The sequence below is a fragment of the Paraburkholderia phymatum genome (assembly GCF_040965635.1).
Taxonomy (GTDB): domain Bacteria; phylum Pseudomonadota; class Gammaproteobacteria; order Burkholderiales; family Burkholderiaceae; genus Paraburkholderia; species Paraburkholderia phymatum_B.
The window spans coordinates 1-57,257 of record NZ_JBFRCH010000035.1 but is presented as its reverse complement, the minus strand read 5'-3'; the positions used below and the strand labels follow the sequence as shown (position 1 = coordinate 57,257).

The following is a 57,257-nucleotide window of genomic DNA, read 5'->3' as shown; positions in this document are numbered from 1 at the left end:
TGGAGGTGTCATGCGTTACCTGGCTTTGGCGACGGACTACGACAATACGCTCGCAGAAGATGGCCGAGTGGCTGACGCCACGTGGGCCGCGCTCGAAAGGCTGCGCGAGTCCGGCCGCTATCCGGTTCTCGTCACGGGGCGCGAACTCGACGACCTGTTGACGGTCTGTCCACGCCTCGACGTGTTCTCGCGCGTGGTCGCCGAAAACGGCGGCGTGCTGTTCGATCCCGCAACGAAAGACAAACGGCTGCTGGCCGAGGCGCCGCCGCCGGCGTTTGTCGACGCATTGCGCGCGCGTGGACTGGAGCACTTCAGCGTCAGTGAAACGCTGGTCGCGATGATGAAGCCGAACGAGCGGATCGCGCTCGAAGCGATACGCGATCTCGGCCTCGAGCTCAATGTCGTGTTCAACGGCGATGCCGTGATGATCCTTCAGCCCGGCGTCAGCAAGGCATCGGGTTTGATGGCAGCGCTGGCGGCATTGCGGCTGTCGCCGCTCAATGTCGTCGGCGTGGGAGACGCCGAAAACGACCATGCGCTGATTCGCGCGTGCGGCATGTCGGTCGCGGTGGAAAATGCGTTGCCGGCGTTGAAGCCGCACGCGGATCTCGTGACCTCGCATCCAGATGGTCGGGGCGTGGCCGCGCTGATCGACGCGCTGATTGCCGACGATCTGCGCGGCCATGCATCGTCGCTTGCCAAATGCAGGCTCACTGTCGGCAAGCGTCGCGACGCGCCCGCGTCGTCCGTCGTGTCGATCGACGCGTATGGCAGCGTCGTGCTGCTGGCGGGCGCGTCGGGATCAGGCAAGTCGACGGCGACGGAGGCGCTGCTCGAAAGGCTTGCCGACGCGGGGCATCAGCTATGCATTTTCGATCCGGAAGGCGATTACGGCAGCGATGACCATACGGCCGTGGTCGGCGACGCGCAGCACGTGCCCGCCGAAGACGAGGCGTTGCAACTGCTCGAAGGCGCGCGCCAGCCAGCCGTTGCGATCAACATGATGCGCGTGCCGCCCGGCGAGCGCGCCCAATATTGCGCCGCGCTTCTGCCGAGGCTGCAGACGCTGCGCGCGCGAACGGGGCGGCCGCATTGGCTCGTCTTCGATGAGGCGCATCATCTGTTTCCCCGCACGTGGGCGTCCGCGAGCGCGGCCGTTCCTGAAGCGCTCGAGTCGGCGCTCATCGTGACCGTGCATCCCGAGCAGCTTTCGCCGGCGCTGCTCAAGCAGGTGAACGTGGCGATCGCGCTCGGCGACGATGCCGCCGGCAAGCTCGATGCGTTCGCGTCCTCTATCGACATGGACCTGCCCATCGTGCCGGAAAAGGGTGCCAAGCGCGGCGAAGCATTGTTCTGGGAGCCGGCTCAAGGCGAGCCTTACGTCGTGACGATCGAGCGAGGGCGCGGACAGCATCGCCGTCATCTGAGGAAGTATGCGGAAGGCCTGCTGATTCCCGAGCGCAGCTTTTACTTTCGTGGGCCGCGCAGCCAGCTCAATCTGCGCGCGCACAATCTCATCCTGTTCGTCGAGCTGGCCGAGGGCGCCGACGAAGAGACGTGGCGTTTCCATCTTCAGCGTGGCGACTACTCGCGATGGTTCGAGAGCGTGCTCGGCGATGTCGAGCTGGCAAACGAAACGAGGACGATCGAACAGGACGAATCGTTGTCGCCAACCGAGAGCCGTTCGCGCGTCCTCTCGGCCATCACCGCGCGCTACACGCAGCCTGAGAATCCGAACCTCCCGCGTGTGAGCGAACGGTAGCGCGACGGTCTCGTGCGGCGATGCATGAATGAGCGGGTTTGCGCAGTGTCGCGGAACGGAATTTGCTGTCCGCGTGTGTCCGCCTGTTCGGCCACTGCCATGCACGAAAACCTGAGTCGAAGCCTCACGATTGCGTTGCAGCGTTCACATGCGTGTGCCGAGCGCGCGCTGACGCTGACGGCGTTCTTCGCGGGCGACGCGATCGCGCAGCCGAACCAGAATGCGCTGCAACCGGCGGGCGCGCAGGCCGCGCATATCGCGCGGCTCTGGAATCTGACGCTCGTCGTCTGCGGCGTGGTGTTCGCGGGTGTCTTGCTTGCAACGGTGGTGTCGCTCGCGCGCCGGCGGCGCGGCGATGCGCGCACGCCACCCGATGCCGGGTCGGCTGATGCCCCCGAGCTACGGACGCGCCGCTTCGTCATCGGCGCAACGGGACTCTCGGTCGTGCTGCTGGTCGGGCTCGTCGTCGCGGACGTGTTGACGGACCGCGCGCTGTCGCGTCTGCCCGTGGACAACGCGGTGCATATCGAGGTGACGGGCGAGCAGTGGTGGTGGCAGGCCGCCTACGCGCCCGACGGCGGCAACGCGGGCTTCGTCACCGCCAATGAACTGCACGTGCCCATCGGACGCCCCGTGATCGTTTCACTGAAGGCAGGCGATGTCATTCACAGCTTCTGGGTGCCGAATCTGCATGGCAAGAAGGACATGCTGCCCGGCGTCGATTCGACGATCGAGTTTCGCGCCGATCATGAGGGCATTTATCGCGGACAGTGCGCGGAATATTGCGGCGCCGAGCATGCGCTGATGGCGATGCTGGTAGTCGCGCAGACGCCGGACAGTTACGCGGCATGGCTGAAGCAACAGTCGGCGCCCGCCGTTTCGGCAGGCGACGCGCTCGCGTTGCGCGGCCGTCAGGTCTTTTTGCAATCGAGCTGTGCGGGCTGCCATACAATACGCGGCACCTCCGCGCAGGGCACGCTCGCGCCCGATCTCACGCATCTGATGAGCCGGCAGACGATCGCTTCCGGCGTGCTGGCGAATACGCAGGCAAACCTGCTCGCGTGGATTCGCGACCCTCAGGCGCTGAAGCCCGGCACGACGATGCCTTCCGTGCCGCTTGCCGCCGACGATCTGCGCGCTGTCGTCGCGTGGCTGGGGACGTTGCAATGAGCACGGCCGAACCGCGCATCGAGCACGTCGACGCGGACGTTTCGCTGAAGGACGGACCCGACGCGCCGCAACGCGCGCGCGACGCGCTGGCCGTGACGTGGAGCGATCCACGCGGCCTGATCGGCATGTTGTCGGCCGTCAATCACAAGACCATCGCGCGACGCTTCGTCGTCACGACATTCGCGTTCTTCATGCTCGCCGGCATGCTGGCGCTCGCGATGCGCACGCAGCTTGCGCGCCCCGACAGCCGGCTGATCGGCCCGGAGCTATACGACCAGCTCTTCACGATGCACGGCTCGACGATGATGTTCCTGTTCGCCGTGCCCGTCATGCAGGCGGTGGCCGGCTATCTGGTGCCGCTGATGATCGGCGCGCGCAGCGTCGCGTTTCCGCGCATGAACGCGTACGCGTACTGGGTGTTCCTGTTCGGCGGCCTGATGCTCTACACGTACTTTGCTATCGGCTCGGGCCCGCGCGCCGGCTGGTTCAGCTACGTGCCGCTGGCCGGTCCCGACTACGCGACGGGCAAGGGCTCGGACGTCTGGGCGCAGATGATCACGTTCACCGAACTGTCCGCGCTGCTGGAGGCCGTGGTGCTCATCACGACGATCCTCAAGATGCGTGCGCCCGGCATGTCGCTCAACCGGATGCCGCTGTTCGTGTGGGCGACACTCGTCACGCAGTTCATGGTGCTGTTCGCGATGCCCGCGATCATGCTCGCCAGCACGGCACTGATTCTCGACCGGCTGGTCGGCACGCAGTTCTACAATCCGTCGCTCGGCGGCGACGTGCTGCTGTGGCAGCATCTGTTCTGGTTTTTCGGGCACCCCGAGGTGTATCTGATCTTCATCCCGGCGCTCGGCTTCATGTCGTCGATCATCGCGACGTTCGCACGCCGCCCTGTATTCGGCTATCCCGCGATGGTGCTTGCGCTGATCACGACCGCGTTCCTCGCGTTCGGCCTATGGGTCCACCACATGTTCGCGACATCCGTGCCCGCGCTCGGCAAGAGCTTCTTCACGGCCGCGAGCGTGATGATCGCGATTCCTTCGGGCGTGCAGATCTACTGCTGGCTCGCGACCTTGCTCACAGGACGGCTCAACCTGAAGGTGCCGCTGCTGTTCGTGCTGGCGTTCTTCTTCATTCTCGTGCTCGGCGGATTGACGGGCGTGATGCTCGGCTCGGTGTCGCTCGACCTTCAGGTGCACGACACCTATTTCGTCGTCGCGCATCTGCACTATGTGTTGCTGGGCGGTGCCGTGTTTCCGCTGTTCGGCGCATTCCACTACTGGTTTCCAAAAGTGACGGGAAGAATGCTCGATGCGCGGCTGGGCCAATGGCAGTTCTGGCTGTTCTTCATCGGCTTCAATGTCACGTTCTTTCCGATGCATCTGCTCGGACTGCATGGCATGCCTCGCCGGGTCTGGACTTACCCGCACGGCATGGGGTGGGACACGATGAACTTCGGCGCGACGGCGGGCGCCTACATGATTGCGCTGAGCGTGCTGATCTTCATCGTCAACGTGGCTCGCAGCGCGCGGCGCGGCGAGCGCGCGTCCGCCGATCCATGGGGCGCCGATACGCTCGAATGGAGCACGCCGAGTCCGCCGCCCGCGCACAACTTCGATGCGCTGCCCGTCGTGCACGGATGTCATCCGTTGTGGGAGCGGGCTCGCGAGCCGCGCTGGGTATCGGGCCTGACAGCCGGCGCGCGTGAAGTGCTGACGACGAGCGTACTCGACGCAAAGCCCGATACGCGTCCGCTGTTTCCGACGCCATCGCTGTGGCCTTTCGTGAGCGCGGTCGCGACGACGGTGTTCTTCATCGGCTCGATCTACACACCGAGCGCGGTCTGGTGGGGCACGCTGCCGGTTGCGGCTGCCATGATCGCGTGGTTCTGGCCGGCGCGGCGCTTCAATGCCGTCGCGCGTGCGCTCGAACGGTGGCCGGATGCGGCGGACGACGCTGCGTCAAAACGGGCGCACGAAGCGGCAACATCGCGACCGTCGCAAACCGGATCGCTCGATCAACAGCCTTCGACGCTCGACGTGCGCAAGCTGCCGAGTTTCGGTTTCGGTTCGCGCAGCCTGATGTGGTGGGCGACGGCAGGGCTGATGTTGATCGAAGGCACCGTGTTCGCGATTGCCGTCGCGATGTACTTCTACCTGCACAGCGTCAATGCGGCCTGGCCGATGGATGCGCCGCCGCCTTCGCTGCTGTGGGGTTCGTTGAATACGGCGATATTGCTGCTCAGCATTGTGCCGAACGAGCTGGCGAGACGCGCCGCGCTGAAGGGGCATCGCGAAGACGCACGGCTCTGGCTCGCCGTGTGCCTCGCGTTTGCCGTGATCTTCCTCGTGCTGCGAGGCTTCGAATTCGCGGCGCTGAACGTGATGTGGTACGCGAACGCGTATGGGTCGATCGTCTGGCTGCTGCTCGGGTTGCACACGACGCACCTCGTCACCGACACGGTCGACACCGCCGTGCTCGCGCTGCTGCTCTACACAGGGCCCTTCGAAGGCAAACGTCTCGTCGATACCTGCGAGAACGCGGTCTACTGGTACTTCGTCGTGTTGAGCTGGCTGCCCATCTACGCCGTGATCTATCTGGCGCCAAGGATGCTGTCATGAAGCGGATGCCCGCCGCTGCCTGGCTCGGCCTGCTCGCCGCACCCGCGATCGTGCTGACCGCGCAAAGCATCGACTACGCGCTCGTTCATGTCGCGTGTTCGCACGGCAGTCGTCTCGCGCTCGACATCGTCAGCTGCATGGGCTTGCTGTTTTCGGGCGCGACGGCCTGGTTCGCGTGGCGCCTGTGGCTCAGGGCGTCACGGCCTTCTGCGCAAAGCGGCACGGAAAGCGATGCACGCGTCGCGTTCTTCGCGTCCATGGCGATGTGGGTCGGCGCGCTGTGTGCGCTGATCCAGTTGATGATGTGGTTCCCCCAATGGATACTTTCGCCTTGTCGTTGAGACGTCTTGCGAGGTTCGCGGTCCTCGTCGCGCTGCCTGTGTTGGCTATCGCGACGGATTCGCGCGCGCATGGGCTCGTCGACACTTCGCGCGGGACGCTGTCGTTCGGCTGGAGCGCGCAGCCGTGGGTGGTCGTGTCGATGACAGCGAGTCTCGCCGCTTATGTCGCCGGCTATGTCCGTTTGCGCAGGCGTGGCGCGCGGCGCATGCAAAGCAGGCGATTGCGGCGCGCGTATCTGCTCGCGTTCGTGGCCGGCTGGGCCGCGCTCGCGCTGGCGTTCTTCTCCCCACTCGATGCGCTCGGCAGTGCGCTCTTTTCCGCGCATATGGTTCAGCACGAAGCGATGATGCTCGTCGCGGCGCCGTTGTGCGCGATGGGCCGCCCGCTCGGCGTGTGGATCTGGGCGTTGCCGCATCGCGCGCGGTTGTGGGTCGGGCAGCGTATCAGGACACGCGGATTCGTGCGTTTCTGGCATATGCTGACGATGCCAATCACCGCGTGGGTGTTGCACGCGGCGGCGTTGTGGGCGTGGCATGCGCCCGCGCTCTTCGAAGCGGTGCTGATGCGCCCATGGGTGCACACGCTGCAACACGCGAGCTTCCTGCTGACGGCGCTTCTCTTCTGGTGGAGCATCACAGGCGAGGGCGCGCGGCGGCAGACGGATGGCCATGCGATGCTCTCGCTGTTCACGACGATGATGCACACGGGCGCGCTCGGCGCATTGATCACGCTCGCGCCGCAGCTCTGGTATCCGCTGTATGTCGAGCCGTGCAGCGCGCTCGGTGTCGATCCGCTGAACGATCAGCAGCTCGGCGGACTCATCATGTGGGTGCCCGCAACCACGGCTTATCTCGTGGGCGCGCTGGCCATCGCGACACGCTGGCTGATGCGCCGCGACGCACCGGTGCTGACCGCACAGCATGCTGTCATCGTGCGGCGGGATGGCGTGCAATGAGACGGCGACATCGGAATACGGCAAGCCGATTGACGCTCGTCATGCTCGCGGGCGCTTGCGCCATTTCCCTGACGTATCTCAGCGGCCCGGCGGGTGACGCGGCCACGTCTGCGTCGACTTCGGCTCAAACGTCGTCGTCATCGACCGATCACGAACTCATCGCGCGCGGCGAGTACATCGCGAAGGCCGCCGACTGCGCCGGATGCCACACCGCACCCCAGGGCGCACCCTATGCGGGCGGGCTCGGCATGGGGTCGCCGTTCGGCACGATTACGTCGAGCAACATTACACCGGACGCGCAATACGGTATCGGCCGCTACAGCTACGACGAATTCGCGCGCGCGCTGCGCGAAGGTGTCGCGCGGGGCGGCAAGCACCTGTATCCGGCGATGCCGTATGCGTCGTTTGCAAAGATCACCGACGAGGACATGCGCGCGTTGTATGCGTACATGATGCATGCCGTCGCGCCCATCGCGAAGCCGACACCGCCTTCGGACGTCGCGTTTCCGTTCAATCAGCGTTGGGCGCTGCGTTTCTGGCAGATGGCGTTCACGCCGCGCGGCGTCTATCGGCCACGCGCGGACCGCGATGCGCAGTGGAATCGTGGCGCGTATCTGGTGCAATCACCCGGGCACTGCGGCGCCTGCCATACGCCGCGTGGACCCGGCTACCAGGAGCGTGGCTACGACGAGTCGTCGCGCACCTATCTGACGGGCGGCGTCAACGACCACTGGTTCGCGCCCAATCTGACGGGCGATGCGGGTTCGGGACTCGCTCGCATGAAGCCCGACGAGATCGCCGCGTTTCTGAAGACGGGGCATGCGGCGGGCGTCGTCGCGTATGGCAGCATGGTCGAACAGATCGAGGACAGTACGCAGTATCTGAGCGACGACGACCTTCAGGCGATCGCCCGCTACCTGAAGTCGTTGCCCGCGCAGCAAGCGTCGGGCACCTATACGCCGCGCGCCGATCCCGCGCGCTCGCAGGCCAACGGCAGCCGCGTGCCCGACAGCCTGTCGGTCGGCTTCAACGTCTATCGCTCGTTCTGCGCGCGTTGTCATCGCGACGACGGCGCGGGCATTCACGGCGCGTTTCCCGCGCTGGCGGGCAATCCGTCCGTGCTGGCCGAAGACACGACATCGCTGATCCGTCTGTTGATCGAAGGCGGCAATAGCCCGTCGACGCTCACAGGTCCGCCGCGCCAGGCGATGCCCGCCTTCGTCGGCACGCTGGCCGATGTGCAGATCGCCCAGGTGCTGACGTACGTGCGCAGCGCATGGGGCAACAACGCCCAGCCGATTACCGCGAACGACGTCAGCTCGTTGCGCGAAATACTCCACAGGTGAACCGGCCTCAGGGAACGTCTCACGTCTGCTGCCGGCGCGCGATACCGCGCATCAACCTGAACATGCCGCAAGCCAGCACCGCGGCGGTCACCGCCGTCGCAACTGGAAACGTGCCTGCGGTAGTGACGGCAATCTCCAGCGGTTTTTCGCGCAGTAACGCCATGCGCCGGCGTGTTATTTCGGCGCCCAGCGCACGCAACTCGTGCTTGAGTGAGCGTTCGGCGATCGGCAGCAGCGCGGCTTCCTCGTCCGCGACGTGATGCAGCGTCTCGCGCATCAACTGCATGAAGAGGCCATCGTAAGCTGCGTTTTCCGGACCCATGCTGCGCAGCTTGCCGATGATCTCGCGCATCGCGTCGTGTCCGGCATGGCTCTGCTTGAGGACATTGTTATCGGGTGCAACGCGCGCGAGTGCCGGATAGAAAACCTCTTCCTCCAGTTGCGCGTGTATTTCCAGCGCAGTGCACACGTTGTTGACGACCGCGCGCTTGCGCCACCATGCGCTGTTAATTCGATAGCGATGAAATGCAGCGACGACATGACTATGGTCGAGACGGATCAACGTGGTGATGGCGGGCGACAGATTGCCGTTCAGATTGCCGTTCGTGCTGGACATGGATAGAACCTCGGACGATTTGCATGTGGGTTTGCACCTGATTGCCTCAAGCATCCGACGTTCCACCGCATTGCGCGCAAGTCGGCAGCAACGGTCAAGCGGTTCTCCCCGGCAGGGAATGAGGCTTGCTGAAGTGTCACAACGTGATGGAGTTTGAGGGGAGCAGCGAATGAGCGATGAGACGAAGCGCCGGGACCACCCGTGGTCGTCCGGCGGATGGGGATCGGTAAAAGCCGTGACGCGCATCCTTCTGCAGGAGAAGGTTGCGCTGAAGGACAGCAAGATCCTGTTGCATCAGAACAAGCCCGATGGATATATGTGCGTCAGCTGTTCATGGGCGAAACCCGCGCAGCCTCACCCGTTCGAGTTCTGCGAGAGCGGCGCGAAGGCCACCGCGTGGGACACCACGGCCAAACGCGTGACCGCGGACTTCTTCCGGGTTTATACGGTTCGCGAACTGCTCGCATGGCATGATCACGATCTCGAGGAAGCAGGGCGCCTCACCGAGCCGCTACGCTATGACGCCGCAACGGACCGTTACGTACCCGTCGCCTGGCAGGACGCGTTCGATGAAATCGGCCGCGAACTGCAGGCCCTCGAACCGAACCAGACGGTCTTCTACACATCGGGACGTGCATCGCTCGAATCCGCGTATATGCTGCAACTGTTCGCGCGCCTGTATGGCACGAACAACCTGCCCGACAGTTCAAACATGTGTCACGAAAGCACGAGCGTCGGTCTCAAGGCAGCGATCGGCGTCGGCGTCGGCACGATCACGCTCGACGACTTCGAGAAAACGGACCTGATGTTCTTCTTCGGGCAGAACGTCGGCACGAACAGCCCGCGCATGCTCCACCCGTTGCAGGATGCACGCAAGCGCGGTGTTCCCATCATCACGTTCAACCCGCTGAGAGAACCGGGGTTGATCGGCTTCAGGAATCCGCAATCGCCTGTCCAGATGCTCACGCCCGGCGATACGCAGATCAGCACGCAGTATCATCAACTGAAGACGGGGGGCGATACGGCGGCCATCCTCGGCATCTGCAAGGCTGTCATCGCCGCCGACGATGCAGCGTTTGCGGACGGCGCGCCGCGCGTGATCGACGTCGCGTTCGTCGAAGAACACACGACAGGCTACGACGAGTTCGCCCGCTTCGTGCGCGAGCTGGACTGGGCGGATATCGAGCAGGTCAGCGGCCTGAAGCGCGAGGCGCTCGAAGCGGCCGCCGCCGAATATGCCAGGGCCCACGCGGTGATCGCCCACTACGGCATGGGCATGACGCAGCATCGGATGGGCGTGCAGAACGTGCGCATGCTGTGCAATCTGCTGCTGCTGCGCGGCAATATCGGCAAGCCCGGCGCGGGCCCTTCGCCCGTGCGCGGCCACTCGAACGTGCAAGGCCAGCGCACCGTGGGCATTACCGAAAAGCCCGAGCTCGCGCCACTCGACAAGCTCGCCGGTCAATTCTCTTTCGAACCGCCGCGCGACAAGGGCATGAATATCGTCGAAGCCTGCGAGGCGATGATCAAGGGCGTTGTGAAGGCCGTGGTCAATCTGGGCGGTAATCTCGTGCGCTCGGTGCCCGACCGCGGACAGACGGAGCCCGCCTGGTCGCGGCTGCGCCTTACAGTGAACATCGCGACGAAACTCAATCGTAGTCACCTCGTGCACGGCCAGGTATCGTATATCTTGCCGTGCCTGAGCCGGATCGAGATCGATCGTCAGGCTGGCGGGGTGCAGGCGGTGTCGATGGAGGACAGCACGGGCTGCATGCATGGGTCGCGTGGCGTCGCGGAGCCGGCCAGCCCGCATATCCGCTCCGAGCCGTTCATCCTGGCGGGCCTCGCGAAGGCGGCCTTAAAAGACCATTCAACCATCGATTGGGACGCGTGGCGGGACGACTACAGCCGCGTTCGTCAGGCGATCGCGCAGACTTACCCGGAGATCTTTCACGATTTCGACGCCCGCATGTGGACGCCCGGCGGCTTCCCGCGACCGTTGCCGGCGCGGGAACGCAAGTGGCAGACAAAGAGCGGCAAGGCCGAATTCCTGGTGCCCGACGAGCTAGGCGAAGATCCCGACATGCCCGAGCGCGAACCGGGCGCGCTGCGTCTGATGACGTTGCGTAGCGACAGCCAGTTCAACACGACCATCTACAATCATGACGACCGTTTTCGCGGTATCAAAGGAACGCGCATGGTGTTGCTGCTCAATCGCGCCGACATGGCGATGCGCGGGCTGCATCAAGGGGATCGCGTGACGCTCGAAACGATCTCGGACGATGGGATCGAACGCAGGGTCGCGGGCTTTGCCGTCGTGCCTTACGACATCCCGCCGGGCTGCGCCGCGGGCTACTATCCGGAATGCAACCCGCTGCTTCCTTTGTGGCATTACGCGAAGGAGAGCAAGGTGCCGGGGGCAAAATCGATTCCGGTGCGTGTCGTCGCAGTCGACAGAATGAATCCGCTTTGAGCAGGCCAAGGCAGGCCACGCTGTATCTCGATCGAATCGCGAAGTGCACGTGGCGGCTCAGCCTTCGCTTCAAGGATTCGGCAATGCATAGGCGATCACACAGTTGCTGAGCTCGTACCGAATGAACCGTGGCCCGCCCGCCGCAATCACCCTATACTGCCTTCGGCCTCCATCTCGTCGCCAGCTTCGCGTTCGATAGGCTCGTGCATTATTGCGCCCCTTTCGCCGGCGGCAGGCGCGGGCGCTCTGGTTCTATGCACAGTGCGCAGCAACCGCCGTGCCGCGGCGGTTCGTCCACCATACCGATCCGTTGTCCGTACGTCCGCGACAGAAGGATGCGGATGTGCCGCGCGGTTCACCCGCAACGCGATCACGTCGAGAACGAGTGGTCCAAAACGAAGGCAAGAAGAAAACAACTATCGGCGAGCGCAACAGGCTCGGCATCTGGATGCCTGTAAGTAGCCGATCGCGGGCCTTCAGACAGGACCGCGCAGAACCCGCGCGCCAACGCGCGTAAGTAGCCGTCAACTGCATGCCGCGACCTCGCCCAGCTTGTGAACGGCGACGCAGTACGGATGGACATGACGCGCTGGGTAGTCGAAGTACTCGTCACGACATACGCGTCTCGTTTCAACAAGACAGCGCCGGTTACTGACATCGTCCGACGCCGTACCTGACTGTTTTGCATGACGTCGGGCTACGCTGCGCTCCCGCTTTTAACGCGAGGCTCGGGCGGGGTTGACGTGGTGGTGCAGCCTTCTGACATGAGCGTATTCGCGTTTACGTCTGAATGCAGAAGTACCGGATGGCTGGTTTGTGCGACAAGGCGCACAAGAGGAGGGGCTCTCGCAGTTCATTTGCCTGCCGAACGAGCGACATTCGTGTGTTGCTCGTGGAACGGACCTCTTTACACGAGGGGCGCGAAGGGATGCGCCTGTTTCTGAGCCGGACACGATCGGAAGACTATTGTGAACGAACGCGTGTCTTGCCCGGCGTCGATGCGCCCTTGTGGCGCCATCGCCTTGGCCCGCCTGTCCATCAGCTATCAGCTATCGCGTTCGTCGCCTTGACTGCCCTGAGCCTGTAATGCAGCCCAACGGCACGCGCCGATGTGTCATTGAGCCGGAGCGAACCGGGAATGGTGATTGCGCGGCAGCCTGCTCATATTGCGAGGTGTGTGTCGCGTGGGATGTTCCATTAATTCATTGAGGAATCGATCATGGCAACCGAACGACTTATCGCTATTCCGGATACCGGATTCAAGGCAACGGCTGAGCGTGCCGCGTCGGCTCGACGAGAAGACGCGGACGCAGTGGTCAACGTGTGTGTTGGCACCGCGGAGCGGCTCTTCGAACTCAACCGCAAGGCGATCCAGACGTCAATCGAGGAACAGCGTGCTGTTTCCCTCAAGGCGGCGGAAGAAGTCTCGCCTCTAGGTGCGTGGCGGCTCCACGCGAGCTACGTTCTGGCAGGGACAGCGAAGGTCGTCGCCTACTGGCGCCACGCCAGCGAGATCATCCTGGATGGATATGCCGACGCGGTTAGCGAAGCAGAGAATCGTCTGAATCGAGGCTTCCTGACAATAACGGGTGCGCTGGATGACGTAACGGCTGGCGTCGGTTCCTCAATGTTGACGGGCGATCCGGCGCTTGCTACCGCCAGCATGAAAGAAACAGCAGCGATGACTGAACGCGAGGCCGAGGGAAAACCGTCCGCCGGATTGAAGCAGGACTAAATGCGGGGGGCTGGCGGCGAGCACGGCTTTCAGTCCGGGAGATCCATACCCGCGATAGGCAGGCTGACCGTCGTTCGTACGTGGGAACTCGCCGATAACGGTCACTTGGCCTTATACAGCTGCCCTATTTACCGGAGGTCGAAATGGGACGTTACCGGGGAACAGATTCGAACGCTCGCCTTCTGTCAGTGGGAGAAGGTGTTTTCTCACGCCCACCAAATAGCCGCTTTCGGCGTTCGTTCACTCGCGCCGGGCTGGCGTGCTTCGTCATGCGCGAACAGGTTGTGGACCGGGTAATGCACCGCGACGCTGGAATGGCGGATGCGGGTAAGTTGGCTCAACCTCCAGGAGGAGACAGTCATGAGCAAACCACTTGACCCGACAGGCAATATGTCCGGCGCCGATATCGTCGGTGGCGGACGTGGGGAAGGACCTGGACCGTATGTGATGGCGGCCGCGACGCTCGATGGCGACAAGGTCGTCACGTCAGACGGCCAGGACGTCGGCAAAATCTCGGACATCATGCTCGACGTGCGCAGCGGACGCGTAGCGTACGCCGTCCTTTCCGAGGGCGGCTTCCTCGGGATGGGTACGACGTTGCATGCGATTCCGTGGAACGCATTGACGCTCGATACGGACGAGAAATGCTTCCGCGTCGACATCACCGCGCGGCAGCTCAAGGATGACCCCGGCTTCGATCCTGACCACTGGCCGTCAATGGCTGACGCGGCCTGGGGAACGCAACTGCACCAGTACTACAACCGGCAGCCATACTGGACCACGACGCGAGATGTCGTCGAAGGGCGCGATAGCGCCGCCGACGTCTGATTGACGGGTCGCGTGCGTCGCCCCGGCCGATACCGGTCCGGGGCGTCCATTCAAGGGAGACAGCCATGAAAATTCGACGGACAGCCGCATTGTGTTCTGCAATCCTCATTGCGCTCACGGGAGCGACGTTCGCTCAAGGCGGCGGAACTTCAGGAGGAGGTGGCGGCAACAGCAATGGTGGCGCTGCCGGTCAGGGCGGCACGGGGATGAGCACCCCGAGCGCCAGCGGGCCTACGGGCACGACTTCGACCTCGAAGGGTTCGAATACCATGAAGGCACCATCCGGGACGTCGAAGAACTACAAGCCCCACGCAAAGGGCGCTTCCGATACCGCCGCTTCTTCAGCCCAGTAGCGACGTTTTGTGCATCGCCTTGCCTTTCGGGGCAAGGCGGTGACGTTGCACGGACGCTGGCATTCGCCTGCGGGTGTGGCTGCCGATGGCATTGGTCACTGCATCTGCACACCAGCATGTCTACTGTGCTTCTGGTCGACGATGACGTCGAAAATCTTTGGGCTCTCCAGCTGGCGCTGGAATCGTGCGGGCATCACGTCGTGCTTGCGGAAAGCGGATGCGACGCATTGCAAAAGCTGCAGCGTCAGCTTCCGCAGCTCATCATCACCGACTGGCAGATGCCCGGGATGGACGGCGTCGAGCTTTGCCGTCGCGTGCGGTGTCAGCCGTCGCTTGCGGATCTTCCGATTATCCTGCTGTCAGCCACGCCCGATCCGGGAGGCTATCCGCGATGCTGGACGGCGTTCTTTCAGAAGCCGGCTAACGTGGCGGCTCTTCTGGATTCAGTGAACATTTTTATTGCGGAGCGCCTGGCAGAGGCGTCCAGAAACCCTGCTGTGGGGTGACCCAGCCCCGCGCGCTTGCAGCCAGTCGATTCGCGATGTTGGCCATAGCGATGCGTCGCGATCGGCTTCATCCTTTACGCAGTTCACCACCACTTCGTCGCGCGCAAGCCCGCGAGCGAATTCGGATAGCCACATATTGCCTGCTGTTGCCGTGGTTCGGCGGAATGTTGCTGCTGTCCGTGACATATCCTCTATAAGGATTTCCGCCGATGATTCAGGCCTTTTACCCGTCAATGGCGAAAACGGGATTCTGACGTCTTCTGTCATGCTAAGTATTTTTAATTTTTTAGCGTATCTATGCGCCCGGAAAGCGGTGACCGCGATAAGAGCAATTTCGCCTTCTTTACCCGTTCATCTTGCTTGAGAGCGCACGCAATGATGCCCGAAGCGTTGATCGCAGGTCTTCTTGCGAATTAGAGGTCCGTCAGGATGAACCGGTATGGCCGCCAGGGCGGAATCGTTTTTCAGTTCCTCAAGCACCTCATGGCGATTTCGCCGAAGCGGCCGAAGCCCGCGAGCAGGTGACAAAGCTCGCGATGTCTTTTGAGCTTTTCCTGCGTAACAGTTGCGCTTTCGCGCGTTACATCATATCGGCGAAACAGCCGCGGCAGTCACCGTTGTGCAGTCGAAAAGCGCATCGCAAGCCTTGTCGAGAAGCGATTCCGCAGTCCAATTTTCATCTGGTTTGCAACACCCGACAACGCCTTCGTCGGATACGGAGGAAAAGACGCTCATCGTGTCGTTGACCTCCACGACCGTCGCATTCATCGCGGCCGCGGTGACCAACTTCCTGATCTGGTGGAAGGACAGGGGAAGGCGGCGAAAGCAAAGCACGACGCATCGCGCTAGGTCCTCGAACCGGCAAGCTGCGACTCGATGCGGGCGCCGTCAGCTGTGCGACCTCGCGACCTCGTCTGCATGCCGCACACGCAAACTCTGCGACGCCCAACTTTGCGAGGCTTGGACCTGCCAGGGTGCAGTTTCTTACTGGAAGCCGCCGTGAGCGCCACCTGATCGGCACCGTAGTTAAGGAAGTCGCTCCACCAAGGTGCAGCGAATCACGCAAATGACACGAAAGAGCGAAAAGCCGCATGAATGCACGCTTTCCGGGCATCGGATGCAGCCGGCATTAAATTGTTTCTTGTCGATTTTTTTTCGGAACCTTCTGACTGTAAGGTCCTCGTAAACAGCGTCGTGTTTGTCCGCGATGGACAGCCGATCCCGTTCAACAGACCCCGGCAGGAGCCGATTGATGAATCACCCGAAACGCCTGTTGCTATCCAATCTCGCGTGGTCGCAGGAGGTGACGACGCGCGAGCCCGAGTTCTTCACGGAAATGGCGCGCGGTCAACAGCCGCGCATTTTGTGGATCGGCTGTTCCGATAGCCGCGTGCCCGCCGAGCGGATCACAAATGCGCAGCCTGGCGAACTGTTCGTCCATCGCAACATCGCGAACCTCTACACGTCCGACGACGGCAATGCGTCGAGCGTGATCGAATACGCGGTGCATGCGCTGAATGTCGAACACATCATCATCTGCGGACATCACCATTGCGTCGGCGCGCGCGCGGCTCTGTCGCCTCCGTCTGATGCGCTGCCCGCCGTGAACCGCCGCATCGCCGGATTGCGCGAACTGGCTGAACGGCACCGTGAGGAGCTGCATGCGATCACCGATTTCGACGAACGTGTTGATCGCTTCGCGGAGTTGAACGTGATCGAGCAGGTGCGGCTGTTGCGCGAATCGCCGATCGTGCGCCGCGCGCCCCGTGCGCCGCAGGTGCATGGCTGGATCTTCGGGCTGCGAGAAGGGTTGCTCATGCCACTCACCGACATGGAAGAAGCGCAGCAGATGGCCGACATGCGCGACGCAGCGTAACCCGCTTCGAAACAAGCCCCTTTTCACGATCTGACCAACGAGCCGTCGGCGCCCATCGCCGGGCGGCGTGGCTCAACTCGCCCTCGCGAATACCATGCACACACCTTCTGTCTCCCGTCTATCGACTTTGCGTAGCGACGTTTTTGCCGGCATCGTCGTCTTTCTGGTCGCCTTGCCGCTCTGTCTGGGCATTGCCACGGCGTCCGGCGCCACGCCGTTTGCCGGAGTCGTATCGGGCATCATCGGCGGACTCGTCGTCGCGCTCCTGAGCGGCTCGCATCTGAGCGTGAGCGGCCCGGCGGCGGGCCTCGTCGTGATCGTCGTCTCCGCGATCGCATCGCTGGGCAGTTTTTCCGCGTTTCTCGCCGCCGTGCTGATTGCGGGCGCGCTCCAGATCGGCTTCGGCCTGCTGCGCGCGGGGCGGCTCGCGAGCTTCGTGCCCGTCGCCGTCATCAAAGGCATGCTCGCGTCGATCGGCATCATGCTGATCGTCAAGCAGATTCCGCTGGGCGCGGGGCTCATCACGGGCGCGGATGCGCACGTCGCACACGCTGCCACGCTGGCGACGCCGTTCGGCCAGGTGTCGCTGGTCTCGATTGTGCTCGCTGTCGTGTCGGTCGCGACGCTGTTTGCATGGGAGACGCCGCGCGCGAAACGTCTTGCGATCACGCGCATGCTGCCGGGGCCGCTGGCCGTCGTCGCGTTCGGCATCGGTGTGACGCTTGCGCTCAATGTGCTTGCGCCCGCGCTTGCGTTGCGCGCTGAGCATCGTGTGTCGCTGATGTCGCTGGACTCGCTCGACGCATTGGTGGGCGTGATATCGATGCCCGACCTTACGCAACTCGTCGATGCCGACGTGTGGCGCGTCGCGCTGACGCTCGCCGTCGTTGCGAGTCTGGAAACGCTGCTGAGTCTCGAAGCCGTCGAGCAGATCGACCCGAAGCGCCGCCGCGCGTCGCCTGATCGCGAGCTGAAGGCGCAGGGCGTGGGCAATATGGTCGCAGCCGTGCTGGGCGGTTTGCCGTTGACGGCCGTGATCGTGCGCAGCTCGGCGAACGTGCATGCGGGCGCGCAGACGCGCATGTCGGCCGTGATTCACGGCGTATTTCTGCTCGCGAGCGTGTTCGCGCTGACAGCCGTGCTGAACCTGATCCCGCTCGCGTGTCTCGCGGCGATCCTGATTCACACCGGTTATAAGCTCGCGAAGCCGGCGCTGTTCGCGGCAATGGCGCGCGAAGGAATCGACCGTTTTGTGCCGTTCGCGGCGACGATCGCGGGCGTACTCGCGACTGACCTGCTGATCGGCATTGCCATTGGCATCGCAACGAGCGCGCTGCTCGCGATGCGCGCGAACCTGTCGCGCACCTTCACGCTGACGCGTCACGACGACCATTTTCTGCTGTGCCTGCGCAAGGACGCGACGTTCCTGTCGAAGCCGATGCTCACGCATTGTCTCGCGCAGATTCCGGACCGCGCGACCGTGCTGATCGATGCCGAGCGCGCGGATTTCATCGACCGCGACATTCGTGAGACGCTCGACGCGTTCGTAAGCGAGGCGCTGCGACGGCAGATTACGGTCGAACGGCGGCGCTGGCCGGAGGCACCGGCGCAGGAAGGGCGGGCGTTGCTGCTGACGTTGCGCGTGATCGGCTAACGGCGCGAACAGCGCGAGGGAGCGGCGAGGGCGTCAAAATCGTTGCCGGCCCTCGACGTATCATGGGATGGAGACCGCGCCAGAGCGGGGGTCCAGAACCGGCCAATGACAGGAGGGGGTGTCAACAGTTGATGAACGGGTCAACGCCAGGACTTTTGCAGACCTTCCTTAACAGTCCCTACATGTCTTTCTGCCAGCAAATGAAGTGACTTCCCTGTCCCAAGGCTGCGGCGGAAACCTCGAATCGGCATCAACGCGAAGCGCAAGCGCGAATTTCTCGACGAGATGAGACGCGTGGTGCCGTGGTCGAGGCTGATCGAACTGATCGAGCCGCATTACCCGAAAGGTAAGACAGGGCGGCCGCCATTCCCGATCGCGACGATGTTGCAGATCCATTTCATGCAGCAGTGGTTCGGCCTGTCGGGTCCCGCAATGGAAGAAGCACTGTACGACGTACCGCTGTCTCGCGAGTTTGCGGGACTGGACGGCGGCATGACGCGCTTGCCGGACGAAAGCACGATCCTGCCGTTCCGTCACCTGCTTGAAGAACACGGACTGGCGGTACAGATGCTGGCGCTGGTCAATGAGATTCTCAGCGAGAAAGGTCTGATCCTGAAGGCCGGATCGATAGTCGACGCGACACTGATTTCTGCGCCGGGTTCGACAAACAATACGGCGGGTAAGCAGGACCCTGAGATGCAGCAAACGCAGAAAGGCGGAAACTGGTACCTCGGGATGAAGGTCCACATCGGTGTCGACGCGGATTCGGGCCTGGTTCACACGGTCATCGGCACGGCAGCCAACGTTCACGACATTGACGTGGCTGAAGCGCTGTTGCACGGCGAAGAGGCGGACGTATATGCCGATGCCGGATGCCAGGGAATCGAAAAGCGTTGCGAGCGCGGTGTAGTTCGCTGGCACGTCGCAATGAGACCGTGCAAACGAAAGCAACTGAACCAGAACGACCCGCTGGATGCGATATACGACCAGATCGAGCGCCTGAAAGCCGGCATCCGCGCCAAGGTCGAGCATCCATTTTGCGTGCTGAAGCGTCAGTTTGGCTATTTGAAGATCCGATACCGAGGCTTGGTAAAGAACACCTCGCAGATGACGACGCTGTTTGCACTGGGCCATTTATGGATGGCACGAAAGGCTTTGTGCAGGGCATGATGCGTGTGCGAGCTGATATGCGAAGCGCAGTAGACGCGAACCGCCACCTGAATGGAATGGTGGCAAACGCTCCGGCATGTTCCCAGCGCCGGCTAATCACCAGCGAAATGTGTAGGTCTAGCGGTCAAGAAAACGGGTTCTGCAGACCTTCCTTAGCTGCCATCGCGTCCGCCGAGATTCCGTACCGATCGTGCAGTGTGGGCAGCGAGCCTCTATCGAGGAGCTCATCGGGCAGTGTGATGCGCCAGACGAGGGCAGCGAAGTTCACAGCCTCGGGCGACTGGCACGACGGCGCCAATTGCACAGAAGGCGCACCGCTGCACAACTTGCCAACGCCTGCGTTGAACGTTGATGCGGCATCGGCATCACGAAGCCTCCCTCAACGCCCGTGCAATGAAATCGACAAACGTCCGTATTCGCGCCGACATCTGATGCCGCTGCGAATACACCGCGAAGATATCCGCGCTCGGCGTTTCATATGCAGGCATCACCTGAACCAGCCGGCCATCGACCAGATACTCCTTGATATCCCACTCCGCGCGCATCAGAATGCCATGGCCTTCGAGCGCCCACTTCACGGCGATCTCGCCATCATTGGTTGTCAGATTGCCGTTGATGCGCACCGCCTCAGTCTTGCGCGCGGCGCCACGGCCCGTTGTGAGACGCCACACGCCGTACGCTTCATCGCCCTGTCGGATGCCGATGCAGTTATGTCGCACCAGTTCGTGCGGCGTTAGAGGCGCGCCATACTCGGCTATGTATGACGGCGCCGCACACAGCAGCCTTCGATTCGGCGCAAGCCGGCGCGCGATAACACGGCTATCGGGAGGTTCGCCAAAACGGATGCAGACGTCGAACGCATCGTCGGTGAGCGGCGGCGGCGTGACCGACAGCTGCAACTGCACCGCGACCTGCGGATAGCGGCTGACGAAGCGCGAGATGGCAGGCGCAACATGACTGCGCCCGAAACCGAGCGTCGCGTTCACACGAAGCAATCCCTTCGGACTCTTCTTTGCGCTGCTGAGCAGCTCGGAAAGCGCCTCGATCTCATCGAGTATCCGGCGCGCGTGCTCCAGATAGACCTCGCCGTCCGGCGTCAGCATCATCCGGCGCGTCGTTCGGTTGACGAGCGGTACACCCGCGCGCTGTTCCATCTGCGTCAGACGCTTGCTTACGGCTGCGGGCGTCAAGCCGAGCTCGCGCGCTGCTGCGCTCAGGCTGCCGGATGCCGCCAGCGTCGAAAAGAAGCTCAAATCGGTTGGCTGAACGGTCTGCGTCATCGCTCATTTGTGAATTCTGGTTAAAGATGCTTTGAGTCTAGCACCGGTTACTGCACTCCCAGTTCAGTAAAGTCGGCTTCGTTCCCATCATTTCCAGACCATTTGGAGGAGCGAGACATGAAGACCTATCGCATTGCGACGATTCCAGGCGACGGTATCGGCAAGGAAGTCGTCCCGGCAGGCCAGCAAGTGCTGGAAGCGCTCGCGCGCACGAGCAACAGCTTCCGCTTCGAGTTCGAGAACTTCGACTGGGGCGCCGACTACTACCGCCAGCATGGCGTGATGATGCCCGCCGACGGCCTCGATGCGATCCGCAATAAGGACGCGATCCTGTTCGGTTCGGCCGGCGACGCGGACATTCCGGATCACATCACGCTTTGGGGGCTGCGCTTGAAGATCTGCCAAGGTCTTGACCAGTACGCGAACGTGCGCCCGACGCGCATCCTGCCCGGCATCGACGCGCCGCTCAAGCGCTGCAAGCCCGAAGACCTGAACTGGGTGATCGTCCGCGAAAACTCTGAAGGCGAATATTCCGGCGTGGGCGGCCGTGTCCACCAGGGCCATCCGATCGAAGCCGCGACCGATGTGTCGATTCTCACGCGCGCCGGCGTCGAACGCATCATGCGCTTCGCGTTCCGTCTCGCGCAGTCGCGGCCTCGCAAGCTGCTGACCGTCATCACGAAAAGCAACGCGCAGCGTCACGCGATGGTGATGTGGGACGAGGTCGCGCAGCAGGTTTCGAAGGAGTTCCCCGACGTCAAATGGGACAAGGAACTCGTCGATGCGTCGACGGCGCGCATGATCAATCGCCCCGCGTCGCTCGACACCATCGTCGCCACGAACCTTCACGCGGACATCCTGAGCGATCTCGCCGCCGCGCTGGCGGGCAGCCTCGGCATTGCGCCGACGGGCAACATCGATCCGGAACGCCGCTATCCGTCGATGTTCGAGCCGATCCACGGCTCTGCATTCGACATCATGGGCAAGGGCCTCGCGAATCCGATCGGCACGTTCTGGTCGGTCGTGATGCTGCTCGAGCACCTCGGCGAATTCGAGGCCGCCAGGCGCGTGATGAGCGCGATCGAAACCGTGACTGCCGACGCGTCGCTGCATACAGGCGACCTCGGCGGCAAGGCGACGACGGCGCAAGTGACGGCGGCTGTCTGCGCGCTCGTCGAGAAGATGGCCATCGCCGCATAACGTGCAGGCGAGTCCGTTGCCGCGCAACCAGAGACTGCGAGACAACGGACGATGCAAACGGGCGCGTGCCGCATCCAACGACGCGTGCCCGAAGGTTTGCGCACACAACAACAACTGACCTCAAACGGCAGAGAACGCGCAAAGCTCGGCTTAACCTCCAAGGAGGAGACAGATGCAACCGGAACTTGAATCTCGCGTATCACGCAAGCTTATGTGGCGGATTATTCCGTTCGTGATGCTGCTGTACTTCGTCAGCTTCCTCGATCGCGTCAACGTCGGCTTCGCGGCGATGACGATGAACAAGGCAATCGGCCTCTCGCCGACGGCATTCGGCCTCGGCGGCGGGCTGTTTTTCATCGGCTACTTTCTGTTCGAAGTGCCGTCCAATCTCATCTTGCATCGCGTGGGCGCGCGAATCTGGATCGCGCGCGTGATGGTGACGTGGGGCATCGTATCGGCCGCATCGGCGTTCGTCACGGGCCCGACCAGCTTCTATGTGCTGCGCTTCGTGCTGGGCGTCGCGGAAGCGGGTTTCTTTCCCGGCATCATCCTGTATCTCAGCCTATGGTTTCCGGCGAAGCAGCGTGCGGCAGCCGCCGCATGGTTCATGGCGGCCGCGCCGATCTCAACGGCCATCGGTTCACCGCTCTCGGGCGCGATCATGCAACTGCCGCCGATGTTCGGTCTCGCCGACTGGCAACTGCTCTACATCATCGAGGCGCTGCCCGCGATCCTGCTCGGCTTTGTCGTATTGAAATTGATGACCGACACGCCCTCGAAAGCAGAGTGGCTTCGCGCCGACGAGCGCGAATGGCTGATCGCGCGGCTGAAATCGGAAGCTGACGAACGCAAGGGACACGTGGGCCACACGGCGGGGGCACTCAGCGCACTGCGCGATCCGCGCGTGCTGGCCCTTGCGCTGATCTACTTCGGCACATCGGCCGGGCTGTACACATTGGGCCTGTGGGCACCGCTTATCATCAGGCAGTTCGGCTTCAGCCCGTTGCAAACCGGTCTGCTCACGGGCATTCCGAGCGTGCTTGCCGTCGTCGCGATGGTGCTGTGGGCGCGGCACTCGGACAAGACGGATGAGCGTACCTGGCACGTCGTCATCCCTTGCGCGCTCGCATGCATCGGCTTCATGTTCGCCGCTCAGGCGGGTACGGCGCTGCTGATCGTGCTCGCGCTGGTGGTCGTGAATGTCGGTATCAGCGCGGCGAAGGCGCCGCTGTGGGCAATGCCGAGCATGTTCCTGTCGGGCGCGGGCGCTGCCGCAGGGATCGCGATGATCAACTCAATCGGCAATCTTGGAGGCTTTGTCGGTCCGTTCGCGATCGGCTGGCTCAAGAACGCCACGGGCGGCTATGCAGCGGGTCTCTATGTGGTCGGCGCGACACTGGCCGTATCGGCCGCCGTCACCTTGCTGTTGAGCCGCAAGGCCGCACATCAGCCAGTGACGGCATGCATGAAGCGCGATCACTGAACGCATGTCGCTAACGGCTGCGCACACCTGAATCGGTGGCAGAGATGCAGAATTTCCCGATAGCCGTTGAGATCAAGGAGCAACTTCAAAAGTTTGCAGCGAATATAGCTTCCGCTCGCACCGAGCTATCGATTCGCAACCAGCAGATCCTATACGACAAGGTCTTTTTTTGGGGTCTGCTCGAAGACCGTGTTCGCATCATGAGCCCAGCGGAGTGGCTCGACGTTCTGACAGTGTGACCGCGTCGCACGAATGCGATACGTCGGACAAGGCGCTTGGCGCGTACGCCGCCTGTGATGTCGTGGACGCGGGTGCATCATGGTGTCGGGCGTATCCGCTCCTAAGATGAAGATCGGTCCCGGACGCCGCCCATCCGCGGCAATCTGAAAAGTTTTATATCGCGGTACGCGACCGTCAAACGCCTCAATGCGCGAATGAAGAAGTACGGTCGCCGGAGTTTATGATCCGGCGCTTCATCGAAGTTGCGATCGATTAGCGTTGTCGGCCAGCGACTCACGATCTCGCGCACGCGTCTGCTCAACCTCCGTGCATCGCGCTGACCGATCGTCCTTTTTTCAAGGGTGCATCTGTCTTCGCGCCAGCACCATTTGCCTCGTTGCCTGCATCGGCCTTGGCCGTCGAAGGCCCCGCCTTGACAGCCTGCGTCTTCTTGCTCACCTTGTGTGCCTTGGCCTTCGCGTGTGCGGTGGGAATCTTCTTGACGCCGGCTTCACCAGACGCCTTGCCGACCGTCGCCTTGGTTGCGCCGGCTTGTGCTTCCGTGCCGGCCTTCAGGTCAGCCTTGCCAGCCCGCGTCGTCGCCGTCGCAGGGGTCGACGGTGCCGGTGCTGCAGTTTGTGCGAAAGCCGTCGAAACGAGCAAGGCAGAAGCCATAGCAGCGAACATCGTCTTCATGTGATTCTCCATTTTTTGCGCCTGAAAAAGTTCAGCGCTGGTCCTATAGCGCGACATCGACGACATGGGTTGACGCTGAAGAATTTTTCCGTCATCGGTTGCGTGATTCGCACGGATACGCTGACACAACAGAAACGTCGGAGGAGCAGGAGCGTGCAGAACTCGAGAATTGGGCGTCGGTTACATAGGGAAAGCGCAGCGCTACGTGGCGAGCCACCGGCCATCACCTGACTGCATCGGATGGTCAGCGGACAGAATGCGGATCGGGCACGTTCGAGTGCCGCTACGTCAACGCTACTTGGTGCTCGTCGCCTTCTGCGAATCATCACCTGTCTGTACTGCACCAATCGGAGGTACAGCATCGTTCATCGACGGCAGCGCCTCCTTGGGCGTTGCGGCGGCAGCAACGTCGGCCGGTTGCGCGGCGTCGGCCTTCAGGTAATGGTCCACCAGCGCAAAGAAACGCTGATAGAAAACGCCGGCGGGAATCGTCTCACTCGCGACCTTTACCATCGAATCGTCGCTTGAGCCAATCGGCAGTGACAGGGATCCGAACACGCTCAGCCCCACGCTGGCCGAAGTGTTGCTCTTCTTCAGCGCATAGCGATCCTGCACCGCGTTCACGTACGCGGTACTGCTGTTGCTTTTGAGGCCGTCGGTTGTGCATACCACGTGGATTTCGATCACCGCGTGCGAGTCGTTGTTAGGCTGAAAATTTTTCGAGCCATCCACCGAATCGGGCCTTGTCGAACTGGCGATGTACCCCTGACTGAGCAACGCACGCCGCGCAGCTTCGCATGCGGGCTCTGCTTTCGCGGCGAATCTATGCATATAAGGGCTGTCGCTCGCGTCAAACTGTTCTTGCTGGTAGAGCGGCTTTGGTGTCGAGCAAGCAGATAGTGCGCTCACAAGCGCAAGCAGCGTGGAAGCCGCCGAAAAAGTGCGGAACTTGGTGTGCATGACTGATTCGAAGGATTGGCGCGAGCGAAGAGGGTCGGATTAAAAAATTGAGGACATCAAATTGCTCGCACGCAGCACGCGCGATACGCATCCTGCCGCCGACCTGAAAGTGAATGGGCGGCGCCATTATAGTTCCGTTTCCCTACAACAACCTTCAGCGTGAATTTTGAGTCGCGTGCCAGAATGGTCGGCTCGATAAGATGGAAGCAGATGGTTCAGCGATGCGAACGCAGTTCGTCTCCCGAGGGCACTGACTCACCGCGTCCGGAATCTGAAAGCCACTTTCCTGCGACGATCACGTTGTCATATGACAACCAATATTGCGACGTATTAACAAGGGCGTGCTCCCGCCCGGATTGCCGACCACAGGGCGCTGACCGATGCCCGCAATTTGGTGTCGGAATAGTCTCACGTGAGGTCGTACGGCCGCACGCGTGCACACCGATCGGACTGGCTAATGCCAGGTTCTCGCTCTGCGAAGCGTCAATGTCGTCCGACGAATTCGGATTCGCCACCTGGCAGGAAGACGGCACGGACGGCGCGAGTACATCGCAGAAGGCGCGTTGCACGCGCCGTTGACGTATTGACATGTTCGCATTCGGTGGCTCTCGTCCTGGCTCACCCTCGTGTGTGCGCCGGTATTGTCTGACATGAACTCGCCATCTCGGGGTTGACGCTGGTCCCCCGCTGCCCGATATTGGACTCGCGGTTCGATTTGGTCCCGTCGTCGCGATGAACGCAATGTTGCATATCGAATCGAGCGATATCTGTGGCCGTCGCATCGGCCATTTTCAGGTCTGACGTTCGTTTGAGACTTCACATAAGAGGAGATTTTGACGGTGGGTGATCAAACCGCACATGGTCCGATCTTTCCGGCAACCTGCTCGCGCTGTGGCGGCAGGGTATTGGGGACGGTTTCTTTCTGTCCCCACTGCGGCGTGCCTGCGCGGCTTGCGTTCGGCGATCGTGCGCCGGCGAAGAAACCTCGTGTGACGTCGACGCTCGCAGCGGCCGGAGGTGCCAACATTTTGCGTGACCGGCGGCTGTGGCCGTGGCGGTCGACACCCTTTTTCCCGTCGGCAGATACCGATCATAAATATGGCGGCGTGCGCGCCATCGCGCAGCGGTGCCCGTCGTTGGGGCCTAAAAACGGGCGCGGCGCTGATGTTGCCGGCGGTCGTCGTGCTCTTCGGCGGGGCGGTACTTTTGCACCGATCAGTCGATTCCGACACGCGCGATCAGCGGGCGAGATCGAGTATCGTGCAAGGCACCGTGACGTCGGATCACATGAGTCATCATAACCCGGCCTCGACCATCGAACAGGGTTCGACCATCGCCCGAGGCTCGGAGGCGACGGGAGGCTCGATCACTCTGCAAAATCCTGCAACGGAGCAAAGGGCGACAATAGCGACCGCTGTCCCGCCCACGAACGGCGCTTCGTCGGTGACGCCTACTATGACTGCATCTACCGTGGCGTCGCGACCGTCTCAGGCAGAATTCTCTTCTTCGCAGAACGAAGAAGCGCCATCGCAGTACGCGAGGCCAAATGACAGGGGATATGGAGGCAGACAACATAGGCTGATCTCGCTTGCGCTTGCGCGAGCGCACGACGGTCTCGAGAAAAACGACTTGCGTACGGCCCGATCAGGGGTTTATTGGGCGCTTTCTCTGCAGCCGGACAATCGCGATGCAGTCCTGATGAAGATGGAGCTGGTCTCGCGGGAAAGGGCTCGCGATGCGGCATTGAAGGCGGCACGCAGTTGCGGCGGAGAGGAACGGCGGCAGTGCGTTTGGCAAAACGCCGGTAATGCGCTGTCAATCGATTCGAGCAGCGCCGGAGCGAAGGCGCTCGTCGAGCACTCGAACGTAGATTCCGGCAAAACCGGACCGTGAAGCCGCCGGGCTTCACCCCGGTGCAGCCCGATGCTATCAACAAGCAACGATACGCACTGCGCCGCGGCGCGAACCGTCCTGAACCACGTCGTCGTATCCGCTAGCTCTAGCCAACGTTAGTCCGCTGCTCTTGGAAAGGATTGCTGGACGCGCCTGCCCGTTCTCTCCAGCAGACGCTAAAAGGTGGTGTGTGGGCAAGGGCGGGCGTCCAACAATCCTTGAGACAAACAGTCATTTCCCTTGGTTGAGGCTGATGCCGCGAATGTGATGCGGGTCAGAGGAATGTGTACGGTTGACGTAACGCCCTAACGCCGTGATCTCAGTCGTCGAACTCGCCCGCTTCCAGAGCGTCGGCAAAATCCGTGAGCCAGGTGGCGAAGTGATCAGTGTCGTAGATCGCCATCTTGCCGTTGGTGAGCCGCGTTACCGAGATCTTCCGGATCGCGCCTCTCCTGCCGTCCGCCGGATCGTCATCATTGTCGGTGATCTCGAATTCCCGCAGATCGAGTCCCCGGCTCGCAAGCACGGCTTTGACGTCTTCCTGTTCGTCCCACGAAAATTCGGTGAGGTTACGGACTGCCATGCGGTCTCCTCGGCGCGGTGAGCAAAATCATCCTGGCACGGATGGCATCTCGAAACAGAGCCTCTTTCTGCCGCTGCCAGAGTCACTTCCGCGGCGCTGCCACTTTTCCGGCGTCGGGCGCCGCAGCCGTTTGCTGGGGGATTCTGCCATATGTCCTGCCGTTTGTCCCGCCGTGCTTCCTCTGGGCAGCACGAACTGCGCGTCATTATGAGTGAGGACAGGGCCGTCATTTGCAGCTACTGCCGATAATGCGACTGTTCCGTCACCCGTTCACATATGGGCGGGGCGGCATGAGGCAGGCGCGGACTTGGGTCACGTAGGAGGCCATCGACGCGTCGAACAACCTCCTGATTACTTGCATTTGGCCGCTGCGGCAGTTTTCCCGGCGCCAGTGGCCACGTTCCGGACGTGGTGGTCGCCGTAGTGGCAGCGGTTCCTTGCGCCTTCGCCGTCATGTGTCGAAGCCAATCGCTGGCTGCGCGGTGCGGTGGTCGATCTGTTCGCGGACACGGAAACGCAAGCGCGCAAAGCAGGTTCCGCATAGAAGAAATAATAGTTTTGTCGGATTGCCCAATCTGCGTCGGTTGCGGGCGATCGCGCAAACTCAACGCACGTTTGACGGATTCGGGCCCAACTAAGCCGCCGGCGCCGTCGCCCGGCAGCTGCATGTAGTTTTCCTGTGCGAGGTCGCTTATTCAGGCTGCGTACTTGGAGCTGCACCATCCGACACCACATTTCCCTTCGCGTGCATGCATTCCAGGTACGCGAGATCGTATCTTTGCTGCATGTTCAGTTGTGCCCGCGACACGTGGGCATCGCTAGCAGCGCGCGCGTCACCGCCGCGCGCCAGCTGGTCCATCGCATACTGTTTGCACTGCGAATCGTCATGCAGAAAGACGGTGAATGGCTTGTCGCGCCCCGGCTTCACGGCTACCGCTGGCCCGATGGGCTGCGACACGCATCCTGCGGCAACCCCGCAAACCATCACGGCAATCTGGACTCTATAAAGAATACTCACGGCGTCCGTCCCTATCCGAAGCTATCAAGAAGCATCTGTAGCCCTGTACACGCAATCGTGATGGCAGGACCATCACGATTGCAAGTCCCCTGGATGCGATATGCGGTGCGCTGCCAGCCGATATTGACCCGTCACTGTGTGAGGCCCCGTATGTGATGATTTTTCCAAGCCAGCGCCTCGCGTCGATTTATGAAGACGTCAAAGTTGGAACACGGTCGTAGCCGAAAACGGCGTGTGGCCGTTGGCGCCTGGACTTAGCCCCACGCGAGGAGTGGCATGAAAGTCGACGGCAGTTGCAATTGTGGGCAAGTTGCGTTTGGTATTGTGTCCAGGTTGTACTTCGACAATGCGCCGGGGTTGCCCCGGCCAATCACGGGACCTCCTTACCTATGTCTGGCCCGGATTAAGCCCGGTATCGCCGCCTGTTCGGTGTCGTAAAGCAATCAGGGCCTAACCTTTCACACAAACCACCTGCCGCAGCGTATGTACCACCTCGACCAGGCTCCGCTGCGCGGCCATCACCGCGTCGATGTCCTTATAGGCCATCGGAATTTCATCAATGACCCCTGCATCCTTGCGACATTCGACATGCGCCGTTGCGCTGATCTGATCCTGGACCGTGAAGCGCCGTTTGGCCTGCTTCCGGCTCATCGCGCGCCCGGCGCCGTGACTGCATGAGCAGAAGCTCTCTTCATTGCCGAGGCCGCGAACGATGAAGCTCTTCGCGCCCATCGAACCGGGAATGATGCCGAACTCGCCCACTCGCGCCGACAGCGCGCCTTTACGCGTGACGAACATGTCGGCGCCGAAGTGCCGTTCCCTCTGTACGTAATTGTGGTGGCAGTTCACCGCGTGCTCGTCGACGGTGAAGGGTTTCCCGATAATCGAGCGCACCGCGTCGATCACGGCATTCATCATGACCTCACGGTTGCTGCGCGCGTAGTTCTGTGCCCAGCCGACTGCCTCCACGTAGTCATCGAAGTGCCGACTGCCTTCCTTGAGGTACGCGAGATCCTTGTCCGGCAGATTCGCAAGGTGTTGGCGCATGTCGGCCTGGGCGAGTTCGATGAAGAGGGTCCCGATCGCGTTGCCCACGCCGCGCGATCCGCTGTGCAGCATGAACCAGACGCCGTCATCTTCGTCGAGACATACCTCGATGAAGTGATTGCCGGTGCCGAGCGTGCCCACGTGCGCGTGGTTGTTCGTGCGCGCGAGGGAAGGGTACTTGTCGACGATGCGCTGGAAACCGGGCGCCAGCAGCCTCCAGGCGTCGTCGACGGCGGGTGGCGGACGCGACCATGCGCCCGGGCCGCGTCGCCCCGGCGCACCGCCGTGCGGCACGGCACGCTCGATCGCGCCGCGCACGCCGGAAAGCGAATCGGGCAGGTCGGTGGCCGTCAGCGTCGTGCGAACTGCCATCATTCCGCAGCCGATGTCGACGCCCACCGCCGCCGGGATGATCGCGCCTTGTGTCGGAATCACGCTGCCGATCGTCGACCCTTTGCCCACGTGCACGTCCGGCATTGCGGCAACGTGCCTGAACACGAACGGCATGCGGGCCGTGTTGCTCAGTTGCCGGCGAGCCGGTTCCTCAATCACGACGCCCCGTGTCCACATCTTCACGGCCTTGTCGGTTGCCACTTCCATGAGTTGATAGTCGACCAGGCTCATATCTCTGTCCCTTCATCAGCTTCGCTCGGCACGCGTCAGTTTGCTGCGTACGACATTAGCGTGAGCCGGTTTTTCTGTTTCGACAACCTGCACGTCATGAGCGCCTTCATCAAGCCCCGGCCTCCGATTCATCGCAAGCGATCGTGCCATCGGATCAACCATTGGTTGACCGCCGCGCTGAATCACTCCTTCGAGAGTCGTCAGTCGGTGCGTGGTGAGAGTCGCGACGCGAACGCTGCAAATTCGATCTGTATCACCGAGCTTGCGATGCCGCGAACGGGCGCGAGCCTGGCAGTTGAAACGGTAGATTCCGTTGTGCCGGCGAGCGGCCACGTCGACAGCCGCCTGGGGAGCGTTCGACAAGTCTCTCTGTGAGCGTCAGCGCGATGCCGCGTCGCGTGGGGTGGCGAAGGCGGCGCAGCGTGTTGCTGAAAAGAAGTCTGGCTTTGGTGCTGCCGGCGGCGGCCAGTAGCCGGATGCGGGGCAAGCCACCGTGCGCAATGCTCACGACGCAAAGATACATATCGGCGATTCACGGTGGCGGGGCGTTGTCGGAAAAGGCCGGATCGTATCAGAACGGAAGGGCGTTTCGGCTGTCAAGAACGGTCCGCGCGGGCGACGACTGCTGCCCGGATACGATCCGCTTTGGCCGCGCCCACCTCGTCGGTTCAGCTTCGGACCGGGTTCGGCCACATCCGGCCATTCCTGTCGGCGGCGACACGGACATTCGATCGTCAGCTGCGGACAGGTAGCGGACACTGATCGCCTCCGCTCAGACGAGTCACTATGGGCGGAGGGGGACGGAAGTGGCGTTGAGCTATCTGTGATGGCGTGCGCGCTTTGTCATCTCGTTCTTGATCGTGCCCGTTTCGGTTTGGGGCATCTTTCCGCAACGATGCATAGCCCATATGCACCCAATGCACATAGCTTTCACATCGCCGTTTCTGTGAGGTCTGTCGCGTTTGCTTCTAATATCCTTGTTCGGTAGTCCCATTGCGGGATTTTCCATAATCAAAGCGGCAAGGAGAGAGTTCATGTTCGACTGGGAGGATTTACGCCACTTTGTCGCGTTCAGTCAGGAACAATCGCTCGCGAAAGCCGCACGGCATCTGAAGGTCGATCATGCGACCGTCGCGCGCAGGATCGCCTCGCTCGAACAGTCCCTTGAACTGAAGCTGGTTGACCGCCGCCCACGCGCCTATGTGCTGACGGCAGACGGTGAACGCATCGCCGAACGGGGCAGGCGCATGCAGGAAGAGTCGTTTGCCGTGGAGCGGATGTCGGTCGGCGGACAGGAAGTCGTGAGCGGGGAGGTGGTGATCAGCGCGCCGCCGTCGATGTCGAGCAGTGTCATCGCACCTCACTTAGGCAAGCTGCGCGTGCAGCATCCAGCGCTTCGCGTCCGCTTGGTCGCCGATACGCGCAATGTGTCGCTGATAAGAAGGGAAGCAGATATTGCAGTTCGTCTGAGCCGGCCAACCGAGGCCGATCTCGTCGCGCGCAAGATCGGCGTGGTTCCGTTCGCGTTTTACGCCTCGCCGGACTATCTGGCGTCTCATGCGCCTGAAGACTACGAATTCATCGGATATGACGACAGTCTTGACGGATCTGCTCAACAGATCTGGCTGGACACGCAGGCGAAGTCACGTCCCGTCGTTCTGCGCAGCAATAGTCTCGACGTGCAAGCAGCCGCCGCGCGGGCAGGTGTCGGGGTGGCGATCTTGCCCTACTTCCTCGGGGACTGGGACGAGAGCCTGAACATCGTCGAAGGGCCGGGCCAGCCATTGCAGCGCGAGATATGGCTCTCCATTCACAACGATCTGCGGCACGCTCCGGCGATCCGCAGCGTCATGCAGCATTGCAAGCTGCTTTCCTGGCAACGGCTGACACAGGCAGCGCGCCGCACCAGCTTGTGCATTTTCTCCTGGACGGTACGCACATTTCGGGAATTGGCGGATAGAAGGCCGGTGGCAATAATGCATTCACCGATCGACGAACAAGCAAACGGCAAATCGCAGACTAGCCGCTTGATCGTCGGACAGCTTCTCATCTATCCGCCAAGGAGCACGAAATGAAACGCTTTCTGATCCCAGCCGCTATTGTCGGCGCAATCGTGTCGTCGTCTGTGTTCGCCGATCCTGCCGTGCACAGCAAGACCCGCGAAGAAGTTCGGGCCGAACTCGCTCAGGCCCGCGCATCGGGCGTGTTCGACGCGCCCGATGCCACCTATCCCACCGCTCAACTGCGCGCAGCCGCCGCGCTCCAGAACGCCAGCACGAACGCCGGGAATGCTGAAGCCTCTTCCGTGGGCGGCACCGTCACGGGTGGCTCGCAAAGCGGGCGCCGCACCGTGACCGCGCCGGAAGCACGGGACAGCATCTATTTTGGTCAATGACCGCCAATCCGTAACAGCGCCGGCATCTGTCGCAGGTGATGCGGCTGCCGGCTCACGTTAGACAGGCAAGGAGTACCGTGATGGAACAGTTCAAGATGCGCATCGGCAGCGAGTGGCGCGGTGCGAGCGATGGCCGGACCTTCGAGAGTATCAATCCCTACAACGGCGAAGTCTGGGCGGAGGTGCCGCGCGGCACAGCCGACGATGTCGACTCAGCCGTGCGCGCCGCGCATGCTGCATTCAGGAGCGGCCCTTGGGCCACGATGACCGCGAGCCAGCGTGGGATGGCGCTTCACAAGATCGGCGACGCGATCGCCGCGCATGCAGAGGAACTCGCCGATCTGGAAGTAAAGGACAACGGCAAGTTGAAAGCCGAAATGCTGAAGCAGATGCAATATTTGCCGCAATGGTTCTACTACTACGGCGGTCTCGCCGACAAGATCCAGGGCGATGTCACGCCGTTCGATAAAGCGGGAATTTTTCACTACAGCACGTTCGAACCGCTCGGTGTGGTCGCGACGATCGCACCGTGGAATTCCCCGCTGCTGCTCGCGGTGTGGAAGATCGCGCCAGCGCTCGCCGCCGGCAATACGGTCGTCATCAAGCCATCAGAATTCTCGTCGGCATCTTCCATCCTGTTTGCAAGGCTCTGCGAAGAGGCGGGCGTGCCGGACGGCGTCGTCAATATCGTGACCGGATTCGGCAAGGAAGTCGGCGAACCGCTGGTCGGTCACCCCCTGGTCGCGCGCGTAGCGTTCACCGGCAGCGAAGGCGGCGGTCGCCATGTCTACGAGAATGCGGCGCGCTCGTTCAAGCGTGTTTCGCTCGAACTGGGCGGCAAGTCGGCCAACATCGTGTTCGAGGATGCCGACCTCGACGACGCCGTGAAAGGCGCCGTCACCGCCATTTTTTCGGCAACCGGCCAAAGCTGCATGGCGGGATCGCGCCTGCTCGTGCATTCGAGCATCCATGACGAGTTCGTCGAACGGCTGGTGAACTTCATGAAGGATGTGCGGCTCGGCGATCCGATGTCGCCGGATACGAACATGGGTCCCGTATCGACCCAGCCGCAACTCGAAAAGACGCTGTACTACATCGATGTGGCGAAACAGGAAGGCGCACGCCTCGTGTTGGGCGGACATCGCTCGACGCGACCTGGCACGGAGAAAGGCCTCTTTGTCGAACCGACCATTTTCGTCGACGTGCACAACGAAATGCGCATCGCTCAGGAAGAAGTGTTCGGACCGGTCGTGGCCGTCATCAGGTTCGACACGGAGGAGGAAGCGATCGCCATTGCCAACGACAGCAACTATGGTCTCGCGGCTGGCGTCTGGACGCGCGACCTTCGCCGCGCCATGACGGTGCCGAAGCGGCTGGAAGCAGGCAGCGTATGGGTCAATGCCTATCGCCTCGTCAGCTATCTCGCACCGTTCGGCGGCGTGAAGGCCTCGGGAATCGGTCGTGAAAACGGGATTCGTGCGGTCTACGAATACCTCGAAGCAAAGAGCGTGTTCATCAATCCGACGCCCGGTGTCGAAAACCCGTTCGTGCTGAGCTAGGTCGAAGCGACTGATGATGACGATCGTCGACGCGACAGCGCGCCGGCGATCGTTCACCGCTTAACCCTTTGAGCAAGCAGGCAAGTCAAGACTATGCGTTCGACGTGGATTCCCTCTCGCGGCCTTGTGACGTTAGCTGGCCGTACTGCGCTGGCGGCTGCGCTAGGCCTGCTCTGCGCTAGCCTCGCTGGCCTTCACGAGCCTCATTGGGCCGCGTGGACAGTGGTCTCTCTGGCGCTTCCGGCACGCGGAGACAGTCTGTTGAAATCGCTCGATCGCGCGCTCGGCACGGCTGTCGGTGCGCCCGTCGGCGTGCTGCTGGTGCTGGTAGCGCACGGCAACGCGCCGTTGCTTGTCGGCCTGCTGGCGGTGTGGCTTGCGGCGTGTGTCTATGCGGGCGCCTCATTGCGCAATTACCGCGCATACGGTGCCGTGCTGGCGGGTTACAGCGCGGTCATCATCGCGATGTCGTTGTCGGGTGATTACGCACAGTTATTTGAGGTCGGCAAGGACCGCTGCGTCGGGGTGCTCGTCGGTATTACATGCGGGTTGCTTGTCATCGATTTCTCGCGCGAAAGTGTGCACGGCGGACTTGCAGTCCGGCGCATCCGGCATGCGATAAGCGCAGCATGCGCATGGAGTGCAGACCGGCTCGCAGGCTTACCGCGCCCACGGTCCATCGACGGCACTGGCCCGCAGCGGCTGCGTCGGCAATTGAGCGATATCCTCACGCTTGATGGCGCGGTGCTGAGCGCGGCGGCTGAATCGCCGGCGCTGTGGACCCGCACCGGTAGTCTGAGCGGCGTCGTGTCGGCGCTCCTGAGTCTGCTTGTGGTGTCGCGAGGCATCGAGCGGAACTTCCAAGCGGCCGCGTCACAAGGTAATGCAATAAGCGACGAGATCGGGGAGATCGTTGTCGAAGCATCGGTATTGCTTAGGTCGATCGCTCATGAACTGCGTGGCGATAGCGCAACCGAATGCGAAAAGACAGCTGTCTTTTTCGCGCAACTGCGCGCATTGCGCGCCACGCTTTCATCCGCTCGGGCGAAAACCGTCATCGAACGCCGACGCATCGATCTCGTCTCAGCACTGCTCGGCGCGACGGAAGGAGCGCTGCGGGTATCCGCCCGTTTGACAGGGGCCGATGAAACTCGAAATGGCGACGCAGAAAGCTATCCCGCGCCCGTCTATGCACACGATCGCACTTACGCGGTAGCCGCCGCGTTACGCGCTGCGGTTGCATTGCTGCTCGCTGGAACGGTCTGGATGAACACCGGCTGGCAAGGCGGGCCGCTGTTCGTCGCGTTCACGGCTATCGCGATTGCCCTTTTCTCGATCCGGCCCAACCCGCGACATACGGCAGTTCATTTTCTAGCTTCGGGCGCCGTGGGCACGGGCGCTGCGCTGCTGTTCTGCGTGACGGTTGCGCCGCACATTGCGCATCCGGCGGGGATTGTGCTCGCGGAGGGCGGTATCGTTTTTCTGGCGATTGTATTGTCGTCTCTACTTTCGAATAGTTTCTGGGCATCAGGCTTCTGCCTCGTATTCCTCGTTGTGTCCGATCCGGCAGTGATAGCGCATACGACGGCAAGCGTGGTGACCGGCAATGCGACAGGTGTACTCGCTGGCTCTGCGCTGGCCGCGTTCGCATTCCATCTGGCTCCATCACCTGGATTTGAGAGCCGGCGGCGCAAACGCCGGCTGGTGGGAATAGCCGACACGATCGGGACATTGATCGCTTCGCCCGTCGGGCGGCGAACGGCCATCACGCATCACGAGTGGCAAAGCCGAAGCATCGACGCGCTCGTGCGAATCGCATTGCCCGCGGCATCCGCAGAGGAAGTGAATGAATGCATGTCGTGGATCGAGATAGGTTCCGAACTGCTCGAACTGAAGAATGGTTTGCGCATCGATGCTGGAGCGCTTTCACCAACCACGCGAAAGGCACTGGACCAATTGCTCTCGGATCTCAGGGATATCGAGCCTCATGCGTGGCATGCACGGCTCATCGCGGCCGATGCTGAACTTCATCAGACATGGCATGCCGATCAAACCGTACTGGCCATCCGCGCGAGGATTGCTGAAATCGCCTCGCTGTTGAAGCACGTTACTGCGGCGCGAATTGCGCCGGCTCAATGAGAGGTTCCGAAGGCAGCGGAGCGTCAAACGAAGGGATTTTTTTGTTCTGCATGAAGGGGAGATTTGAAATGGCACGGAAGAATTCAGTCCAGGTCGTCGAGAGGTTTTGGCATGAAGTCTGGCAATTGCGCAATCCACACGCTGCGGACCATCTGGTCACCGACGACTTCACGGTCACCTCGGGTGGAGTGGAAATCAAATCGCGTGAAACGTTCAAGAAGTGGGTTGCTGCATTCCTCGCCAGCATCGATGAGTTCGAGTTCGATGTGATCGAGACGTTTCAGAACGAAACCGGCGATCGGGTGGTCAGTCGATGGCGGGTTACGGGGAAGAACAACGGCTTTATGGGTTCGGAGCCATCGGGCTTACCGATCGACATGACGGGAACGGCCGTCCTGCACGTCGGCGAGGACGGGCTGCTGCGGCACAACTGGGTGGAACGCAGTGCGCTGGAAGTTCTCCGCAGTGTGGCGGCGGGAAACAGCACCGCCGGGCATCTCAAGCCTGCATCAAGCAAGTCTGGCCTATAAGCTTTCGCGCGTCGTTGCACGCGAATGCGTCATTAGGGCATATAGCGGCAAGGGCGCAACTTCTGTGATGCCGAGACAAACAATACCGTGCGGGATGGAAATCAGGTCATTTCGCCCATTGATCGCTAAGAGTGGCTGCCGTTCGACCTTGCCGCCGCACGAATTGTCCGGCTCGCTCGTCGAACGGCCGCGCTACTGTAGAGCGCCGAACGATCTTTGGGGATGTCCGAACCGCCGTCCCTGAGAGGCTGTCGTGTACGTCCTGAACACTTTATTAGGTGCCTTTGAACGCGCGACCGAATGTCCGTCAGCAACGGGTCGACTACTGCCCGATGCGGGTCGATCAACGGAGGACCACGGCGCCGTGTTCGACGGTCGGACCGGGTCCGGCCATGAGGAGTCGTGCGTTGGTGTCGTGGACCTGACATTCAGGTGTCGGCTTCGTTCAGTTTCCGGCCATCCCACGGATTGGTGACCGTCTCCTACTGCACCGTGATGATCGCTTTCATGTTCGGGTGTATGCCGCAGAACACCTTGTAGACCCCCGGCTTGTCGAACTTGAATTGATATGTATCGTTCTGATCAAGTGCAGCGGAGTGGAATATGCCCGCATCGTTGACGATCGTATGCGGTTCGCCATCCAGGTTCTTCCACGTCACGGTCGAGCCGACCTTGACCGTGAGGGACATCGGCGAAAACATGAAATTCTTGATAACAACCGCGTTGGCGTCCTGCGCATGCGCGACAGTCGACCCGCAAGCCAATGCCGCCATGAGCATCCCGCCCCCGATAGAGCCGACAAATGCGCGACGAAAGAAAGTGGAAAGCATGATTGGGATCCTGGATGAGTGAGCAAGGGGTGTCTGGAATCAGGCGAGCGTCGTGTCTGCAAGCGTCGCCTTGAGCGGATGGCGCGAGATCTTGACACTGGTCACGCCAAGCATCCTCGGGAGCTGATCGTTCGACACCGTTAGCGGCATGGGTCCGGGTCCATTGCCGGCCGTTGGTTGTGGATAGGCGGTCGAGCGCGCTGTATGGAAGGTGACATTCCCCTCCACCCTGGAAACGATCTGATGGATATGTCCATTCAGGACTGTCACCGAACCAAACCGCTTAAGATGGCTCATCGCCAGGCCTGCATCGCCGGTGCCCCAACCCCACGGTTCGTAAATCGTCCACATCGGCATGTGTGCAAACACAACGATCGGCGTGCTGGACGAACGTCCCTTCAGATCGTTCTCCAGCCAGGAAAGCTGGTCGTCGCCCAGGCCCCCCAGACCATTTGGCTTGAAATGCATCACGTTGACGAGCCCGATGAAGTGCACACCACTGTGGTCAAAGCTGTAATAGCCCTTGTTGTCCGAAGCCTGGCCGAAGCGGTTGAAGTATTCGGTTCCAGGCCCGTCCGTCACATCATGTTCTCCGGGCACGGTGTGCAACTCGGTGATGTTCAGCCCCGCCAGCAATTGAGCCGCAAGGTCGAACTCTGCGGGCCGCGAGAGATGGGTGATATCGCCCGTGTGAATTGTCAGGGCCGGCTTGACCGGCATGGCGGCAACGAAGTCAATCGTCTGCCTGAGCGTTCCCGCGACATCCGGATTGGCTTCCTTGTTGAAGCCAATATGCGTGTCGCTGATCTGCAGGAACAGGGGAACGCCTGCGGCCGCGGACTCGTCCTTCGTACTGGCGGCGAGGGCCAATTGCACTGGCGTGAGGACGCCACCGGCCAGGACGAACAGGGTGCCCGCGCCACCGTACGCCAGGCATTTCAATGCGCTGCGGCGCGATGGATTGGAAGGAAGAACTGATGACATGGTGTCCTCTCGACTAAGGTTCAGGAGGTAGACAGCGGGATCATCCGGTGGACCTCCTCGGCTGGCTTCGAACGCTAAACTGGCGCGTCGACCGTTTTATTCCCCAATCGGAAATCTCACCGTTGGCGCACAACAGGCCACTCACCCTTCACCGCGCTGCTGCAACGTGCTTGCGCGTGTCGAGTGCGGGCGCCCCTCACATTGCCTTACCCTCACGGCGATCTCGTCGAATCAGGGAATAACCGTCGCGTGCACACGGTATTGCAGGCGGGACACACGAACTGGGTGACCACGATGGACATCATCGACATGGCCCGTGCATCGGGATTGACAGTTGTCCTCGACGGCAGAATAGGCAGCGAGGAATACCAGAGCGTATGCGGTTCGGTATCCGCGTTCGCGCTGTTCAACGGCGGGGCAGGATGCGCCGGTGTGCTATCGAAGGTGCCGAGACCTCCCGCGCAAGAAACGCGTCTGCTCAACGCATGTCGCGCGACACTCAACAGAGTGTGAAATAAGAGACGCCCCCGGTGCGCACATCACATCGTGAATCGAGGGTTCAGATGCAATCCGTTCTGCGCGGGTTTCAACTCGGGTCGGGCATGGTGTTGCTGACCTATCTTTTCCTCCACCTGACCAATCACGCGCTCGGCATCTGGTCACTGGACCTTGCCGGACGCGGTCTCGTGGTGGCGCTCCGGCTCTGGCGTAGCGCCCCTGGAACAATCGCGCTGTACGGTGCAGCTTTGCTGCATTTTGCATTGGCGGTGCGCACGATATACGGGCGCCGCCACTGGGCACTGCCGCCCACCGAATGGCTCCGCCTCTGGGCAGGCCTCAGCCTGCCGCTGCCGCTGATCCGCCACGCGGTGACAACCCGGCTCGCCTCCTCGCTCTATGGCTTCGAGCCTGATTACGAGCGCGTCGTCACCGTGCTGCTTACCAGCGGCACGCAGGGCCTGCAACTTGCACTGCTCGCGCCTGGCTGGATACACGGATGCCTCGGACTGTGGTTCCGGTTGCGCCATCATCCCTTGGCGCACCGCGTGAAGCCCGCGCTGCTGGCACTCGTCGTCCTGTTGCCACTGCTGTCCGCAGGAGGCTTTATCCGGATGATGCAAGCCGTCGAGGCGAAGGGCCCCATGCTTCCGCCGCCCGATCCGAAACTGGTTTCGCACCAACTCGCCCTTGATGCCTGGCGTCACCATCTCGTCATCCTTTATCTGTCCGTGATCGTTAGCGCGTTCGTCGCAGGCCAGTTACGTAACGGCCTTGAACGTCGAAGATTGCAGAACAGGTGATGAATGCCGATACGACACGACCGCTCGCGAGGATGAACCCGCCGACGTCCTGTTTGACCAGAATCGGGAATATCCCGCGACGAAGGGGCGTCTATACAATGCGCATCGCGCAGCACTCAAACGTTAACTAAGGAGTATGAAATGATTAAATCTATCGTGATCGTCTTTTCGCTGGCGACTCTCGCATCGTCGAACGCGTTTTCTCAAGGCAAGACCCGCGCCGAGGTCTATCAGGAGCTGATCGAAGCACAGCAAAACGGTCTGAACTTTGTGACCGAAACCTCGTATCCAGATGTCAATCCGATCTACGCGAGGCAGGTCGCACGTATGAAGCGTGAACATCTCATGCGGCAGAACGCTTCTCTCCCAGACGACAAGGCGCATTGAACGCCAGCCATTCCATTTTGCAAACACCTCCCGAGGTAAAAGGAGTACCACATGAAATCGGATTTGATGGCCGGGTGCGTTGTACAGCCGCTACGCAGCTTCGTGATCGCAGGCACCATGCTGATGGCCGGTACAGTGAGTGTTTATGCGCAGACCATGCCGGAGCTTGCCACCCATCAACGCACCCGCGCGGAAGTCATGCATGAGCTCGAAGAACTGGAGGCGGCGGGTTATAACCCGTCGCAGGGTGACGATGGTTCGTACCCCGCCGATATACAGGCCGCGGAAGAGAAGGTTGCCGCGAAGCATCGAGCCGAAAGAGACGCGGCGATGAGCGCGGGTGGAAACCGACAGGCGACGCCCGCGCCTTGAGGTGCAGACGGTGGTCAATACTCCGTGTACAAGGCGCCTGCATGGAGGCGATAGCCGACGCGATGCTGCATAGTCATAGCGCTTTCTTCCGATTACCGTGACGCCTCCCAGATCTTCGTCGAGAAGGACGTGCAGCAGTTATATGGACGGGGCGTACCGGGTGTCCGGTTCGGCCGAAAGGCAGTCGACACGGCGGCATGGATGGCCGCTGTGCGTTGAAAACGGCCGTCGTGTTAGTGCAGCGGTGTATGACCGGAGTGGGTCGACACCGGTCTATCGGCGTGGATGCGTCCGTTGCCGTGATAATGAGGCAGTTGTCGCGTTAAATGGGCGGTTCGTTCCGGCGTGAAAAAGGAAGCGACGCGGCTCGCTCAAACTTCGCGGCTCATCTGCGACTCGTGCAGCCTTCAGATGACATCGGTGGCAGCGTCCCGACGGTAGACGCGACACCTTTTCTCGACATCATTGATCCGTGTGGCTATCACATCGCAACCGTGTCAGGCGCGCAACGGAATGCGGTGCCATGCACATCGTAGGCAAATATGTTCTGCTCGCGACGACACTGCAACCACTGGCGCACAAACAATACCGACCGGGTGCAGATGACTCTGCCGTTGGTCATTTTCTGAGGGGCGCTTCGGGTCTATCGCCCCCACGCGCCCCGGATTGCCCTCTGTTCCGGTCAGTTCGTCGACTTCGCGGCAATCTCAATCACTCGCGCAACGGCGGCCGGCTGGGAGATAAAGACAGCGTGGCTTGCGCTCACCTCGGTCACCTTGGCACCCGAGCGCTGATACATCCAGCGCTGAAGCTGGGGGTTCACCATATGATCCTGGGTGGTCAGGATGGCGTAGCTGGGCTTGGTTCGCCATGCCGCCACAGAGACCGGTGCGCCCAACGCTTTCTCGGCAAGTTGGTCCTGCGAGTCCGCCAGGAATTGAGCGTCCGAGGGCGGGACGTCCGCGGCAAAGTTCTCACGGAATTTCGCCGGCGGGAGGAAGAAATACTTGTCCGGCGTCGCTCGCATGGCATCGTTGGGCGCGGCAAACTTCTGCAACAGCTGACCGCTGGCTTCGCCGACGTCGGGTTGCAGTGCGGCCACGTAGACGAGCGAGCTGACCTTCGGGTCCGCACCTGCCTCCGTGATCACGGAGCCACCGTAGCTGTGGCCGACCAGCACCACCGGGCCCTGCTGCTGGTCGATGACGCGCCTGGCGGTATCGACGTCCTCGGCGAAGCCCGTGAGCGGCTCTTGCACGATCGTCACATGGTAGCCATCCTTGACCAGGATGTCGTGGACGGCCCGCCAGCCGGAGCCATCCACCAGTGCGCCGTGGACAATGACAACATCTTTCGCAGCCGCCTTTGCCTCGGCATGCGCCATCGTGGCGCCCAGAGCAATCAAGGCGGCAATGGCTAGTTTATTTCGCAGTGCAAACATCGTACTCTCCAGAGTTGTCTGTAGTTGCCCGTCGTTTTGCGCAATTGCGCTTGACGGGCGAGGACTGATCGGTGATGGTTAACCGGGAATCAGGGCAGCCTGTTCTTCATGGCCAGAACATCGATCGGCTCGACCGACGGAGGGCTGGCCAGCATCTCGTCGACCCGCGCCATCAGGGCGCCGGCCATACTCCCGTGCAGGTGTGCCTGGCGATCCTCTTCGTTCGCAAAGGCGTCGAAGACACCGAACGTCGTCGGTGACAGCCTGAGGGCGAACCAGATCGGCGTGGTCGCCTCCCGATTCGTCATTTCCAGCCCGGCGTCGAGGAAGTCCGCTACCGCATGCTCCTTTCCTGGCCTGGCTTCAAGTCGTACGAATAGTGCCTTCTTGATCATCTTTGCTCTCCAGTCTGCGCGTGACGAGTTCACGCGTTGGTCCAGACTTTACAAACGGAGCGCCCCTGGAGATACTGTCTCAATCGACAACTTTGGTATCGATCCTGCCATGCGGATTTTTGTCCTGGCGCTCGAAGGGGTGTTCGACACCGGCCTCACCACCGTGCTCGATGCCCTGACGACGGCGAATGAACTGGCGCGCGCGACCGGGATGGCCATACCGGACTTCGACATCACCGTGGCGGGGATGCGGCCAGAGGTGCGCACCGCGCTTGGGCTGCAGGTGCCCGTGCGCGACATGACAGACGCCCCCGCACCAGACTGGGTGGTCGTACCGGCGCTCAACAGGACCACGACGGACCTGCTTGTGCCTTCGCTCGGCCGGCCCGATGTGATTGACGCGCTCAGCGCATTGCGCGCGTGGCACAGTGCGGGCGCCCGTATGGGCGCCTCCTGCACGGGTACCTTCGTGCTGGCCGAAAGCGGCTTGCTCAATGGTCGTGAAGCCACCACCACCTGGTGGCTCTCGCCGATGTTCCGGCAGCGTTACCCCGAAGTGCACCTGGATGCGCATCGTATTGTCGTGCCCAGCGGCGACATGGTGACGGCGGGCGCCGCCCTGAGCCATCTCGACCTCGCGCTCTGGCTGATCCGCAACAACAGCCCGGAGCTTGCAGCGCTCGTAGGCAAGTACCTCGTCTTCGATTCGCGGCCGTCGCAGTCTGCCTTTGCGATCTCCGATCACCTGGCCCATTCGGACCCGCTCGTCGAGCGTTTCGACCGCTGGGTGCGCGAACACCTCGACACGGCCATCGCGCTCGACGACGCCGCCGAAGAACTGGCGACCAGCAAGCGAACGTTGACGCGACGTCTAAACGAGGTGCTCGGTAAAACGCCCGTCGAGTACATTCAGGATCTGCGGGTCGAGCGCGCCGTCCATCTGCTGAAGACGAGCAAGCTCAGCGTGGATCGCATCGCCGAGCAGGTCGGTTACGCGGACGGCGTGACGCTGCGCACGCTGCTGCGGCGGCGGATAGGGAAGGGGGTCCGTGAGGTGCGGGCGTCGTGAGTCTTATCGATTATTGGAGTATGCCGGTGGCCGTGCTTAACCAGCCACACGGGAGGAATTGCCACGCTGAAGCGAGGAGTCGAATGACGGCTTCACCCTGGAAACGGCCGCCATTCCGACGTATGCAGGCAAGACCGCTTCGGGTCAGGTAGTGACGGTGGTCATCGGCACCCCAGAGGGCGACCGACTCCGGGCAGCACTCAACAGACAGCGAGGTATAGCCCAGCGCGCGACCTGCTTCCAGGAGCGACCGCCGAATCGCACTCCTGCGCTACAGGTCAGTGGCAGACAGCGTTATGCGTCCACCCATGCCGTGGACTGCTTTCGCCTCCGCAGCCTCCAGCAGTCGGCGCTTGCCAAGCTCGAAGGCCAGCCTCAATTGCCTTGGGGTGCGATTCGCAGCGCCGAGTTTTTCGCAAACTACTTCACAAGGTAGCGCAAAGGCACAGTACCCCCAACCGAAACCGTAGACCGAAAACAAGACTGTAGAGTCGCTGCAAAGGATGGGCGCTGTCAAATTCGTATCGGGTTGGTCCATTGCTCTTCGCATTCCTGTCCGATGGCCGTGTTTCTAGATTCTTGCCATGGGATCTTACAAGAGTCCACGCGGCGGCGGAGAGTGAAAAATGAAATGTTCTGCACCCTTGCACATCGAAAATCGAAAGGATTGTGGCGTTGACGCTCGTTACACCGGTTGCGTGAGGCGGAGGACGGCCCATGAAGGGACGTTCGCTCACATCGTCGCTTAGACGTTCAGGCGTCTGTTCCACGCAGCAACCGGCCGTTCAATTCGCCGCCACTATGCGGTCGTTACCGTGACTGCCAGAATCAGATAGCCGCGCCGCACACCATTCCGCCGCCGCGAACGAGGCGTGGTAGCGGACGCGGTTATGGCGACTGGACCTGTATCGGAGCTCCAGGCTTGCCCGACCCTTGCGGGGCAACCACGAGGTAGCGGCGCTTGTCACGGGCATTGCCCATTCCTGGTGTGACCAGTTGGCGAATCTGCCCGAGCGCATTCACGATCGCCGAGCCGGCCGGATTGGACATGAAATTCGCGAGCACTTGCAGGTCACCCGTGCCATCGGCGTTATCGGCAAGACCTAGTATGTAGGGCTGCTTCGGTTGCAGACCCGTGACAGCGGCCTGGAGAACCTGCACGAGCCCCTGGTCGAACAACGCGACAGTCGTAGGCACATTGGCGGTATCCGCCGTCTTGGCCGACCCCGCTGGCACCAGTGTGATATGGACACTCTGGCCAGCCAGGCCGAGCGTCTGCAGGTTCTGCGTAGCATCACCTTCCGGCACCGCATTCGGCACATAGGTGACCGCCTGCGGCGCCTGGCCAATGGGCACAGTTGCGATGACCGTGTTGGTCAGTGTGTCGATCGCCGTCATCGCATCGGCGTTTTCGAGCCCGACATAGATGCGGCTGCCGTCCCCCGATGGCCATAGCCCATGTGGCAAGTTGCCGACTTGTATCGTCGCGACCTGCGAAAAGTCGTCGGTTCGAAACACCTTGACCACGTTCAGGCCGCCGACCGTTACATACGCGAACGTGCCGTTGGTGTTATGCACGACGTTCACGTGATTCGTGATCGGGCCTGTGTCGAGTGTCTTCATCAGCGCGAATGGCGGCCTTGCATCGAACACCTGGACCTTGCCGGTGTCCTTGAGCGTGAACCAGACCTGCTTGCCGTCTGGCGTTGCCGCCAGGTCGGGACAGAAGGGGCTGGCCTGCCTGACCATGCCGACGATCTTGTGGTCGGCCACGGACACCACATCGGTCTCCGGGTTGAAGGACGAACAGACATAACCGTACTTCCCGTCCGGTGAGAATATCTGCATGCCGGGCCCAGGCGGGACAGTAATGCGTGTTTTCTCCTCGTATGTTTTTCCGTCGAGTACCGCAACGTAGTTTTCGCCGCGCACGGTCACCCAGACCTCTTTTCCATCAGGCGTGAAGAAAGCCTCGTGAGGAGAGCGGCCGACGTAGGTGACATGCTTGACGGCGTTAGTCTGCGTGTCGATGAATGAAACCGAGTTCGATCCGATCGAGACCACCGCAATCGTGTGATGGTCCGGCGAGAAACCCATGCCGTGCACAAGCAATTGGCCTTTGTACAACGGACTGAAATTGCCCGGCGACGGATCGCCGAGGCGAATCAGGCCGAGCAGCCTGTTGTCGACGGGGTCGATCACCGACACGGTGTTCGAGAACTGTTCAGCAGCGTAAACGCGATCGTGATGGCTTACGGGAATGTCAGGATCGGACTGCGATCCAGGGGCCTGCCCAGCCCAGGCGATCTGCGCTGTTACCAGCGCGGCCGCAGACAACGCGATGGCGATGGCGGATTCGTGTTTCATTGTTGCTCCCCTTACATAGGGTTTGGCATGTTCATTTGCATGCCGTGGTCGGGCGTCCGGTGAGCAGGGGCGGCAGGTATGGAAGCGGGCTGTTGCTGGTCCGGAGCGGGGGCAGGTACTGGCAATGGTTGACCGAGTGCGACGCGCATGGCGACGATTTCCTGTTGTTGCTCGACGACGATCTCTTGCGCGATACGGCGTAACTGTTCGTTGTGTCCGTAACGCAGTTCGGCCTGCGCCATGTCGATGGCACCTTGATGGTGAGGCACCATCATTGCGACAAAATCGCGATCGACGTCACCCGTCGGTGTCGCGGACATGCCGTCCATCATTCTTGTCATGGCGGCATGGTTCTCCGCCAGGAAGGGTGTTTCATTAGGCGTAGCGTCGGTCTGTAAGCCCGCCGTCAAGGCAGGCGCGTCGCAAAGCGCCGGGATCGTCAGGGCAATGATGCTCTTCAGGATCGTCCGCACGTTTGGAGGACTTGGGATACGCACGATGGTTCTCCCGTTGTGGCAAACAGGCATCTCATTGGATTTCGCGCAGATGAGGGTTTCAGACGCGATTGGGCTGCCACGGCATCGCTGTCGGGTGCTGTCAAATTACCCATGAACTATCGCGCAGGTCATCGGATCGTGCAGGCATGGTGGCGTGTGAGGAGGACGATTCGAAGATGCCCTCGCATTGCCCACTCTGGTTATAGATCGGAGCGAAGCGAGGTCCGAAGAACTTCGGAAGCAGGCCTTGGCGCCGCAGCGGTCCGAACGGCTGATGCGCGTCGACTGCTGCCCGACGCTATCCGATCGATGTGGCTTGCGTGCCCAATAGTTGTCGTTCACGCCGGCTTGGTTAGGCCGGGCGTCGGCAGCGTAGCGGAGTCGGCCCCGGTGGCGATGAGTCGCCGCCGGTTTGAGCCGCGTCGGCGAGAAGTTAGGCGAGCGTTCTCTTCAGCGGTCGTTGCGTACTTCGAGGCTTGTACCTATAACGTAAGGGTCCTGGCTCAGGACGGTATCCGGCCGGCTCTGCCATGAATATCCTCGATGCCTTACATCTCGCCCGCCTGCAGTTTGCGTTCACAATCTCCTTTCACATTGTCTTCCCGGCAATCAGTATCGGCATGGCCAGCTTCCTGGCCGTGCTCGAGTGGCGATGGCTCGTCACCCGCGAGAGCGTGTACAAGGAGCTTTGCGTCTTCTGGTCGCGTTTCTTCGCGGTCGGGTTCGGCATGGGCGTCGTCTCCGGTGTCGTCATGGCTTACGAGTTCGGGACGAACTGGAGCGGGTTCGCAACCGTCGCCGGAAATGTCACCGGTCCATTGCTGACTTATGAAGTGTTGACTGCATTTTTCCTCGAGGCTGGTTTCCTCGGAGTCATGCTTTTCGGGTGGAGCAAAGTCAGCCCACGAGCACACTTTTTCGCCACGCTGATGGTCGCACTCGGAACGCTTGTCTCGACATTCTGGATTCTCGCGTCGAACAGTTTCATGCAAACACCTCAAGGCTTTGTCATCGCGAACGGTCGTATCGTTCCCGTCGACTGGTGGAAGGTTATATTCAATCCATCGTTTCCATACCGGCTCGCGCACATGACGATCGCGGCATTCATCGTCGCTGGATTTGTCGTTGCGGCGTGCGGAGCATGGCACCTGCTGCGGGGAAGACGCGACAAGGCCATCCTGACCAGCTTCTCGATGGCACTTTGGATCCTGCTCGTAATAACGCCGGTGCAGATCGCAGTAGGCGATGCTCATGGGCTCAATACGCGGAAGCATCAGCCAGCGAAAATCGCAGCCATCGAGGGACTATGGCAAACCGAAAAGGGTGGCACGCCTCTCAATCTGATCGGTCTTCCCGATATGCAAGCCGAAGTGACGCGATATACGGTGCAAGTGCCTCATCTGGGCAGTCTGATTCTCACGCACACCTGGGATGGCGAGATTACAGGACTCAAGGCGTTTCCCGTACAAGATCGTCCGTACTCGCCGATCGTATTCTGGAGTTTTCGAATCATGGCGGGATTAGGCATGCTCATGTTTCTGACGACGCTCGTGGGCCTCATGCTTCGCTTAAATGGTCGTCTCTACGAGGCGCGCTGGTATCAACGAATGATGCTGCTGATGGGTCCGTCGGGAATCGTCGCACTGCTGGCCGGTTGGGTCACGACGGAAGTAGGCCGTCAGCCATGGACTGTCTATGGCGTCCTTCGCACAGCTGATTCCGTCTCTCCCGTCAACGCTCAGCAGGTGGGCGTGTCGCTACTGATTTTTGTGATTGTCTACATGCTTGTGTTCGGTACGGGAGTCTATTACATGCTTCAGATGCTCAAGCGTGGACCGGCGGCGCACACCGAACAGGAGGAAACACGCGAGCATCCCGTGTTGAACAATCGCGCCCTCGATGCGATGAAACCGGGAGAATTGACGTGATGATCATCGACCTTCCCATCGTCTGGGCGTGCATCATAGGCCTTGGTGTGTTTATCTACGTGATGCTCGACGGATTCGATCTTGGCATCGGGCTTCTTTTTCCTTTCTTCGATGCCGCACAGGCGCGGCAAGTGATGATGAACACAGTCGCTCCCGTTTGGGACGGCAACGAGACCTTCCTGGTTCTGGGTGGAGCAGGTCTTTATGGGGCGTTCCCGATCGCCTATGCAACTTTGCTCCCCGCGAATTACATTCCGCTCATTCTGATGGTCATTGGCCTGATCTTTCGCGGAGCCGCATTCGAGATCCGGGGCAAAGCCACACGAACCCAGCACGCCTGGGATCTGGCGTTCATGGGTGGATCCGCTCTGGCGTCGTTCTGTCAGGGGATCGTATTGGGTTCGTTGTTACAAGGAACTGAGACCGTCAACGGCCAATTCGTCGGCGGCGCTTTCGACTGGCTGTCTCCATTCAGTCTCTTCTGCGGAATCGGCGTCCTCGTGACATACGCCACGTTGGCTTGTGGCTGGCTGATATTGAAGACCGAGGATGATCTGCAGCGGAAGATGCGGTTCCTCATGGCGCGTTTGATCTGGCTACTGTCCGCGGTGATCGGCATCGTCAGCGTCTGGACGGTCATCGGATTGCCCGCAGTGGCGCATCGGTGGTTTGCAAGCGGCAACCTGGGATGGTTCCTTCCAGTCCCTGTACTTGTCGCAGCGTGTGTTTTAGGCATCCTGCGCTCCATTCGTCTTGAGCATGAAGCAACGCCTTTCCTGCTGACTCTCGGTGTTTGCTTCCTTGGCTACAGTGGACTGGTAATAAGTATCTGGCCGAATATCGTGCCTCCTTCGGTCTCGATATGGGAAGCCTCGTCCAGCCATTCGAGCCAGCTCTTCATGCTCATTGGCACAGCCATCGTGCTTCCCATTATTCTGGTCTATAACGCGATGCAGTATTGGGTGTTCAGAGGAAAGGTAACCGAGCGTGACCCCCGCTACCACTGACAATCTGTTCCTTCTTCGCTAGTGCTAACGCGTAGTGTTTATCGTCGCATTGCAGCCGCAACCAGGAGGTGAAACGGCAGAACAAGCAGACCCGTGCCCGCGACGCCTAACATCCAAAGTGCGACGAACCAGAGAAGCTGTCTCTTTTTCATAGGTGCTAACGCTTGTCAACGGGAGATCATCCGTCCGCAAAGTATAGACGTCGCTCACAGGAATGAAGCGGGATCGCTCCTATTTAAGCTGTTGAGTGCACTTTTGCGATTTCCTTGCGACAGACCTGGACGTGATTATTCGTAAGCACTGAGGTTGATCCAGATTGCCTGGGCAAAGCCAAAAGCGTGACGCTGGTTTCGGCGACACGTCACACCTTGGAGCGATACATGCGATTCGACAGAGGGGCATGCCTGCCGCCTGCGCTCGGCATCGCGACCGTCGCCGCGATGCTCACATCGGGGTGCGTGAGTTCGCCATCCATCGCCGTGCTCGGTGCATACTTTCCGGACTGGCTGTTCTGCATCGTCGCAGGCGTGGTCCTGACGATCGTCGTCTACATGATTCTCAAGCGGCTGCACGCCGATCATGCAATCGGGCCTTCGGCGCTGGTGTATCCGACGCTCGTCGCTTTCCTTTCCTTTGCTGTCTGGCTCGTAATGTTCAGGTGACGCAATGGCGACGGCTCCCGACACGAAGAAAAAGAGAGCATGGCCGGCCATTGTCCTGATCGTGGCGACGCTGCTGTTGCTGCTGCTCGTGATTCGCCAGCTCGACCGTTCGCCGCGAACTGACGATGCTTATGTCTATGCGGACACCGTCGATGTCGTGCCGGAGGTGAACGGGCGCATCGTCGAGCTGGCCGTGCACGACAACCAGGCGGTGAAGGAGGGCGATCTTCTGTTTCGCATCGACCCGCGCCCGTATCAGGATGCGCTCACGCGAGGCAAGGCGTCGCTCGTCGCGCTCGATCGTCAGATCGAGCTGACGCAGCGCACCGTCAACGCGCAGCAGTACAACGCACAGTCCGTGCGCGCGGCTGTCGAGCGGGCGCGCGCCGCGGCGAATCAGGCCGCCGATACGCTGCATCGCATGGAGCCACTGCTGCCGCGCGGGTATGTGTCGGCGGAGGACGTCGACCGCGCCCGTACCGCGCAACGCGCGACGCAGGCCGAACTGAGCGCCGCGCAGTTGCAGGCGCAGCAGGCGGTGGCGGCCGTGAGCGGCGTTGATGCGCTCGTCGCGCAACGTGCCGTCATCGAGGCGGAGATCGCGATCGCCGAACTCAATCTCGAATACGCGACGGTGCGCGCGCCGTTCGACGGGCGTGTCGTGGGGTTGAAGACATCGACGGGCCAGTTCGCGACGGCGCTCAAACCGGTCTTCACGCTGATTGATACGCGACACTGGTACGTGGTCGCCAATTTCCGCGAGACGGAATTGAAGGGCATCAGAAGGGGAACCCCCGCCACCGTCTACCTGATGAGCGACGCGGACCAGCGCTTCGCGGGCAGCGTCGATTCGATCGGCTATGGCGTCGCATCCGAGGAAGCCGGCTTCGCGTTGCCGGGCGGATTGCCGCGCATACAACGCACGCTGAACTGGGTTCATGTCGCGCAGCGTTTTCCGGTCAGAATCCTCGTGGATCGTCCGAATCCAGATCTGTTTCGCGTGGGCACGTCAGCGGTCGCCGTGCTGCAACCCGCACACGGCAACGATGGCGAACGCCGCTGAGGAGCGCACGTGGCCGCCGCCGATCATCTGCCCGATACGCTGCGCGATGCAGGCATCTTCCTCGCGTGCGAGCTCGCGCCGTTTCCCGGCCGCATCAACGTGACGCTGCGCTGCCTGCTGACGAGCGCGATCGTGATCGTCGCATCGATGGCGCTCGAAGTGCCAGAAGTCGCGCTTTCGCTGATCGTCGTGTTCTACGTCACGCAGTCGAACGTCGTGGTCACGCGGCTAGTCGGCATGCTGTTCATCGTCGGATCGACGCTCGCCATCGGCCTGTCGATCCTGCTCCTCAAGTTCACCTTCGACTATCCGCTGGTGCGCATCGTCGTCGCGAGTGTACTGTTCTTTTGCAGCGTGTATCTGCTTCGCGTGACGAAGATCGGTCCCGTATTCTTCGTGGTCGCGATCGTCGCGATCTACGTGCAGAGCTTCGTGGACCGGATCGATCAGGCAGATCTGTTGATTCGTGCGGTGCTGTGGGTGTGGGTCGCCATCAACTATGCGATCGCGCTGACGCTCATCGTGAACACGCTGCTGCTGCCTGCAGAGCCGCGCGTGCAGTTGAAGGCGGAGATGCATCGGCAACTCGCGGCGCTCGATGCGCGGCTCGCGCATCTTCTCGATGGCGGCGCGCGGGCCGTCCCGGTCACACGGGAGATGGTCCAGCAGGGCGCGATCACGCTGCAAAAGCTGCTGCGCTTCACGACGATGCGCGACGCACACTATCGCGAGCACCAGGCGTTGCAGCTCGCGCGCATCGCGACGGTGTCGCGTCTTTATCGCTGCGCGAGCGATTGGCCCGATACGGCAGCGCGCAAACCGGCCGCGCATGCGCTGCTGCGCGAGTTGCGCGCGAACGCACGGGCGCTCGACGAATCCGTGACGACCGACGCACCATATCGCTACATCGAAACGGCGGCGCCCGACGAACGCGATTTCGCCGACGGGATGCCCGCCGCGGCCGAAGCACGGCGCGCGCTGCATGCCTACGCCCATCTTGTCGCGCGCGACGCGGAGCCCGGCAAGCCGCCACCGGACGAGCCGATGATCGCGGCCGACGCGTGGAGCAATCCCGCATACCTGCGCTTCTCGTTCAAGACGCTGCTCGCCGTGCTGGTGTGCTACGTGTTCTACAACGCGGTCGACTGGCAGGGCATCCATACGATCATGCTGACATGCGTGATCGTCGCGCTGCCGAGTCTCGGCGCATCCACGCAGCGCGCGCTGCTTCGGCTGGCGGGCGCGCTCGTTGGCAGCGCGTTGGCGCTCTTCATGACAGTGTTCGTCGTGCCGCATTTCGACGATATCGTCGGCCTGCTGCTGATTACGATGCCCGTCTTCGCAATCTCGGCGTGGATCGCGGCCGGGTCCGAGCGGATCAGCTATGCCGGCACGCAGATCATGTTCACGTTCTCGCTCGCGCTGCTCGCGCGCTTCGGGCCGATCACCGATCTCACCGAAATCCGTGACCGGATGGTTGGCATCCTGCTCGGCGTCGCCGTGGCGACGTTCGTGCAGATGTCGTTCTGGCGTGAAGGCGAGGGCGACGTGCTGCGGCGCAAGCTCGCCACGATGCTGCGCGCGATCGCCGTGCAGCTGCGCGAGCCGCTCGCGGCCGAAGACGGACATGACCCGCTGCTGCATGCACAGCGCCAGTTGCAGGCGTGGGCCGTGCTCGCCGATTGCGAAGCGACGCTCTCACGTGTGGCGCTGGAACCCGGCTGGCAGGAAGGCGAGCACGCACAGCTCACGATGCGCGGCCAGACGGTGCTCGCGCAAGCGCGCGAGATCATGCTGGCAGGCGATGCGCTGGCTAACGCTCTGTCGGCGCATGGCGCGTCGGCGAGCCCGCGCACGGCCGATGCCGCGCGCTCGGCGCGGGAGCGGGCCGCCACCGATCTCGACCGATACGCGGATGGCCTCGCCGCCGATCCGGGCGCCGCGCATCGTCCGTCGCGCGCGGCGATGGCCGGGCCCGTCACCGTGCCCGCCGACGCGCCGCTCGCTAACGCCGCCGACGAATTGTCGCAGCAGGTGGCGGGACTGCCGGACTGGCGCGTCGACGCTTCAGGGGCGGCTGTGTCGAGACAGGCGTTGCGAACATGAAATGGCTCCGATCTGCCTTGTGCTGTGTGTGGATGCCGTGCGTGGCGGCGGGCTGCGCGCTGATCCATCACGACAGCGCGCCGTATGCAGAAATCGCGCCCGAGCAGATTGCGCTCGCGGACAACATCCATCTCGCGCGCGAGGGCTGGCCCGCCGCGCGCTGGTGGACGCGCTACCACGATGCGCAGCTCGATGCGCTCATTGATCAGGCGCTCAGCAATGCGCCGACGATGGTGATCGCGCGCACGCGTGTCGCGCAGGCCAAGTCGGATGTGGAACTCGTCAAAACGGGATCGAGTCTCCAGGTGACCGCGCTGGCGTTGCTGAATCGCGAGCATGTGTCCGCGCACGGTTTTCTCGGCCCGTTCGCGCAGAACGAACCGGCTTTGGGACTGACAGGCCCGTGGTACACGGAAGGCATCGTCGGGCTCGGCGCGAGTCTGAAGGTCGACATCTGGGGCAAGCAGCGCGCGCAGATTGCCGCGTCAGTCGGCGTAAGCAATGCGCGCCTCGCCGAGACGTCCGCTGTCGAACTCGAAATCTCGACGGATGTCGCGCAGCTTTACTACGGCATTCAAACGACTTATCAGCTGATCGATCTTCTGAACGAATCGCATGAGGTCGCGGCGTTCGCGGTGCAGGCCCACGAAGCGCGTGCGGCGCGCGGTCTCGAATCCCGCACGTTGCTCGAAGAGGCACGCGCGCAGCAACTGGCGATCGAACGGCAGATCGTGTCGGCGCAAGCGCAGATCAGGCAGTTTCGCGAGTCGTTACGCGCGCTGATCGGCGCGGGTCCGGACGGACTGCCCGCCATCGAGCCCGTCGCGCTTCCCCGTTCGAAAGCCGCGCTGCCCGCGACGCTTTCGTATGAACTGCTTGCACGGCGGCCTGATTTGCAGGCGATGCGATGGTATGTCGAGTCGTCGTTCGACCGTATCGACGCGGCGAAGGCGGCGTTCTATCCGAGCTTCGACATCAAGGCGTTTTTCGGCTTCGACGCGTTGCATCTTGCGGACCTCTTCACGCATGCAAGCCAGCAGATCAACCTGATTCCGGGCCTCTATCTGCCGATCTTCGACGGCGGCCGGCTCAACGCAAACCTGAGCGGCGCGCGCGAGGGCAGCAACCTGTTGATCGAGCAATACAACCAGGCCGTCCTCAACGCGGTGCGCGATGTCGCGCAGACGGGCAGTCGTCTCGAGGCCCTCGACGCCGAGAGCGAATTGCAGAAGCAGCGAATCGAATCGCTGGCGTTCGCGAGAGACAGCGCCGAAGCCCACTATCAGCGCGGACTGACGAGCCGGCTCGCGGCGCTCGAAGCGCGCCAGCCGGTGATCGCGGAGCAGGTCGCGCTGCTCACGCTCGACGGTCAGATGATCAGTCAGGAGATCACATTGACGAAGGCGCTCGGTGGCGGCTATCACGCCGAGCCGCCCGTCGAGCCGAGGCCGCGCTGAGCGGCGCTTACCTGTGAGGTCAGGCACATGGACAACGACACCGGGCCGGTCGGCGCGCGTATCTCGCCGCGCGACGCCGTCACGGAAACCGCGCGGATTCTTTGGCACCTGCGCGGTATTCTGGCAATTCTGCTGCTGCTTTTTCTGATTCTGTCGATTGCGATGTACCTGGCTGGAGGCGCGGTCAATGCAGGCACGCGAACGCGTTCATCGATGAGCGAAACATTCTATTTCTGTGCGGTGACTGCGTTGACGGTCGGTTACGGCGACGTGGTGCCGACCACCGCGATTGGCCGCATTGTCGCTGTCTTGCTGGGATTGCAAGGTTTGCTGGTGACGGGCGTCACTACGGCTTCCGTCGTCTACGGCATCCAGGCGGCGGCCCGACGCGCGGGCCTCGTGCCACGTTGAACGCGCCTCCTCGTGTTACGCGTGGACGAAAACTATCGACCTCTATTCGTGAACGATTGCGGTTCGTTCATGTTGTCGATGAAACGCGCAGATGGTCCGCAGGGTCAGGCGGAACTCGCGCATATGAAAGTAGGGGCCCTATGGGTTTCACTAATGGCGCCTGTGCCTGACAAAACGGACCGTCGCGTTGCTGAGCAGCAAGCGGCCGCTATGGGTCGGGCAGCGGCACAGGAAGCGAGTCGACGTACCACTGTGCATCCTCGACTGGCCGCGCCTGTTGGCATTTCTGCTGGTAGCCGAATACCGGCTTCATGACCACTGCAGTTCCACATGCCGGCGCTGAGTGTTGCTCCACCGGATTCGACGCGTCCGTGCAAAACCTGACGCGGCGCCACCAACGGCGAAAAAACGCAGTTCGAGAGGCGCGCCTGCCTGGACTAGGCGGCCTGCTGCCTGGCAACCCGGCGGATGGTTTGCGGAGGTTGGCCCAGCGTTCTGACGAATGCTCTGCGCATCCTTTCGGTGTCGCCAAATCCAGTCTCCCTCGCGATCACTGCAAGTGAGAGCTCTCCGGCATCAACGAGGCTGCGAGCGGCATCGACGCGCAGTTTCTCCACCACCTGCGCAGGAGACTGTCCGGTCTCAGTCTTGAAGATTCTGCTCAACTGCCTTGGACTCACGTGCGCGATGTCAGCGATGGCTTCCACGGAAAGGTCCTTGTGAAGGTTGGCCCTGGCGAAGGACAACACCTTTTGTATGCGGTCGGACCTGGGCTGAAGCTCCAGCAGCGCCGAGAACTGGGACTGGCCACTGGTACGCCGGTGGTAGACCACAAGACTCGTCGCCACGGCCTTTGCCACCTTCGCTCCATGGTCTTCCTCTACCATGGCCAAAGCCAGATCGATGCACGCGGTCATGCCGGCCGATGTCCATATGCCTCCGTCGTTCGTAAAGATTCGGTCCGGCAGAACATTCACTTGAGGGTGTCGCCGCTGAAGCTCCTGAGCCGCGGACCAGTGGGTGGTTGCACGGCGGCCATCGAGAACCCCAGCTTCCGCGAGAATGAACGCGCCCGTGCAGATGCTGCCCATTCGCCTGCAAGCCTGCTCGGCGCGCTTCAGGAATGACCTCATTTTCGGTGTGGAACTCGGAACCGGAATGGAGCCAGGGACGAGCAGCGTATCGAACGCCGCATTGCGGAACTTGCACGAGTCCACGGTCGCGCCCGAATAGCTCGGAACCGGCCCCCCGTTTTCGGACAGCCGAACTTGCCGGTAGGACTCGTACCCGAGCGTCCTGTTCGCCAACTCGAATACGGTAATCACGGCGAGGTCGAGAATCTCGAACCCCGGGAAGAGCAACAAAGCTACGGTCTTCATGGATGTCTCAAAACGCCGTAATCGGCAATTGGAGCCAGCATAGCTCCGCCACGATTTGGATGCAATTCTGGAGCCATATCGCGAGCACTGATTGTCCCAAAACGCGGCGTTTCCCTCTTTTAAGCCACTGTCAGATGCCTCACCATAGACATACCGCTTTGCCATTTTCCCGACTGCTTTTGTCTATTTATATGCATATGCACTCACTACCCAAAACCCCAGGCATTCCTGGATCTGACCTCAACGCCCAAGGCCGATTTCTCGAACACGCCTGGCGCGACGTCTATGCTCTGCGCGCCGACCTCACATGCTGGCTTCGGAGTCGCGCGAGGGGTATTGAATGAATAGCATTGCACTGGCCTGTACCGCTGCTCTTGGTATCCTCCTGTTCGCTCTTGGACTCTCTGTTTCAATCCTGCGCTCTCGCGTCGGCGTGCTAAGGCAATGCTGATCAAGCCGAGTAAACGCGACTGATTGCGATGGCGCATGCGTAAACTTTCCGAATCACCAATGAAAATGGTCATTCCGGTTCATTTGGTCGCGCCGCAGGCGCTTTGCG

49 protein-coding genes and 2 pseudogenes (1 of these 51 running past the window's edge) are annotated in these 57,257 nt (G+C 61.7%); 36 read left to right on the top strand and 15 right to left on the bottom strand.

Going from position 1 to position 57,257, the window contains the following annotated elements; translation table 11 throughout:
* The 7 genes and pseudogenes from AB4Y32_RS33605 to AB4Y32_RS33575 all read left to right on the top strand — a co-directional run.
* Positions 1-8 (top strand): annotated as a pseudogene (locus AB4Y32_RS33605) (glycosyltransferase family 4 protein); its annotated part reaches 184 nt to the left of the window's first position; the annotation flags it as partial.
* Between the two features lie 2 nt (positions 9-10).
* Positions 11-1,762: an HAD hydrolase family protein gene (locus tag AB4Y32_RS33600; RefSeq protein ID WP_368725443.1), complete on the top strand. Its 1,752-nt coding sequence runs from the start codon at positions 11-13 to the stop codon at positions 1,760-1,762.
* 99 nt (positions 1,763-1,861) lie between these two features.
* On the top strand, positions 1,862-2,932 hold the full coding sequence (gene coxB / locus AB4Y32_RS33595; protein WP_368725442.1) for a cytochrome c oxidase subunit II: 1,071 nt from the start codon (positions 1,862-1,864) through the stop codon (positions 2,930-2,932).
* Complete coding sequence (gene ctaD, locus AB4Y32_RS33590) at positions 2,929-5,562, top strand: cytochrome c oxidase subunit I (protein WP_368725441.1); 2,634 nt, start codon at positions 2,929-2,931, stop codon at positions 5,560-5,562. The genes coxB and ctaD overlap by 4 nt, the downstream gene beginning before the upstream one ends.
* Complete coding sequence (locus AB4Y32_RS33585; protein WP_368725440.1) at positions 5,559-5,903, top strand: hypothetical protein; 345 nt, start codon at positions 5,559-5,561, stop codon at positions 5,901-5,903. The genes ctaD and AB4Y32_RS33585 overlap by 4 nt, the downstream gene beginning before the upstream one ends.
* A complete protein-coding gene (locus tag AB4Y32_RS33580; protein ID WP_368725439.1) occupies positions 5,879-6,859 on the top strand; it encodes a cytochrome c oxidase assembly protein in 981 nt (326 codons plus the stop codon). The genes AB4Y32_RS33585 and AB4Y32_RS33580 overlap by 25 nt, the downstream gene beginning before the upstream one ends.
* A gap of 41 nt (positions 6,860-6,900) precedes the next feature.
* Entirely contained in the window at positions 6,901-8,205 is a 1,305-nt protein-coding gene (locus AB4Y32_RS33575) for a cytochrome c (RefSeq protein ID WP_368725457.1), read from the top strand.
* A gap of 19 nt (positions 8,206-8,224) precedes the next feature.
* On the opposite strand, the gene AB4Y32_RS33570 is transcribed toward AB4Y32_RS33575, so the two are convergent.
* On the bottom strand, positions 8,225-8,821 hold the full coding sequence (locus tag AB4Y32_RS33570; RefSeq protein WP_368725438.1) for a hemerythrin domain-containing protein: 597 nt from the start codon (positions 8,819-8,821) through the stop codon (positions 8,225-8,227).
* A 169-nt stretch (positions 8,822-8,990) separates the two neighbouring features.
* Between AB4Y32_RS33570 and AB4Y32_RS33565 the strand changes: the two genes are divergently transcribed.
* The 4 genes from AB4Y32_RS33565 to AB4Y32_RS33550 all read left to right on the top strand — a co-directional run bounded on the left by AB4Y32_RS33565 (position 8,991) and on the right by AB4Y32_RS33550 (position 14,716).
* Positions 8,991-11,294, top strand: coding sequence for an FdhF/YdeP family oxidoreductase (locus AB4Y32_RS33565; protein WP_368725437.1), 2,304 nt, complete (start codon positions 8,991-8,993; stop codon positions 11,292-11,294).
* Between the two features lie 1,219 nt (positions 11,295-12,513).
* Complete coding sequence (phaP, locus tag AB4Y32_RS33560; protein ID WP_368725436.1) at positions 12,514-13,029, top strand: TIGR01841 family phasin; 516 nt, start codon at positions 12,514-12,516, stop codon at positions 13,027-13,029.
* A gap of 360 nt (positions 13,030-13,389) precedes the next feature.
* Positions 13,390-13,857: a PRC-barrel domain-containing protein gene (locus tag AB4Y32_RS33555; protein WP_368725435.1), complete on the top strand. Its 468-nt coding sequence runs from the start codon at positions 13,390-13,392 to the stop codon at positions 13,855-13,857.
* Between the two features lie 469 nt (positions 13,858-14,326).
* Positions 14,327-14,716 (top strand): PleD family two-component system response regulator, encoded by a 390-nt coding sequence (locus AB4Y32_RS33550; protein ID WP_368725434.1) that lies wholly within the window; start codon positions 14,327-14,329, stop codon positions 14,714-14,716.
* A 585-nt stretch (positions 14,717-15,301) separates the two neighbouring features.
* Here the strand turns inward: AB4Y32_RS33550 and AB4Y32_RS33545 are convergent.
* Positions 15,302-15,484: a hypothetical protein gene (locus AB4Y32_RS33545; RefSeq protein WP_368725433.1), complete on the bottom strand. Its 183-nt coding sequence runs from the start codon at positions 15,482-15,484 to the stop codon at positions 15,302-15,304.
* A 484-nt stretch (positions 15,485-15,968) separates the two neighbouring features.
* On the opposite strand from AB4Y32_RS33545, the gene AB4Y32_RS33540 reads away from it, so the two are divergent.
* From AB4Y32_RS33540 to AB4Y32_RS33530, 3 genes are all read left to right on the top strand, one after another.
* Positions 15,969-16,592 carry a carbonic anhydrase gene (locus AB4Y32_RS33540; RefSeq protein WP_368725432.1) on the top strand — a complete coding sequence of 208 codons (624 nt, stop codon included), beginning with the start codon at positions 15,969-15,971 and terminating at the stop codon, positions 16,590-16,592.
* 94 nt (positions 16,593-16,686) lie between these two features.
* Positions 16,687-18,246 carry a SulP family inorganic anion transporter gene (locus tag AB4Y32_RS33535; RefSeq protein ID WP_368725431.1) on the top strand — a complete coding sequence of 520 codons (1,560 nt, stop codon included), beginning with the start codon at positions 16,687-16,689 and terminating at the stop codon, positions 18,244-18,246.
* A 225-nt stretch (positions 18,247-18,471) separates the two neighbouring features.
* A complete protein-coding gene (locus AB4Y32_RS33530; protein ID WP_368725456.1) occupies positions 18,472-19,416 on the top strand; it encodes an IS5 family transposase in 945 nt (314 codons plus the stop codon).
* Between the two features lie 365 nt (positions 19,417-19,781).
* On the opposite strand, the gene AB4Y32_RS33525 is transcribed toward AB4Y32_RS33530, so the two are convergent.
* The gene (locus AB4Y32_RS33525) at positions 19,782-20,696 is read right to left on the bottom strand and encodes a LysR substrate-binding domain-containing protein (protein ID WP_368725430.1); all 915 of its coding nucleotides are present in this window, start codon (positions 20,694-20,696) and stop codon (positions 19,782-19,784) included.
* A gap of 117 nt (positions 20,697-20,813) precedes the next feature.
* On the opposite strand from AB4Y32_RS33525, the gene AB4Y32_RS33520 reads away from it, so the two are divergent.
* From AB4Y32_RS33520 to AB4Y32_RS33510, 3 genes are all read left to right on the top strand, one after another.
* The gene (locus tag AB4Y32_RS33520) at positions 20,814-21,896 is read left to right on the top strand and encodes a tartrate dehydrogenase (RefSeq protein ID WP_368725429.1); all 1,083 of its coding nucleotides are present in this window, start codon (positions 20,814-20,816) and stop codon (positions 21,894-21,896) included.
* 172 nt (positions 21,897-22,068) lie between these two features.
* Complete coding sequence (locus AB4Y32_RS33515) at positions 22,069-23,379, top strand: MFS transporter (RefSeq protein ID WP_368725428.1); 1,311 nt, start codon at positions 22,069-22,071, stop codon at positions 23,377-23,379.
* A gap of 44 nt (positions 23,380-23,423) precedes the next feature.
* Entirely contained in the window at positions 23,424-23,618 is a 195-nt protein-coding gene (locus AB4Y32_RS33510; protein WP_368725427.1) for a hypothetical protein, read from the top strand.
* 298 nt (positions 23,619-23,916) lie between these two features.
* Here AB4Y32_RS33510 and AB4Y32_RS33505 read toward each other — a convergent pair whose 3' ends face one another.
* The gene (locus AB4Y32_RS33505) at positions 23,917-24,294 is read right to left on the bottom strand and encodes a hypothetical protein (RefSeq protein WP_368725426.1); all 378 of its coding nucleotides are present in this window, start codon (positions 24,292-24,294) and stop codon (positions 23,917-23,919) included.
* A gap of 351 nt (positions 24,295-24,645) precedes the next feature.
* Positions 24,646-25,254, bottom strand: a pseudogene (locus tag AB4Y32_RS33500) (DUF2242 domain-containing protein); the annotation flags it as partial.
* A 1,698-nt stretch (positions 25,255-26,952) separates the two neighbouring features.
* Here AB4Y32_RS33500 and AB4Y32_RS33495 point away from each other — a divergent pair.
* The gene (locus tag AB4Y32_RS33495; RefSeq protein WP_368725425.1) at positions 26,953-27,147 is read left to right on the top strand and encodes a hypothetical protein; all 195 of its coding nucleotides are present in this window, start codon (positions 26,953-26,955) and stop codon (positions 27,145-27,147) included.
* Positions 27,148-27,466: 319 nt separating this feature from the next.
* Here the strand turns inward: AB4Y32_RS33495 and AB4Y32_RS33490 are convergent, their stop codons facing one another.
* The 3 genes from AB4Y32_RS33490 to AB4Y32_RS33480 all read right to left on the bottom strand — a co-directional run bounded on the left by AB4Y32_RS33490 (position 27,467) and on the right by AB4Y32_RS33480 (position 30,419).
* Positions 27,467-27,730, bottom strand: a complete 264-nt coding sequence (locus tag AB4Y32_RS33490) for a hypothetical protein (RefSeq protein WP_368725424.1) — start codon at positions 27,728-27,730, stop codon at positions 27,467-27,469.
* A 691-nt stretch (positions 27,731-28,421) separates the two neighbouring features.
* On the bottom strand, positions 28,422-28,688 hold the full coding sequence (locus AB4Y32_RS33485) for a hypothetical protein (protein WP_368725423.1): 267 nt from the start codon (positions 28,686-28,688) through the stop codon (positions 28,422-28,424).
* 510 nt (positions 28,689-29,198) lie between these two features.
* A complete protein-coding gene (locus tag AB4Y32_RS33480; RefSeq protein ID WP_368725422.1) occupies positions 29,199-30,419 on the bottom strand; it encodes an RtcB family protein in 1,221 nt (406 codons plus the stop codon).
* Between the two features lie 60 nt (positions 30,420-30,479).
* Here AB4Y32_RS33480 and AB4Y32_RS33475 point away from each other — a divergent pair, with 60 nt between their 5' ends.
* From AB4Y32_RS33475 to AB4Y32_RS33450, 6 genes are all read left to right on the top strand, one after another.
* A complete protein-coding gene (locus tag AB4Y32_RS33475; RefSeq protein ID WP_368725421.1) occupies positions 30,480-30,794 on the top strand; it encodes a hypothetical protein in 315 nt (104 codons plus the stop codon).
* Positions 30,795-31,453: 659 nt separating this feature from the next.
* Positions 31,454-32,494 carry a LysR family transcriptional regulator gene (locus AB4Y32_RS33470; protein WP_368725420.1) on the top strand — a complete coding sequence of 347 codons (1,041 nt, stop codon included), beginning with the start codon at positions 31,454-31,456 and terminating at the stop codon, positions 32,492-32,494.
* Positions 32,491-32,814, top strand: a complete 324-nt coding sequence (locus AB4Y32_RS33465) for a DUF4148 domain-containing protein (RefSeq protein WP_368725419.1) — start codon at positions 32,491-32,493, stop codon at positions 32,812-32,814. Before AB4Y32_RS33470 ends, AB4Y32_RS33465 begins: the two co-directional genes overlap by 4 nt.
* An 80-nt stretch (positions 32,815-32,894) precedes the next feature.
* The gene (locus AB4Y32_RS33460; RefSeq protein WP_368725418.1) at positions 32,895-34,373 is read left to right on the top strand and encodes an aldehyde dehydrogenase; all 1,479 of its coding nucleotides are present in this window, start codon (positions 32,895-32,897) and stop codon (positions 34,371-34,373) included.
* A 93-nt stretch (positions 34,374-34,466) separates the two neighbouring features.
* Positions 34,467-36,512, top strand: a complete 2,046-nt coding sequence (locus tag AB4Y32_RS33455) for an FUSC family protein (RefSeq protein ID WP_368725417.1) — start codon at positions 34,467-34,469, stop codon at positions 36,510-36,512.
* Between the two features lie 68 nt (positions 36,513-36,580).
* Positions 36,581-37,042, top strand: a complete 462-nt coding sequence (locus AB4Y32_RS33450; protein WP_368725416.1) for an ester cyclase — start codon at positions 36,581-36,583, stop codon at positions 37,040-37,042.
* A 482-nt stretch (positions 37,043-37,524) separates the two neighbouring features.
* On the opposite strand, the gene AB4Y32_RS33445 is transcribed toward AB4Y32_RS33450, so the two are convergent.
* Together AB4Y32_RS33445 and AB4Y32_RS33440 are read right to left on the bottom strand one after the other, a co-directional pair.
* Positions 37,525-37,815, bottom strand: coding sequence for a cupredoxin domain-containing protein (locus AB4Y32_RS33445; protein WP_439899878.1), 291 nt, complete (start codon positions 37,813-37,815; stop codon positions 37,525-37,527).
* A gap of 96 nt (positions 37,816-37,911) precedes the next feature.
* A complete protein-coding gene (locus tag AB4Y32_RS33440; protein WP_368725415.1) occupies positions 37,912-38,856 on the bottom strand; it encodes a metallophosphoesterase in 945 nt (314 codons plus the stop codon).
* A 294-nt stretch (positions 38,857-39,150) separates the two neighbouring features.
* Here AB4Y32_RS33440 and AB4Y32_RS33435 point away from each other — a divergent pair, with 294 nt between their 5' ends.
* The 4 genes from AB4Y32_RS33435 (at position 39,151) to AB4Y32_RS33420 (ending at position 40,916) form a co-directional block, all read left to right on the top strand.
* Entirely contained in the window at positions 39,151-39,369 is a 219-nt protein-coding gene (locus tag AB4Y32_RS33435; protein ID WP_368725414.1) for a hypothetical protein, read from the top strand.
* Between the two features lie 50 nt (positions 39,370-39,419).
* A complete protein-coding gene (locus AB4Y32_RS33430) occupies positions 39,420-40,157 on the top strand; it encodes a hypothetical protein (RefSeq protein ID WP_368725413.1) in 738 nt (245 codons plus the stop codon).
* 141 nt (positions 40,158-40,298) lie between these two features.
* Positions 40,299-40,544 carry a DUF4148 domain-containing protein gene (locus tag AB4Y32_RS33425; protein ID WP_439899876.1) on the top strand — a complete coding sequence of 82 codons (246 nt, stop codon included), beginning with the start codon at positions 40,299-40,301 and terminating at the stop codon, positions 40,542-40,544.
* Between the two features lie 51 nt (positions 40,545-40,595).
* Positions 40,596-40,916, top strand: a complete 321-nt coding sequence (locus AB4Y32_RS33420; RefSeq protein ID WP_368725411.1) for a DUF4148 domain-containing protein — start codon at positions 40,596-40,598, stop codon at positions 40,914-40,916.
* 682 nt (positions 40,917-41,598) lie between these two features.
* Here the strand turns inward: AB4Y32_RS33420 and AB4Y32_RS33415 are convergent.
* Positions 41,599-42,357: an alpha/beta fold hydrolase gene (locus AB4Y32_RS33415; RefSeq protein WP_368725410.1), complete on the bottom strand. Its 759-nt coding sequence runs from the start codon at positions 42,355-42,357 to the stop codon at positions 41,599-41,601.
* A gap of 89 nt (positions 42,358-42,446) precedes the next feature.
* Positions 42,447-42,752, bottom strand: a complete 306-nt coding sequence (locus tag AB4Y32_RS33410; RefSeq protein WP_368725409.1) for a putative quinol monooxygenase — start codon at positions 42,750-42,752, stop codon at positions 42,447-42,449.
* A gap of 109 nt (positions 42,753-42,861) precedes the next feature.
* On the opposite strand from AB4Y32_RS33410, the gene AB4Y32_RS33405 reads away from it, so the two are divergent.
* Entirely contained in the window at positions 42,862-43,821 is a 960-nt protein-coding gene (locus AB4Y32_RS33405; RefSeq protein ID WP_368725408.1) for a GlxA family transcriptional regulator, read from the top strand.
* An 888-nt stretch (positions 43,822-44,709) separates the two neighbouring features.
* Here the strand turns inward: AB4Y32_RS33405 and AB4Y32_RS33400 are convergent.
* Positions 44,710-46,188: a YncE family protein gene (locus tag AB4Y32_RS33400; protein WP_368725407.1), complete on the bottom strand. Its 1,479-nt coding sequence runs from the start codon at positions 46,186-46,188 to the stop codon at positions 44,710-44,712.
* 11 nt (positions 46,189-46,199) lie between these two features.
* Positions 46,200-46,685, bottom strand: a complete 486-nt coding sequence (locus AB4Y32_RS33395; protein WP_368725406.1) for a DUF305 domain-containing protein — start codon at positions 46,683-46,685, stop codon at positions 46,200-46,202.
* Positions 46,686-47,215: 530 nt separating this feature from the next.
* Between AB4Y32_RS33395 and AB4Y32_RS33390 the strand changes: the two genes are divergently transcribed.
* The 7 genes from AB4Y32_RS33390 to AB4Y32_RS33360 all read left to right on the top strand — a co-directional run bounded on the left by AB4Y32_RS33390 (position 47,216) and on the right by AB4Y32_RS33360 (position 55,319).
* Complete coding sequence (locus AB4Y32_RS33390; RefSeq protein WP_368725405.1) at positions 47,216-48,613, top strand: cytochrome ubiquinol oxidase subunit I; 1,398 nt, start codon at positions 47,216-47,218, stop codon at positions 48,611-48,613.
* Complete coding sequence (gene cydB, locus AB4Y32_RS33385) at positions 48,613-49,620, top strand: cytochrome d ubiquinol oxidase subunit II (RefSeq protein WP_368725454.1); 1,008 nt, start codon at positions 48,613-48,615, stop codon at positions 49,618-49,620. The genes AB4Y32_RS33390 and cydB overlap by 1 nt, the downstream gene beginning before the upstream one ends.
* A gap of 380 nt (positions 49,621-50,000) precedes the next feature.
* Positions 50,001-50,282, top strand: a complete 282-nt coding sequence (locus tag AB4Y32_RS33380) for a YtcA family lipoprotein (RefSeq protein WP_368725404.1) — start codon at positions 50,001-50,003, stop codon at positions 50,280-50,282.
* 4 nt (positions 50,283-50,286) lie between these two features.
* On the top strand, positions 50,287-51,345 hold the full coding sequence (mdtN, locus tag AB4Y32_RS33375; protein WP_368725403.1) for a multidrug transporter subunit MdtN: 1,059 nt from the start codon (positions 50,287-50,289) through the stop codon (positions 51,343-51,345).
* Between the two features lie 9 nt (positions 51,346-51,354).
* Positions 51,355-53,451, top strand: coding sequence for an FUSC family protein (locus AB4Y32_RS33370; protein ID WP_368725402.1), 2,097 nt, complete (start codon positions 51,355-51,357; stop codon positions 53,449-53,451).
* Positions 53,448-54,908, top strand: a complete 1,461-nt coding sequence (locus AB4Y32_RS33365; RefSeq protein WP_368725401.1) for an MdtP family multidrug efflux transporter outer membrane subunit — start codon at positions 53,448-53,450, stop codon at positions 54,906-54,908. Before AB4Y32_RS33370 ends, AB4Y32_RS33365 begins: the two co-directional genes overlap by 4 nt.
* A gap of 27 nt (positions 54,909-54,935) precedes the next feature.
* Positions 54,936-55,319, top strand: a complete 384-nt coding sequence (locus AB4Y32_RS33360) for a potassium channel family protein (RefSeq protein WP_368725400.1) — start codon at positions 54,936-54,938, stop codon at positions 55,317-55,319.
* A gap of 437 nt (positions 55,320-55,756) precedes the next feature.
* Here AB4Y32_RS33360 and AB4Y32_RS33355 read toward each other — a convergent pair whose 3' ends face one another.
* Positions 55,757-56,698, bottom strand: a complete 942-nt coding sequence (locus tag AB4Y32_RS33355; RefSeq protein WP_368725399.1) for a GlxA family transcriptional regulator — start codon at positions 56,696-56,698, stop codon at positions 55,757-55,759.
* Between the last annotated feature and the right edge of the window lie 559 nt (positions 56,699-57,257).

What these genes read in the sequence shown, in the direction of transcription:
- AB4Y32_RS33600 (WP_368725443.1), top strand. Translation starts at nt 11, where the DNA reads ATGCGTTACCTGGCTTTGGCGACGGACTACGACAATACGCTCGCAGAA.
- coxB (WP_368725442.1), top strand. Translation starts at nt 1,862, where the DNA reads ATGCACGAAAACCTGAGTCGAAGCCTCACGATTGCGTTGCAGCGTTCA.
- ctaD (WP_368725441.1), top strand. Translation starts at nt 2,929, where the DNA reads ATGAGCACGGCCGAACCGCGCATCGAGCACGTCGACGCGGACGTTTCG.
- AB4Y32_RS33585 (WP_368725440.1), top strand. Translation starts at nt 5,559, where the DNA reads ATGAAGCGGATGCCCGCCGCTGCCTGGCTCGGCCTGCTCGCCGCACCC.
- AB4Y32_RS33580 (WP_368725439.1), top strand. Translation starts at nt 5,879, where the DNA reads ATGGATACTTTCGCCTTGTCGTTGAGACGTCTTGCGAGGTTCGCGGTC.
- AB4Y32_RS33575 (WP_368725457.1), top strand. Translation starts at nt 6,901, where the DNA reads ATGCTCGCGGGCGCTTGCGCCATTTCCCTGACGTATCTCAGCGGCCCG.
- AB4Y32_RS33570 (WP_368725438.1), bottom strand. Translation starts at nt 8,821, where the DNA reads ATGTCCAGCACGAACGGCAATCTGAACGGCAATCTGTCGCCCGCCATC.
- AB4Y32_RS33565 (WP_368725437.1), top strand. Translation starts at nt 8,991, where the DNA reads ATGAGCGATGAGACGAAGCGCCGGGACCACCCGTGGTCGTCCGGCGGA.
- phaP (WP_368725436.1), top strand. Translation starts at nt 12,514, where the DNA reads ATGGCAACCGAACGACTTATCGCTATTCCGGATACCGGATTCAAGGCA.
- AB4Y32_RS33555 (WP_368725435.1), top strand. Translation starts at nt 13,390, where the DNA reads ATGAGCAAACCACTTGACCCGACAGGCAATATGTCCGGCGCCGATATC.
- AB4Y32_RS33550 (WP_368725434.1), top strand. Translation starts at nt 14,327, where the DNA reads ATGTCTACTGTGCTTCTGGTCGACGATGACGTCGAAAATCTTTGGGCT.
- AB4Y32_RS33545 (WP_368725433.1), bottom strand. Translation starts at nt 15,484, where the DNA reads ATGAATGCGACGGTCGTGGAGGTCAACGACACGATGAGCGTCTTTTCC.
- AB4Y32_RS33540 (WP_368725432.1), top strand. Translation starts at nt 15,969, where the DNA reads ATGAATCACCCGAAACGCCTGTTGCTATCCAATCTCGCGTGGTCGCAG.
- AB4Y32_RS33535 (WP_368725431.1), top strand. Translation starts at nt 16,687, where the DNA reads ATGCACACACCTTCTGTCTCCCGTCTATCGACTTTGCGTAGCGACGTT.
- AB4Y32_RS33525 (WP_368725430.1), bottom strand. Translation starts at nt 20,696, where the DNA reads ATGACGCAGACCGTTCAGCCAACCGATTTGAGCTTCTTTTCGACGCTG.
- AB4Y32_RS33520 (WP_368725429.1), top strand. Translation starts at nt 20,814, where the DNA reads ATGAAGACCTATCGCATTGCGACGATTCCAGGCGACGGTATCGGCAAG.
- AB4Y32_RS33515 (WP_368725428.1), top strand. Translation starts at nt 22,069, where the DNA reads ATGCAACCGGAACTTGAATCTCGCGTATCACGCAAGCTTATGTGGCGG.
- AB4Y32_RS33510 (WP_368725427.1), top strand. Translation starts at nt 23,424, where the DNA reads ATGCAGAATTTCCCGATAGCCGTTGAGATCAAGGAGCAACTTCAAAAG.
- AB4Y32_RS33505 (WP_368725426.1), bottom strand. Translation starts at nt 24,294, where the DNA reads ATGAAGACGATGTTCGCTGCTATGGCTTCTGCCTTGCTCGTTTCGACG.
- AB4Y32_RS33495 (WP_368725425.1), top strand. Translation starts at nt 26,953, where the DNA reads ATGAAGATGGAGCTGGTCTCGCGGGAAAGGGCTCGCGATGCGGCATTG.
- AB4Y32_RS33490 (WP_368725424.1), bottom strand. Translation starts at nt 27,730, where the DNA reads ATGGCAGTCCGTAACCTCACCGAATTTTCGTGGGACGAACAGGAAGAC.
- AB4Y32_RS33480 (WP_368725422.1), bottom strand. Translation starts at nt 30,419, where the DNA reads ATGAGCCTGGTCGACTATCAACTCATGGAAGTGGCAACCGACAAGGCC.
- AB4Y32_RS33470 (WP_368725420.1), top strand. Translation starts at nt 31,454, where the DNA reads ATGTTCGACTGGGAGGATTTACGCCACTTTGTCGCGTTCAGTCAGGAA.
- AB4Y32_RS33465 (WP_368725419.1), top strand. Translation starts at nt 32,491, where the DNA reads ATGAAACGCTTTCTGATCCCAGCCGCTATTGTCGGCGCAATCGTGTCG.
- AB4Y32_RS33460 (WP_368725418.1), top strand. Translation starts at nt 32,895, where the DNA reads ATGGAACAGTTCAAGATGCGCATCGGCAGCGAGTGGCGCGGTGCGAGC.
- AB4Y32_RS33455 (WP_368725417.1), top strand. Translation starts at nt 34,467, where the DNA reads ATGCGTTCGACGTGGATTCCCTCTCGCGGCCTTGTGACGTTAGCTGGC.
- AB4Y32_RS33450 (WP_368725416.1), top strand. Translation starts at nt 36,581, where the DNA reads ATGGCACGGAAGAATTCAGTCCAGGTCGTCGAGAGGTTTTGGCATGAA.
- AB4Y32_RS33445 (WP_439899878.1), bottom strand. Translation starts at nt 37,815, where the DNA reads ATGGCGGCATTGGCTTGCGGGTCGACTGTCGCGCATGCGCAGGACGCC.
- AB4Y32_RS33440 (WP_368725415.1), bottom strand. Translation starts at nt 38,856, where the DNA reads ATGTCATCAGTTCTTCCTTCCAATCCATCGCGCCGCAGCGCATTGAAA.
- AB4Y32_RS33435 (WP_368725414.1), top strand. Translation starts at nt 39,151, where the DNA reads ATGGACATCATCGACATGGCCCGTGCATCGGGATTGACAGTTGTCCTC.
- AB4Y32_RS33430 (WP_368725413.1), top strand. Translation starts at nt 39,420, where the DNA reads ATGCAATCCGTTCTGCGCGGGTTTCAACTCGGGTCGGGCATGGTGTTG.
- AB4Y32_RS33425 (WP_439899876.1), top strand. Translation starts at nt 40,299, where the DNA reads ATGATTAAATCTATCGTGATCGTCTTTTCGCTGGCGACTCTCGCATCG.
- AB4Y32_RS33420 (WP_368725411.1), top strand. Translation starts at nt 40,596, where the DNA reads ATGAAATCGGATTTGATGGCCGGGTGCGTTGTACAGCCGCTACGCAGC.
- AB4Y32_RS33415 (WP_368725410.1), bottom strand. Translation starts at nt 42,357, where the DNA reads ATGTTTGCACTGCGAAATAAACTAGCCATTGCCGCCTTGATTGCTCTG.
- AB4Y32_RS33410 (WP_368725409.1), bottom strand. Translation starts at nt 42,752, where the DNA reads ATGATCAAGAAGGCACTATTCGTACGACTTGAAGCCAGGCCAGGAAAG.
- AB4Y32_RS33405 (WP_368725408.1), top strand. Translation starts at nt 42,862, where the DNA reads ATGCGGATTTTTGTCCTGGCGCTCGAAGGGGTGTTCGACACCGGCCTC.
- AB4Y32_RS33400 (WP_368725407.1), bottom strand. Translation starts at nt 46,188, where the DNA reads ATGAAACACGAATCCGCCATCGCCATCGCGTTGTCTGCGGCCGCGCTG.
- AB4Y32_RS33390 (WP_368725405.1), top strand. Translation starts at nt 47,216, where the DNA reads ATGAATATCCTCGATGCCTTACATCTCGCCCGCCTGCAGTTTGCGTTC.
- cydB (WP_368725454.1), top strand. Translation starts at nt 48,613, where the DNA reads ATGATCATCGACCTTCCCATCGTCTGGGCGTGCATCATAGGCCTTGGT.
- AB4Y32_RS33380 (WP_368725404.1), top strand. Translation starts at nt 50,001, where the DNA reads ATGCGATTCGACAGAGGGGCATGCCTGCCGCCTGCGCTCGGCATCGCG.
- mdtN (WP_368725403.1), top strand. Translation starts at nt 50,287, where the DNA reads ATGGCGACGGCTCCCGACACGAAGAAAAAGAGAGCATGGCCGGCCATT.
- AB4Y32_RS33365 (WP_368725401.1), top strand. Translation starts at nt 53,448, where the DNA reads ATGAAATGGCTCCGATCTGCCTTGTGCTGTGTGTGGATGCCGTGCGTG.
- AB4Y32_RS33360 (WP_368725400.1), top strand. Translation starts at nt 54,936, where the DNA reads ATGGACAACGACACCGGGCCGGTCGGCGCGCGTATCTCGCCGCGCGAC.
- AB4Y32_RS33355 (WP_368725399.1), bottom strand. Translation starts at nt 56,698, where the DNA reads ATGAAGACCGTAGCTTTGTTGCTCTTCCCGGGGTTCGAGATTCTCGAC.